General features: G+C 72.3%; 57 protein-coding genes, 1 pseudogene and 1 riboswitch (2 of these 59 running past the window's edge). Of the genes and pseudogenes, 28 read left to right on the forward strand and 30 right to left on the reverse strand.

The genetic code is table 11. The features are described 5' to 3' along the window. From gap to ABD340_RS41525, 5 genes are all read left to right on the forward strand, one after another. Window positions 1-221: the end of a type I glyceraldehyde-3-phosphate dehydrogenase gene (gene gap, locus ABD340_RS41505; protein WP_344596880.1), read on the forward strand. The gene continues 784 nt to the left of window position 1, outside the view; only the last 221 of its 1,005 coding nucleotides appear in the window; the start codon falls outside the window, past its left edge; its stop codon occupies window positions 219-221. Between the two features lie 82 nt (window positions 222-303). Next, on the forward strand, window positions 304-1,491 hold the full coding sequence (locus tag ABD340_RS41510) for a phosphoglycerate kinase (RefSeq protein ID WP_344596881.1): 1,188 nt from the start codon (window positions 304-306) through the stop codon (window positions 1,489-1,491). A gap of 3 nt (window positions 1,492-1,494) precedes the next feature. Further along, the gene (gene tpiA, locus ABD340_RS41515) at window positions 1,495-2,310 is read left to right on the forward strand and encodes a triose-phosphate isomerase (protein ID WP_344596882.1); all 816 of its coding nucleotides are present in this window, start codon (window positions 1,495-1,497) and stop codon (window positions 2,308-2,310) included. Between the two features lie 265 nt (window positions 2,311-2,575). Next, window positions 2,576-2,818: a preprotein translocase subunit SecG gene (gene secG / locus ABD340_RS41520; RefSeq protein WP_344596884.1), complete on the forward strand. Its 243-nt coding sequence runs from the start codon at window positions 2,576-2,578 to the stop codon at window positions 2,816-2,818. Window positions 2,819-2,892: 74 nt separating this feature from the next. After that, window positions 2,893-3,267, forward strand: a complete 375-nt coding sequence (locus ABD340_RS41525) for an RNA polymerase-binding protein RbpA (RefSeq protein WP_344596886.1) — start codon at window positions 2,893-2,895, stop codon at window positions 3,265-3,267. A gap of 30 nt (window positions 3,268-3,297) precedes the next feature. Here ABD340_RS41525 and ABD340_RS41530 read toward each other — a convergent pair whose 3' ends face one another. Then, complete coding sequence (locus ABD340_RS41530) at window positions 3,298-4,683, reverse strand: acyltransferase family protein (RefSeq protein ID WP_344596887.1); 1,386 nt, start codon at window positions 4,681-4,683, stop codon at window positions 3,298-3,300. Window positions 4,684-4,860: 177 nt separating this feature from the next. Between ABD340_RS41530 and ABD340_RS41535 the strand changes: the two genes are divergently transcribed. The 3 genes and pseudogenes from ABD340_RS41535 to ABD340_RS41545 all read left to right on the forward strand — a co-directional run bounded on the left by ABD340_RS41535 (window position 4,861) and on the right by ABD340_RS41545 (window position 7,846). Beyond that, window positions 4,861-5,361 (forward strand): Lrp/AsnC family transcriptional regulator, encoded by a 501-nt coding sequence (locus ABD340_RS41535; protein WP_344596889.1) that lies wholly within the window; start codon window positions 4,861-4,863, stop codon window positions 5,359-5,361. 109 nt (window positions 5,362-5,470) lie between these two features. After that, window positions 5,471-6,271, forward strand: a pseudogene (locus tag ABD340_RS41540) (DMT family transporter); the annotation flags it as partial. A 121-nt stretch (window positions 6,272-6,392) separates the two neighbouring features. Next, window positions 6,393-6,477: riboswitch (ZMP/ZTP riboswitch) on the forward strand. An 88-nt stretch (window positions 6,478-6,565) separates the two neighbouring features. After that, window positions 6,566-7,846 carry a serine hydroxymethyltransferase gene (locus ABD340_RS41545; RefSeq protein ID WP_344596891.1) on the forward strand — a complete coding sequence of 427 codons (1,281 nt, stop codon included), beginning with the start codon at window positions 6,566-6,568 and terminating at the stop codon, window positions 7,844-7,846. A gap of 1 nt (window position 7,847) precedes the next feature. On the opposite strand, the gene ABD340_RS41550 is transcribed toward ABD340_RS41545, so the two are convergent. Further along, complete coding sequence (locus ABD340_RS41550; RefSeq protein WP_344596892.1) at window positions 7,848-8,633, reverse strand: class I SAM-dependent methyltransferase; 786 nt, start codon at window positions 8,631-8,633, stop codon at window positions 7,848-7,850. A 101-nt stretch (window positions 8,634-8,734) separates the two neighbouring features. On the opposite strand from ABD340_RS41550, the gene ABD340_RS41555 reads away from it, so the two are divergent. Next, a complete protein-coding gene (locus ABD340_RS41555) occupies window positions 8,735-9,388 on the forward strand; it encodes a carboxymuconolactone decarboxylase family protein (protein WP_344596893.1) in 654 nt (217 codons plus the stop codon). Then, window positions 9,381-9,914: a GNAT family N-acetyltransferase gene (locus tag ABD340_RS41560; RefSeq protein WP_344596895.1), complete on the forward strand. Its 534-nt coding sequence runs from the start codon at window positions 9,381-9,383 to the stop codon at window positions 9,912-9,914. Before ABD340_RS41555 ends, ABD340_RS41560 begins: the two co-directional genes overlap by 8 nt. Here the strand turns inward: ABD340_RS41560 and ABD340_RS41565 are convergent. After that, window positions 9,891-10,661, reverse strand: coding sequence for an isocitrate lyase/PEP mutase family protein (locus tag ABD340_RS41565; protein WP_344596896.1), 771 nt, complete (start codon window positions 10,659-10,661; stop codon window positions 9,891-9,893). The two genes, ABD340_RS41560 and ABD340_RS41565, sit on opposite strands and share 24 nt — an antisense overlap. A 120-nt stretch (window positions 10,662-10,781) precedes the next feature. On the opposite strand from ABD340_RS41565, the gene ABD340_RS41570 reads away from it, so the two are divergent. Continuing rightward, a complete protein-coding gene (locus ABD340_RS41570) occupies window positions 10,782-11,840 on the forward strand; it encodes an amidohydrolase family protein (RefSeq protein ID WP_344596897.1) in 1,059 nt (352 codons plus the stop codon). Here the strand turns inward: ABD340_RS41570 and ABD340_RS41575 are convergent. Beyond that, window positions 11,837-12,241 (reverse strand): ATP-binding protein, encoded by a 405-nt coding sequence (locus ABD340_RS41575; RefSeq protein ID WP_344596898.1) that lies wholly within the window; start codon window positions 12,239-12,241, stop codon window positions 11,837-11,839. The genes ABD340_RS41570 and ABD340_RS41575 overlap by 4 nt on opposite strands. Further along, on the reverse strand, window positions 12,238-12,492 hold the full coding sequence (locus ABD340_RS41580; RefSeq protein WP_344596900.1) for a hypothetical protein: 255 nt from the start codon (window positions 12,490-12,492) through the stop codon (window positions 12,238-12,240). Before ABD340_RS41580 ends, ABD340_RS41575 begins: the two co-directional genes overlap by 4 nt. A gap of 186 nt (window positions 12,493-12,678) precedes the next feature. Here ABD340_RS41580 and ABD340_RS41585 point away from each other — a divergent pair, with 186 nt between their 5' ends. Together ABD340_RS41585 and ABD340_RS41590 are read left to right on the forward strand one after the other, a co-directional pair. Continuing rightward, the gene (locus ABD340_RS41585; protein WP_344596901.1) at window positions 12,679-13,539 is read left to right on the forward strand and encodes a helix-turn-helix domain-containing protein; all 861 of its coding nucleotides are present in this window, start codon (window positions 12,679-12,681) and stop codon (window positions 13,537-13,539) included. Beyond that, the gene (locus tag ABD340_RS41590) at window positions 13,536-13,751 is read left to right on the forward strand and encodes a DUF397 domain-containing protein (RefSeq protein WP_344596903.1); all 216 of its coding nucleotides are present in this window, start codon (window positions 13,536-13,538) and stop codon (window positions 13,749-13,751) included. Before ABD340_RS41585 ends, ABD340_RS41590 begins: the two co-directional genes overlap by 4 nt. Window positions 13,752-13,785: 34 nt before the next feature. Here ABD340_RS41590 and ABD340_RS41595 read toward each other — a convergent pair whose 3' ends face one another. Both ABD340_RS41595 and ABD340_RS41600 read right to left on the reverse strand, forming a co-directional pair. After that, entirely contained in the window at window positions 13,786-13,917 is a 132-nt protein-coding gene (locus tag ABD340_RS41595) for a hypothetical protein (protein ID WP_344596905.1), read from the reverse strand. Further along, complete coding sequence (locus ABD340_RS41600; protein WP_344596906.1) at window positions 13,914-14,873, reverse strand: hypothetical protein; 960 nt, start codon at window positions 14,871-14,873, stop codon at window positions 13,914-13,916. The genes ABD340_RS41595 and ABD340_RS41600 overlap by 4 nt, the downstream gene beginning before the upstream one ends. 45 nt (window positions 14,874-14,918) lie before the next feature. Here ABD340_RS41600 and ABD340_RS41605 point away from each other — a divergent pair, with 45 nt between their 5' ends. Both ABD340_RS41605 and ABD340_RS41610 read left to right on the forward strand, forming a co-directional pair. Further along, complete coding sequence (locus tag ABD340_RS41605) at window positions 14,919-15,272, forward strand: hypothetical protein (protein WP_344596908.1); 354 nt, start codon at window positions 14,919-14,921, stop codon at window positions 15,270-15,272. A gap of 50 nt (window positions 15,273-15,322) precedes the next feature. Continuing rightward, window positions 15,323-16,204, forward strand: a complete 882-nt coding sequence (locus tag ABD340_RS41610; RefSeq protein WP_344596909.1) for an NAD(P)-dependent oxidoreductase — start codon at window positions 15,323-15,325, stop codon at window positions 16,202-16,204. Between the two features lie 7 nt (window positions 16,205-16,211). Here the strand turns inward: ABD340_RS41610 and ABD340_RS41615 are convergent, their stop codons facing one another. From ABD340_RS41615 to ABD340_RS41625, 3 genes are all read right to left on the reverse strand, one after another. Then, window positions 16,212-17,039, reverse strand: a complete 828-nt coding sequence (locus ABD340_RS41615) for a phosphotransferase family protein (protein ID WP_344596910.1) — start codon at window positions 17,037-17,039, stop codon at window positions 16,212-16,214. 2 nt (window positions 17,040-17,041) lie between these two features. Beyond that, window positions 17,042-17,665 (reverse strand): HEAT repeat domain-containing protein, encoded by a 624-nt coding sequence (locus ABD340_RS41620; protein WP_344596911.1) that lies wholly within the window; start codon window positions 17,663-17,665, stop codon window positions 17,042-17,044. A gap of 68 nt (window positions 17,666-17,733) precedes the next feature. Beyond that, window positions 17,734-18,201, reverse strand: a complete 468-nt coding sequence (locus ABD340_RS41625) for a MarR family winged helix-turn-helix transcriptional regulator (protein WP_344596912.1) — start codon at window positions 18,199-18,201, stop codon at window positions 17,734-17,736. Between the two features lie 86 nt (window positions 18,202-18,287). Here ABD340_RS41625 and ABD340_RS41630 point away from each other — a divergent pair, with 86 nt between their 5' ends. Then, on the forward strand, window positions 18,288-19,820 hold the full coding sequence (locus tag ABD340_RS41630) for an MDR family MFS transporter (RefSeq protein WP_344596913.1): 1,533 nt from the start codon (window positions 18,288-18,290) through the stop codon (window positions 19,818-19,820). Here ABD340_RS41630 and ABD340_RS41635 read toward each other — a convergent pair. The 13 genes from ABD340_RS41635 to tkt form a co-directional block, all read right to left on the reverse strand. Further along, entirely contained in the window at window positions 19,780-20,559 is a 780-nt protein-coding gene (locus ABD340_RS41635; RefSeq protein WP_344596914.1) for an ABC transporter permease, read from the reverse strand. The two genes, ABD340_RS41630 and ABD340_RS41635, sit on opposite strands and share 41 nt — an antisense overlap. Beyond that, complete coding sequence (locus tag ABD340_RS41640; RefSeq protein WP_344596916.1) at window positions 20,556-21,497, reverse strand: ABC transporter ATP-binding protein; 942 nt, start codon at window positions 21,495-21,497, stop codon at window positions 20,556-20,558. The genes ABD340_RS41635 and ABD340_RS41640 overlap by 4 nt, the downstream gene beginning before the upstream one ends. 84 nt (window positions 21,498-21,581) lie before the next feature. Continuing rightward, on the reverse strand, window positions 21,582-22,265 hold the full coding sequence (locus tag ABD340_RS41645; protein WP_344596918.1) for a response regulator transcription factor: 684 nt from the start codon (window positions 22,263-22,265) through the stop codon (window positions 21,582-21,584). A 256-nt stretch (window positions 22,266-22,521) separates the two neighbouring features. Beyond that, a complete protein-coding gene (locus ABD340_RS41650) occupies window positions 22,522-23,724 on the reverse strand; it encodes a sensor histidine kinase (RefSeq protein ID WP_344596919.1) in 1,203 nt (400 codons plus the stop codon). A 76-nt stretch (window positions 23,725-23,800) separates the two neighbouring features. After that, window positions 23,801-24,994, reverse strand: coding sequence for a L,D-transpeptidase (locus tag ABD340_RS41655; protein ID WP_344596920.1), 1,194 nt, complete (start codon window positions 24,992-24,994; stop codon window positions 23,801-23,803). Window positions 24,995-25,121: 127 nt separating this feature from the next. After that, window positions 25,122-25,901, reverse strand: coding sequence for a 6-phosphogluconolactonase (gene pgl / locus ABD340_RS41660; RefSeq protein WP_344596922.1), 780 nt, complete (start codon window positions 25,899-25,901; stop codon window positions 25,122-25,124). Then, window positions 25,898-26,959 (reverse strand): glucose-6-phosphate dehydrogenase assembly protein OpcA, encoded by a 1,062-nt coding sequence (gene opcA / locus ABD340_RS41665; RefSeq protein ID WP_344596923.1) that lies wholly within the window; start codon window positions 26,957-26,959, stop codon window positions 25,898-25,900. The genes pgl and opcA overlap by 4 nt, the downstream gene beginning before the upstream one ends. A gap of 289 nt (window positions 26,960-27,248) precedes the next feature. After that, entirely contained in the window at window positions 27,249-28,778 is a 1,530-nt protein-coding gene (zwf, locus tag ABD340_RS41670) for a glucose-6-phosphate dehydrogenase (protein WP_344596924.1), read from the reverse strand. 169 nt (window positions 28,779-28,947) lie between these two features. Continuing rightward, window positions 28,948-30,753: a hypothetical protein gene (locus ABD340_RS41675; RefSeq protein WP_344596925.1), complete on the reverse strand. Its 1,806-nt coding sequence runs from the start codon at window positions 30,751-30,753 to the stop codon at window positions 28,948-28,950. Continuing rightward, window positions 30,750-32,432, reverse strand: a complete 1,683-nt coding sequence (locus ABD340_RS41680; protein WP_344596926.1) for a phosphoheptose isomerase — start codon at window positions 32,430-32,432, stop codon at window positions 30,750-30,752. The genes ABD340_RS41675 and ABD340_RS41680 overlap by 4 nt, the downstream gene beginning before the upstream one ends. 100 nt (window positions 32,433-32,532) lie before the next feature. After that, entirely contained in the window at window positions 32,533-34,290 is a 1,758-nt protein-coding gene (locus ABD340_RS41685; RefSeq protein WP_344596928.1) for a glucose-6-phosphate isomerase, read from the reverse strand. Continuing rightward, complete coding sequence (tal, locus tag ABD340_RS41690; RefSeq protein ID WP_344596930.1) at window positions 34,287-35,417, reverse strand: transaldolase; 1,131 nt, start codon at window positions 35,415-35,417, stop codon at window positions 34,287-34,289. The genes ABD340_RS41685 and tal overlap by 4 nt, the downstream gene beginning before the upstream one ends. A 79-nt stretch (window positions 35,418-35,496) precedes the next feature. Next, the gene (gene tkt, locus ABD340_RS41695; protein WP_344596931.1) at window positions 35,497-37,623 is read right to left on the reverse strand and encodes a transketolase; all 2,127 of its coding nucleotides are present in this window, start codon (window positions 37,621-37,623) and stop codon (window positions 35,497-35,499) included. A 650-nt stretch (window positions 37,624-38,273) separates the two neighbouring features. Here tkt and ABD340_RS41700 point away from each other — a divergent pair. The 4 genes from ABD340_RS41700 to ABD340_RS41715 all read left to right on the forward strand — a co-directional run bounded on the left by ABD340_RS41700 (window position 38,274) and on the right by ABD340_RS41715 (window position 42,000). Then, window positions 38,274-39,272 carry a heme o synthase gene (locus ABD340_RS41700; RefSeq protein WP_425547529.1) on the forward strand — a complete coding sequence of 333 codons (999 nt, stop codon included), beginning with the start codon at window positions 38,274-38,276 and terminating at the stop codon, window positions 39,270-39,272. Between the two features lie 66 nt (window positions 39,273-39,338). Then, complete coding sequence (locus ABD340_RS41705) at window positions 39,339-40,556, forward strand: PrsW family intramembrane metalloprotease (protein ID WP_344596934.1); 1,218 nt, start codon at window positions 39,339-39,341, stop codon at window positions 40,554-40,556. 57 nt (window positions 40,557-40,613) lie between these two features. Further along, on the forward strand, window positions 40,614-41,591 hold the full coding sequence (locus tag ABD340_RS41710) for a COX15/CtaA family protein (protein ID WP_344596935.1): 978 nt from the start codon (window positions 40,614-40,616) through the stop codon (window positions 41,589-41,591). A 46-nt stretch (window positions 41,592-41,637) separates the two neighbouring features. Next, window positions 41,638-42,000 (forward strand): hypothetical protein, encoded by a 363-nt coding sequence (locus ABD340_RS41715; protein ID WP_344596937.1) that lies wholly within the window; start codon window positions 41,638-41,640, stop codon window positions 41,998-42,000. Here ABD340_RS41715 and ABD340_RS41720 read toward each other — a convergent pair. The 6 genes from ABD340_RS41720 to ABD340_RS41745 form a co-directional block, all read right to left on the reverse strand. Then, on the reverse strand, window positions 41,990-42,610 hold the full coding sequence (locus tag ABD340_RS41720; protein ID WP_344596939.1) for a Uma2 family endonuclease: 621 nt from the start codon (window positions 42,608-42,610) through the stop codon (window positions 41,990-41,992). The two genes, ABD340_RS41715 and ABD340_RS41720, sit on opposite strands and share 11 nt — an antisense overlap. 426 nt (window positions 42,611-43,036) lie before the next feature. Next, on the reverse strand, window positions 43,037-44,758 hold the full coding sequence (polX, locus tag ABD340_RS41725; protein ID WP_344596940.1) for a DNA polymerase/3'-5' exonuclease PolX: 1,722 nt from the start codon (window positions 44,756-44,758) through the stop codon (window positions 43,037-43,039). A gap of 29 nt (window positions 44,759-44,787) precedes the next feature. Then, a complete protein-coding gene (prcB, locus tag ABD340_RS41730; protein WP_344596942.1) occupies window positions 44,788-45,630 on the reverse strand; it encodes a proteasome subunit beta in 843 nt (280 codons plus the stop codon). 66 nt (window positions 45,631-45,696) lie between these two features. After that, on the reverse strand, window positions 45,697-46,632 hold the full coding sequence (locus ABD340_RS41735) for an EamA family transporter (protein WP_344596943.1): 936 nt from the start codon (window positions 46,630-46,632) through the stop codon (window positions 45,697-45,699). A 3-nt stretch (window positions 46,633-46,635) separates the two neighbouring features. After that, window positions 46,636-47,352: an ABC transporter permease gene (locus ABD340_RS41740; protein ID WP_344597529.1), complete on the reverse strand. Its 717-nt coding sequence runs from the start codon at window positions 47,350-47,352 to the stop codon at window positions 46,636-46,638. Window positions 47,353-47,405: 53 nt separating this feature from the next. Further along, window positions 47,406-48,332: an ABC transporter ATP-binding protein gene (locus ABD340_RS41745; RefSeq protein ID WP_344596944.1), complete on the reverse strand. Its 927-nt coding sequence runs from the start codon at window positions 48,330-48,332 to the stop codon at window positions 47,406-47,408. A gap of 255 nt (window positions 48,333-48,587) precedes the next feature. Between ABD340_RS41745 and ABD340_RS41750 the strand changes: the two genes are divergently transcribed. From ABD340_RS41750 to ABD340_RS41785, 8 genes are all read left to right on the forward strand, one after another. After that, window positions 48,588-49,346, forward strand: a complete 759-nt coding sequence (locus tag ABD340_RS41750) for a helix-turn-helix transcriptional regulator (protein WP_344596946.1) — start codon at window positions 48,588-48,590, stop codon at window positions 49,344-49,346. Next, window positions 49,343-50,755: a Fe-S cluster assembly protein SufB gene (gene sufB / locus ABD340_RS41755; RefSeq protein ID WP_344596948.1), complete on the forward strand. Its 1,413-nt coding sequence runs from the start codon at window positions 49,343-49,345 to the stop codon at window positions 50,753-50,755. The genes ABD340_RS41750 and sufB overlap by 4 nt, the downstream gene beginning before the upstream one ends. Then, on the forward strand, window positions 50,755-51,894 hold the full coding sequence (gene sufD, locus ABD340_RS41760; RefSeq protein ID WP_344596950.1) for a Fe-S cluster assembly protein SufD: 1,140 nt from the start codon (window positions 50,755-50,757) through the stop codon (window positions 51,892-51,894). Before sufB ends, sufD begins: the two co-directional genes overlap by 1 nt. Next, on the forward strand, window positions 51,891-52,226 hold the full coding sequence (locus tag ABD340_RS41765; protein ID WP_344596951.1) for a non-heme iron oxygenase ferredoxin subunit: 336 nt from the start codon (window positions 51,891-51,893) through the stop codon (window positions 52,224-52,226). Before sufD ends, ABD340_RS41765 begins: the two co-directional genes overlap by 4 nt. A gap of 23 nt (window positions 52,227-52,249) precedes the next feature. After that, a complete protein-coding gene (gene sufC / locus ABD340_RS41770) occupies window positions 52,250-53,017 on the forward strand; it encodes a Fe-S cluster assembly ATPase SufC (protein ID WP_344596952.1) in 768 nt (255 codons plus the stop codon). Next, window positions 53,014-54,276 (forward strand): cysteine desulfurase, encoded by a 1,263-nt coding sequence (locus ABD340_RS41775; protein ID WP_344596954.1) that lies wholly within the window; start codon window positions 53,014-53,016, stop codon window positions 54,274-54,276. Before sufC ends, ABD340_RS41775 begins: the two co-directional genes overlap by 4 nt. A gap of 76 nt (window positions 54,277-54,352) precedes the next feature. Beyond that, complete coding sequence (sufU, locus tag ABD340_RS41780; protein ID WP_344596955.1) at window positions 54,353-54,808, forward strand: Fe-S cluster assembly sulfur transfer protein SufU; 456 nt, start codon at window positions 54,353-54,355, stop codon at window positions 54,806-54,808. Then, window positions 54,805-55,158, forward strand: coding sequence for a metal-sulfur cluster assembly factor (locus ABD340_RS41785; protein WP_344596957.1), 354 nt, complete (start codon window positions 54,805-54,807; stop codon window positions 55,156-55,158). The genes sufU and ABD340_RS41785 overlap by 4 nt, the downstream gene beginning before the upstream one ends. Window positions 55,159-55,234: 76 nt before the next feature. On the opposite strand, the gene ABD340_RS41790 is transcribed toward ABD340_RS41785, so the two are convergent. Continuing rightward, window positions 55,235-55,431, reverse strand: partial view of a hypothetical protein gene (locus tag ABD340_RS41790; RefSeq protein WP_344596959.1) — the end only. 391 nt of this gene lie beyond the right edge of the window; 197 of the gene's 588 nt are visible here — the last part of the coding sequence; the start codon falls outside the window, past its right edge — the gene reads right to left on this strand; it ends in the stop codon at window positions 55,235-55,237.

Consider the following 55,431-nt stretch of genomic DNA (forward strand, 5'->3'; position numbering starts at 1 on the left):
TCCGGGAGGCCGCCGAGGGCCCGCTGCGCGGCATCCTCAGCTACACCGAGGACCCGATCGTGTCGGCCGACATCGTCACCGACCCGGCCTCCTGCATCCTCGACGCCGGGCTGACCAAGGTCATCGGCGACCAGGTGAAGGTCGTCGGCTGGTACGACAACGAGTGGGGCTACTCCAACCGCCTCGCCGACCTGGTCACCCTGGTCGGTTCCCGGCTCTGATCCGTCCACCCGCCGTGCGCCCCGGTCGTTCCACCGGCCCGGGGCGCACGGCGGGCGTGTATCCGGAAGGATGACGCACTCGATGCGCACCATCGACGATCTGGACGTGTCCGGGAAACGGGTGCTGGTCCGGGCCGACCTCAACGTGCCGTTGCAAGACGGCGCGATCACCGACGACGGCCGGATCCGGGCCAGCCTGCCCACGATCGGCAGGCTCCGCGAACGCGGCGCCAAGGTGATCGTGTGCGCCCACCTGGGCCGCCCCAAAGGTGAAGTGAGGCCGGAGTTCTCGCTGGCCCCGGTGGCCGCGCGGCTCGGCGAGCTGCTCGGCGCCACGGTGCGGTTCGCCGCCGACGTCGTGGGCGACTCGGCCCGGGACGCCGCCGCGGGGCTGGCCGACGGCGAGGTCGCGCTGCTGGAGAACCTGCGCTTCGAGGCCGGGGAGACCAGCAAGGACGACGCCGAGCGCGGCGCGTTCGCCGACCGTCTCGCCGCCCTCGCCGAGCTGTACGTCGGCGACGGCTTCGGCGCGGTGCACCGCAAGCACGCCAGCGTCTACGACGTGCCCGAACGGCTGCCGCACGCGGCCGGCGGGCTGATCGCGACCGAGGTCGAGGTCCTCAAGAGGCTCACCGAGGACGTCGCCCGCCCCTACGCCGTCGTGCTGGGCGGCTCCAAGGTCTCCGACAAGCTCGGCGTGATCGAGAACCTGCTGGGCAAGGCCGACCGGATCCTCATCGGCGGCGGGATGGTCTTCACCTTCCTCAAGGCCCAGGGGCACGAGGTCGGCAAGAGCCTCCTGGAGGAGGACCAGCTCGACACCGTCCGCGGCTACCTGCGGCGGGCCGAGGAGTCGGGCGTGGAGTTCGTGCTGCCGGCCGACATCGTCGCCGCCACCGCCTTCGCCGCCGACGCCGACCACGGCGTCGTCTCCGCCGACGCGATCCCGGCGGACCGGCTCGGCCTCGACATCGGCCCCGAGTCGGGCAAGCTGTTCGCCGAGCGCCTCGCCGACGCCGCGACCGTCTTCTGGAACGGCCCGATGGGCGTGTTCGAGATGGAGCCGTACTCGCACGGCACCCGGGCGGTCGCGCAGGCCCTGGCCGGCTCCGGCGCGTTCACCGTCGTCGGCGGCGGCGACTCGGCCGCCGCCGTCCGGCAGCTGGGCTTCGAGGAGTCCGGCTTCTCCCACATCTCCACCGGCGGCGGCGCAAGCCTCGAATACCTCGAGGGCAAGACGCTCCCCGGCCTGCAGGCTCTGGAGGACTGACGCATGGCCCCCAAGACCCCCGCCGCCAAGAATTCCGGCCGCAAGCCGCTGATGGCCGGCAACTGGAAGATGAACATCAACCATCTGGAGGCCATCAGGCTCGTCCAGCAGCTCGCGTTCGGGCTGAAGGAGGCCGACTTCGACGCGGTCGACGTGGCCGTGCTGCCGCCGTTCACCGACCTGCGCTCGGTGCAGACGCTGGTGGACGCCGACAAGCTGGACATCGCCTACGGCTCCCAGGACGTCTCCGCGCACGCCTCCGGCGCCTACACCGGTGAGGTCTCCGGCGCGCTGCTGGCCAAGCTGGGCTGTTCGTACGCGATCGTCGGCCACTCCGAGCGCCGCCAGTACCACCACGAGGACGACGCCCTGGTCAACGCCAAGGCCAAGGCCGCCATCGCCAACGACATCACCCCGATCGTGTGCGTCGGCGAGGGCCTGGAGGTCCGCAAGGAGGGCCGCCACGTCGCGCACACGCTGGCGCAGATCGACGGGTCGCTGGACAAGATCCCCGCCGACCGGGTGCGCACCCTGGTGATCGCCTACGAGCCGGTCTGGGCGATCGGCACCGGGGAGGTGGCCACCCCCGCGGACGCGCAGGAGGTCTGCGCCGCGATCCGGGGCAGGCTCGCCGAGCTGTACGACGGCGAGGTGGCCGCCGAGACGCGTATCCTGTACGGGGGTTCGGTCAAGGGCGGGAACATCGCCGGGATCATGGCGCAGGCCGATGTGGACGGCGCACTGGTCGGCGGTGCCAGCCTGGATCCGGGCGAGTTCGTCAAGATCTGCCGCTACCGGGACCTGCCGGTCTCGGTGTGATCGGGGTCCGCCGGGGCCCGGCGCACGGGTTCCGGCGGCGATCGGGGCTGGTCAGTTCTGATCAATTCGCCTCCGGTCCGGGGATTCTTGCCGAACCAGCGGGAAGTTCGTCGTACCCTTCCGTACTGACGGGGCGAGCGTTCGACCCGTGACCGCGCCCGAGAACACGAGCGTTCCTTTGAACACCGAGCTGAACACGAAGCTGAAGACCAGCTGAAGACCAAGTGCCCCGCGCCGCGGGGTCGGCCGGAAGAGGCACACAACAGTGATCATCGCAGCGTCCGCCGTGCTCATCATCACCAGCCTGCTCATGGTGGTCCTCGTGCTCGCGCACAAGGGCAAGGGCGGGGGCCTGTCGGACATGTTCGGCGGTGGCGTCACCTCGTCGCTGGGCGGGTCGTCGGTGGTCGAGCGCAATCTCGACCGGCTGACGATCGCCACCGGCGTCATCTGGTTCGCCTCGATCATCGTGCTCGGGCTGCTGTTCAAGAGCAAGGGCGTCGGCTGAGCAGGCCGTACCACAGCGAAAGGCCCCGCCGCGAGGTCAGTGCGGCGTGGGCGCACACGAGCGAGGAGTGATCCGTGGGTAGTGGAAACGCGATTCGGGGCAGCCGGGTCGGCGCCGGTCCGATGGGGGAGGCCGAGCGCGGAGACGCGGCCCCCCGGGTCTGGGTGACCTTCTACTGCGCCAACCGGCACGAGACCCGCCCCAGCTTCGCGACCGACGTCGCGGTTCCCGACACCTGGGACTGCCCGCGCTGCGGGTTCCCCGCGGGCCAGGACTCTGACAACCCCCCGGCCCCGCCCAAGACCGAGCCCTACAAGACGCACCTGGCGTACGTGAAGGAGCGTCGCAGCGACGAGGACGGCGAGGCCATCCTCGAGGAGGCGCTGTCCAAGCTGCGCGAGAAGCGCGCCAAGGTCAAGGCCGCGATGGAGTCCGCCGGCCGCGTCTGAGCCCCGTGCCCTCCTGCCACCGGGTCCGCGTCACCGCGTGATCCGGGTAGCCCGGTCTCCCCCTGGCGGGGAGCCGGGCTTCTCGCGTTCCGACGGTCCGCTCGTGTCCTTCCCGTCTTCGCCGCGGCCGGCGGCGGGAAGGACGGGCGGGCGGACGGGTGCGGTGCGGCGCGCCAGCCGCCGCCCGAGGCGCTGCAGCGGCGCCTCGACGCACCGGTACGTGAGATGGCTCACGATCAGCACCGCGAGCAGGTACGGGACGAGCAGCAGCGGGGCGTCGGTGCGGGGCCGCCCGATGGTGAGGTCGGAGATCGTCAGCAGCACCGGATGCACCAGGTACACCGAGAAGCTGATCATGCCGAGCCGGGTGAGCCGGCGCGGGGTGCGCCGGTGCCGCAGCGCCATGCCGGCCGCGAAGAGCAGCGCGGTCACCGCGATCCCGATCACCCAGGAGCGTTTGAGGACGGCCTCCGTCTGCCCGGGCGCGTAGACGGTGAGGTTCCAGAGCCCGCCGCCGATCGCCGCGGTCAGGACGGCGGCCACGGCCACGGCGGCGGCGCGCGCGCTGATCTGGCCGCGCTCGGCGCGGTGGATCGCGGTGCCGGCGAACATCACCCCGAGCAGGGCCAGGCCCTCCCATGCCTCGATGCGGGCGTTGGCCAGGACGAGCACGACCGCCAGCGCCCCGCCCAGCAGCGCCCCGGTCCGGGCGATCCAGGCCCGGGACGAGCAGGCCAGCGCGATCGCCGCGGTCATGACCAGCGCCGTGGTGACGGCGACGGTGGTGACGCCGAGTCGGCTGGACAGCACGGCGGTGGGCAGTACGGCGCCCAGGCCGAGCGCGGCGACCGCGAGCGCGGTGGCGATACCGGCCGAGTGCCGGTCGAGCCGGCCGAGCGCGAACAGCGCGACCACGAGCAGGTAGAAGACCATCTCGTACGACAGCGTCCACAGCACGTTGAGGGCGCTGGGCACGGCGAGCAGGTCCTGCATCATCGTCAGGTGCGCCAGGACGGCGCCGAGCGGCTCGGAACTCTCGCCCAGGCCCTGCCGCAGCGGGCTCAGCCCGGTGACGCCGAGCAGCAGGGTGGCGGTCAGCACGGCGATCAGCAGCGGGTAGATGCGGAACAGCCGGCTGATCCAGAACCGCCGCAGCGAGCCGGTGCGTTCCAGGGACGCGGGGATGATGTAGCCGCTGACGAGGAAGAACAGCAGCACGCCGACGCTGCCCGGGTCGAGCCACTGCAGGATCTCGTGCCGGAACTGCGGAAGGTAGTTGTAGCAGCCGTGGTGCAGCGCCACCACGATCGCGGCGATGCCGCGGAGGGCGTCCAGCCATCCCAGCCGTTCGGCCCCGATCGCGGGTGGAACCGGTCCACCCGGGCCGTCGCTCCCTGGAGAGGGATCCGGGACCAATGGTGGTGGATGTCCGGTTTTCATTATCCGAAGACCCTAGCGGACCGGATGTCCCGCTCCGTAGCGAGCAGGGCGAACCGTTCTGATCTTCAGGGAACTCTCAGCGACCGTACGGCGGAACGGTGCTGCCGGCCGCCGGCGGCCGCCCCCGGCCCGCTCGCCGCATAAAATTCGGGAATGACCCCCATGGACGCGATAGATCAGGCGATCCTGCGCCGTCTGCAGCGCGACGGCCGGCAGACCAACCGGGAACTGGCGGAGGCGGTCGGCATCGCCCCGTCCACCGCGCTGGAGCGCACCCGGGCGCTGCGGGCGCGCGGTGTCATCACCGGCTTCCGCGCCAGCGTCGACCTGGAGGCGCTGGGCCGGAGCGTGCAGGCGCTGATCTCGATCCGGATCCGGCCGCAGTCGAGGGAGGCCATCGAGTCGACCCGCGACCACATGGCGGCGATGCCCGAGACGCTGGCCGTCTTCGTGGTGACCGGAGCGGAGGACATCCTGGTGCACGTGGCCGTGCCCAGCACCCAGTACCTGCGCGACTTCGTGCTCGACCGGCTGGCGCGGCGCAAGGAGTTCGTGGACGTGCGCACCACGGTCGTGTACGACTACGTCCAGCCCGCCGAGCAGTCCGAACTTCCCGTGCCGGAACGCAAGGATCGCCGAACTCCCTACGCCTGAACCGGCCTCGTGTCCTCCTCGGTCGAAGAATCCATGCCGTGACCGGCTGAGCTCGAACGAACAACGGCCTGTCGCGCGAATGCCCGGATTTCCTCCTAGCGTCGGCCGCATGGACCAACGGAACAACTTCTCGGGCGTGCTGCTGGTACTGGCCGCCGGAGTCCTGTGGGGCACGGTCGGACCGGCGCAGGTCCTGGCCGATTCACCGGCCTCGCCGATCACGCTGGGGGACGCCCGGATCCTGTCGGGCGGCCTGCTGCTGGCCGCGTTCGTGCTGGCGACCTCGCCGCGCTCGTTCGCCGCGCTGTCCCGGCCCGCCTGGCCGCCCCTGCTGGCCGCGTCGGCGGCGACCGGGACGTTCCAGGCCGCCTTCCTCACCTCGGTCGACCGGACGGGCGCGGCGGTGGCCACGGCCGTGGTGTTCGGGCTGGCACCGGTCACCACCGGCCTGTTCCAACGGCTCGTCCTGCGGACGAGGCTGACCCGCCGCTGGACGGTCGGGACGGCGTGCGCGATCGCCGGGTGCGCGCTGCTGGTGCTGCCGGGCTCCGGTGGCGGGGCCGACCCGCTCGGCGTCGGGCTGGGCGTGCTGGGGGCCTGCTGCTTCGGCGTCTACACGGTGTCGGCCAAGCGCCTGCTGGACCATCAGGTGGGCATGGCCGCCGCGGTCGCCGTCACGCTGCTGATCGGCGGGACGCTGCTGCTGCCGTGGGCCGTGCAGGGCGTGCCGGACCTGGCCGGGGCGCGGTCGTGGGCGCTGGTCGGGTGGCTCGGCATCGCGACCACCGCGGTCGCGTACATGTGCTTCGTGCACGGGCTGCGCCGCGTCACCGCCGCGACGGCGGGCACGCTGAGCCTCGCCGAGCCGCTGGTGGCGGCCGTCCTGGCGCTCGCCGTGCTGGGGGAGCGGCTGTCGGCGCCCGCCACCGCCGGGGCGCTGCTGCTGCTCGGCGGGCTGGTGTTCGTCTCCGTGCCGCTGCCCTGGCTCTCCCGGCTTCGTCCCTCGCGGCGTCCGGACGGCCCGGTAGACTTGCCGGACGCGACTGGCGCAGTCAAGGTGGAGTCGACCACCGGGGAGCGAAGCTAGTCCGCACACCGCGCGCCTGGGTGTACGGGCCCCGCAGCCGGGGGTCCGCGCCCGAACGCCACCGGATCCTCCGGCCAGACCAGCCGATCAGCGGCCCTGATCGGCACGGAGGCCGCCATGCACCAGCCGTCCCTTCCGCATCTCGCCGGCCAGGACCCCGACCTCGCCGCCCTGGTCGAGGCCGAGGCCCGCCGGCAGTTCGAGAAGATCAGGCTCATCGCCTCGGAGAACTACGTCTCGCCCGCCGTGCTGGAGGCCACCGGCTCGGTGCTCACCAACAAGTACTCCGAGGGCTACGCCGGACGCCGCTACTACGAGGGCCAGCAGAACATCGACCCGATCGAGCTGCTGGCCATCGAGCGGGCCAAGGCGGTGTTCGGAGTGGAGCACGCCAACGTCCAGCCCTACTCCGGCTCGCCCGCCAACCTGGCCGTCTACATGGCCTTCCTCCAGCCGGGCGACACGGTCATGGGCCTGTCGCTGCCGATGGGCGGGCACCTCACGCACGGCTGGTCGGTGTCGGCGACCGGCAAGTGGTTCACCCCCGTCCGGTACGGGGTGCGCGCCGACACCGGCCGGGTCGACATGGACGAGGTCCGCGACCTCGCGCTCAAGGAGCGGCCCAAGCTCATCTGGTGCGGCGGCACCGCGATCCCGCGCACGATCGACTTCGCCGCGTTCGCCGAGATCGCGCGCGAGTCGGGCGCGGTGCTGGCCGCCGACATCGCGCACATCGCCGGGCTGATCGCGGGCGGCGCGCACCCGTCCCCGGCCGGCCGTGCCGACGTGATCACCACGACCACGCACAAGACGCTGCGCGGCCCGCGCGGCGCGATGGTGCTGTCGACGGCCGAGCACGCCGCCGCGGTCGACAAGGCGGTCTTCCCCGGCCTGCAGGGCGGCCCGCACGACCACACCACCGCCGCGATCGCGGTCGCGCTGAAGGAGGCCGCGCAGCCGGACTTCTCCGCCTACGCCCACCGGATCGTCGCCAACGCGCGGGCACTGGCGGAGGCGCTGGCCGGACGCGGCTACGACCTCATCTCGGGCGGCACCGACAACCACCTCATCCTCATCGACCTGACCAACAAGGGGGTGCCGGGCAAGCCCGCCGCGCAGGCCCTCGACCGGGCCGGGATCGAGCTCAACTACAACGCGGTGCCGTTCGACCCGCGCAAGCCGTTCGATCCGTCCGGGCTGCGGGTGGGCACCGCCGCGATCACCACGCGGGGGCTGGAGCCGGCGCAGATGCCGCGGCTCGCGGCGTGGATCGACGACATCGTCCAGGCCGTCGCGCGCGGCGCGGACGAGGCGGCCGCGGCGGAGCGGCGGGTGGCGGCCGAGATCCGCGAGCTGCTGGCCGGGCACCCGATGCCGGGCTGGGCGCCCGCGCCCTGAGTCAGCGGGCCCGGAACACGGTGATCATGCGCCAGGCGTCCGGCGCGGTGACGGCCACCTCGCCGAAGTCGCCGTACCGCGCGACCGGCTCCAGCGCTCCGGACAGGCGCACGGCCGCGTCCAGTTCGGTCGCGCTCCAGAACCGGTAGGGCACCACGTCCTGGATCACCCGGACCGGCCGGTCGCCCTCGGCGACCGTCACCGTCACATGGTCGGTCGAGATCTGCGTGATCGGGTCGAGGCGGTCGGCGGGCTCGCCCCAGCGGACGGTGGCGCGCGTCTCGCCGCGCTCCACCGTCCATCCGGTGCTGGTACTGGGCTCGTCGCCGAGCCGGTCGCTCGGATGGGACATCTCGACGACGTAGAGGCCGCCGTCCGCCAGGTGGGCGGCGGCCCGGCCGAGGTGCGCGGTGAACGCGTCCAGGTCCATCAGGTGGGACGTGGAGTCCAGCATCGTGATCACCAGGTCGAACCGGCGGCCCAGGTCGAAGCGGGTCATGTCGTCCTGGACGACCTCCAGCTCCACGTCCTGCGCCTTGGCCCGCTCGGCGGCGTACGCGCACATCGCCGGGTGCAGGTCCAGCGCGGTCGCCGCGACGCCGCGGCGGGACAGCTCGCGGGCGTGCTCGGCGGGGCCCGCGGCCAGTTCCAGCGCGCTGCGGACCGTCCCGTGCCCGGGACGGTGCCGGGCGCACCAGCCGAGCAGCACGTCCACCTCGGCAGGCACGTCGCGGAACGAGCACGCGAGCTCGTAGGCCCAGGGGTCGTCGTAGATGCCGGTGGTCACCCGGCCATCCTGTCACGGAACCGCCACGTCACCGTGAGCTCCCGGTTCCACCTTTTGGACACCACTTGAGGGCCTCCCCGCGAGCGCCTAGCGTGCGATGGGTGATCGATCATCCCGTCAACGCCGGGTCCGGCGACGAACACCGTCCCGGCGCCCGTCTGCCCCTGCTGAGGCCCGGACTGCTGGGCGAGGAGCAGCGGGAGGTGTACGACGCGGTCACCGGCGGCCCGCGCCGCGACGCGCCCTCGCCCATCCGCTACGTCGACGACGAGGGCCGACTGCTGGGCCCGTTCAACGCGATGCTCTACAGCCCGGCGGTCGGGCTGCCGCTGCAGGAGCTGGGCGCCGCGCTGCGCTTCCGCACCGCCTTCACCAAGCGGGAGCGGGAGATCGCGATCCTGGTGGTGGCGGCGCACCGGCGCTCGGACTACGAGTGGTACGCGCATGAGCGGATCGGGCACCGTGCCGGGCTTACCGACCGGGAGCTGGCCGCGCTGCGCGAGGGCCACGCGCCTATGCTCGGAGACGTGCGCGAGCGGGTGGTGTACGAGGCGGCCCGCCAGATGATCGCCGACGGCGATCTGAGCGACCCCGTCTACACCGAGGCCGTGGCGACGCTGGGCCGCGCCGCCGTGGTGGAACTGGTCGCCCTGATCGGCTACTACGCCGCGCTGGCCCTGCAGCTGAAGGTGTTCCGGGTGGGCGTCCCGGACGGCGAGCCCGTGCCCGACTGGGGGGACGGCGGCGATGCTTGACGTGCTGCGCACCGGCCGGCTCGTCCTGCACCCGGTCGGCACCGGCGACCACCGGGCCCTGCTGGCGCACTGGACGGGCCCGCGGGTGCGCCGCCACCTGTTCGACGACCGGATCCTGTGCGCCGAGCAGGTCACCGAGATCATCGAGGCGAGCCTGCACGACTTCGCCACCGAGGGTTTCGGCCTGTGGGCGCTGCGGCTCGCCCCGGAGGGCCCGCTGGCCGGGGTGGCGGGGCTGCGCCGGATGGAGGGCCCGGCGCACGCGCTGGACGTGGAGATCGTCTACAGCCTGGAGCCGGAGCACTGGGGGCATGGGCTGGCGGCCGAGGCGGCCCGGGCCGTCCTCGACCACGCCTTCGACGTGCTGGCGCTGCCCCGGGTGATCGCCGAGATCGACGAGGCCAACACCGCCTCCGCCGAGGTCGCCGAGCATCTGGGCATGCGCCCCTTCGAGGAGGGGCCGGCCGACGGGCTGAGCCGTTATGTCGCCGAGCGCGTCCGATCAGCGGAGGCCGTCAAGGCCTGAGACGAGCCGCTCGACGTCGGCGTACGAGGGGGCCCCTTCGGGCGGGCCGCCGGTGAGCGCGGTCGTGACGGCGGCGCGCAGCGCGGCGCGGAACAGCAGCGACCCGTAGCTGACCCGCCGTACGCCCAGCTCGGCCAGTCCGTCCACGGTGACCCTGCCGGGGAGGAAGAGCACGTTCACCGGCAGCGGCGTCGCGGCCACGACCGCGCGCACGTCCGCCTCTTCGGCGATGCCCGGGACGAAGACGCCGTCCGCACCCGCCCCGGTGTAGGCGCGCACCCGCTCCAGGGTCTCCGCCTCGTGCCCGGGCAGCCAGAACGAGTCGGTGCGGGCGTTCACGAACAGGCCGGGGGCCGCGTCCTTGATCGCCCCGATCAAGGCACTCTGCCGGTCGGCCGGACCCAGCGAACCGTCGGACCGCCCGTCCTCGATGTTGATCCCCGCGATGCCGTACGACGCCAGTTCGGCGGCGAGCGCCGCGACGTCCTCGGCCCGATCCGAGAAGCCGCCCTCGACGTCGACCGTGACTGGGACCGGAAGCCGCGCCAGGCCACGCGCGAGCGCGAGGGTCTCCTGCCGGGTGCCGCCCTCGGCGTCCGGCTTCCCGGCCGCGGCGGCGACACCGAGGCTGGTGGTGCCGATCGCCGGGAAGCCCGCCTCGGCCAGCGCCGCCCCGCTCGCGACGTCCCAGGCGTTGGGGAGCAGCAGCGGTGTGTCGCGTTCATGCAGGTCACGGAATAGGGACATGCGTCGACGTTACGCCCGGGGCGTCTCGACCGGCGTCGAAGGATGGTGGGGTTGGCACCACCCCGCAGCAGGGGGAAACCCATATAGTCTCAACTGAGATTGTCTCGCACACTCCTAACCATGGACAAGTCAACGATGAGCCGCCGCACAGCCCTGCGCACAGGCGCCCTCGCCACGGCCGCCGTCGCCGTGAGCGCCGCGCCCGCCTCCGCCAGAGGCGGCGGGGGCGGGGGCCGTATCGACACCCACCACCACGCGCTGCCCCCCGCCATGCGGAAATGGGCCGTCGACAACGGCCTGCTGCCCCCGCAGGGCGGCCCCCGCTGGGGCCAGTGGGACCTGCGGAAGACCCTCGAGACGATGGACGCCAACGGGATCGCCCTCGGCGTCGCCTCCGCCCCCGCCCCGTCCGAGATCTTCCACGGCAAGGCGAAGGCCGCCGCCGGTGCCCGCGTCTTCAACGAGTCCCTCGCCGACCTGGTCAGGAGCCGCCCCACCCGCTTCGGCTTCTTCGCCTACCTTCCCCTCATGCACGTGGACGTGGCGCTGAAGGAGGCGGCGTACGCGCTCGACGAGCTCGGCGCCGACGGTGTCCTCATGATGAACACCGCGGGCGGGCGCTACCTCGGCCACAAGGTGTTCGACCCGCTGTTCGCCGAGCTGAACCGCCGCCGCGCCGTCATCATGACCCACCCCGACGCCCTGCCCGAGGACCCCGAGCCGATCCCCGGCGTCGAGAACTACGTCGCCGACTTCATGTACGACACCACCCGCTGCGCCCTCAGCCTCATCGCGTCGGGCACGATGGACCGCTACCCCGACATGTCGGTGATCCTGTCCCACGGCGGGGGCTTCCTCCCCTACATCGGGGGACGCGTCGAACGCGCGGGCCGCCGCGGTGAGGGCCCCTCGCCCGCCGCGTTCCGCCGCGCGTTCAAGCGCTTCTACTACGACACCGCCCTGCCGCTGTCCCCGTACGCCTCGCCCACGCTTCTGAACGCGGTCGGCCCCGGACGGGTCCTGTACGGCACCGACTGGCCCCAGGTGGAGGCCGAGGAGGTAGCGCACGCCCGCCGCGCCTTCGACCGCGACCCCAACCTGAGCCATCGCGACCGCACCGCCATTAACCGCACCAACGCGCTTCGCCTTCTGCCCACGGTCGCCGCCCGCCTCCGCTAACGCCGGAAGTCGGCCCACACCGTTGTGCGGACGCCGTCGGGCCGGTAGCCCCAGCACGACGCGAGCGCGTCGACGATATGGAGCCCCCGGCCGGTCTCGCCAGTGGATGCCTTCCGCAAGACCGGCCGGGCCCCGTCCGCCCCATCGTCGGACACCTCCGCCCGCAGCACCTCCGGCCCCGCCAGCAGCGCTATCGAGATCTTGCCGCCCCGGCCCGACCCGGTGTGCCGGACCCCGTTGGCCGCCAGCTCGTCCACGACCAGCGTCATGTCGTCCAGGGCCTCGTCGCCCGCCGCGAGATGGCCGGGCACCAAGGTGTCGCGCAGGAAAAGCCGTGCGTGCCGCACCGAGCACAGGGTCCCAGGCAGCGTCAGCTCGGCCAGCACCACCAGCCCGCTCACGCCGCGTCCCAGGCGATCCGGCGCGCCAACGCACCGAGCCGGTCGGCCTCTATCTCGTGCCCTCGCCAGATCAGCAGCCACCGTTCCGTCCGCCGCACGGCCAGGACGGGCTCGCGCCGCCCGTCCCACCGAGGCACGAACAGCACCGGTTCCGCGTGATAGGGCAACACCAGCACGGTCGTCACGGGCACCGCCCGCAACTCCCACGCCAACCGAACGAGCAGGCCGTACCGCGTCTCGCAGGGCGCCATCACCGATCCCTCTCCACTCGAAGTACCGGCAAGCGTGGTCGCGGACGGTCACCGCATCAATACTTTTCGAGCAGGTTCGATGTATTCGCCGAGCGTCCGATCGCAGACGCGATCGGTTCAGAAACGAATACTTCTAACCTTCACCGAAACGATCCGACTCGCCACCCTGCGTGACACGCTCGATCCATGCGATACGACGACCGGATGACGTATCGCCGACGAAAGATCGGCGATGCGCTCCGCCACTTCCGAGAGGAACGCGGCCTCACCCAGCGCGCGGCCGGCCGCCTCCTCGATCGTTCCCAGGCGTCCCTGAGCGCGTACGAGAACGGCCACCGCGCCATCCGCCCCCGAGATCTCAAGCACATCCTCGACCAGTACGGCATCGAAGACCAGCTGGTGCGCCAGCGACTCCTGTCCCTCGCCGCCCAAGGCCGCCAGGACGGCTGGTGGCACGACTTCGACGAACGCCTCGAGCCGGGCATCGTCGACTTCGCCTCCCTCGAAGCCGACGCCTCCCGCATCCGCATCTTCGAGCCGCAACTCGTCCACGGCCTCTTCCAGACCGAGGACTACGCCCGCGCCGTTTTCAGGAGGGCGGGAGGCACGGTGCGGGATACGCCAGACATCAAGACCGAGGTCGGCTTCCGCCTGAACAGACAACGGGTGCATGAGCAGACGCAACCGCCCACCATCTCGGCCGTCTTCACCGAGGCGGTGCTCCGCCAGCAGATCGGCGGGATCGACGTGATGCGCGGGCAAGGAGTCAGGCTGCTCGAAATGGGCGCCCATGCCCACGTCGAGATTCAGATCCTTCCCTTCACCGCGGGCATGCATCCAGGCAATGACGGAGCCTTCACCATTCTCAGTGTCGGTACAGGGGCTCTACTGGAGGTCGTGGCGGTGGACAGCCTGACGCGAAGCTGGTACGTGGACGAGCCCACGGACGTCGATCACTACATCGAGACGTTCGAGCAGTTGCGGGAGATCGCCCTGTCAGAAAGCGATTCCAAGGCGCTGATCGAACGGATAGTGTCCGAGTCATGAGCGAGCAGAATCTCGCCCGTCTCCAGTGGCGCACCAGCAGCCACAGTGGGGGACAGGGAACCCAGTGTGTGCAGGTCGCCGCTCTGGAAGCCAAGAAAGCCGTGGCGGCGCGGGACTCCAAGAACCCGGACGGCGGCATGCTCACGTTTTCGCGCGGTGAGTGGGCCGCGTTTCTCGGGCGGGTGAAGGCGGGCACGTTCGATCGGACCTAGGGGGCCCTTCTCGGCGTGGCACCCGGCCGGTACGTCAGGGACGCCGGTTCCGGATGATGAAGAGGACGGCCACGACCAGGGCGATGACGGCCACGGCTCCGGCGACGTAGAAGAGCCACTCCGGCGCCTCTTCCTCGCGTGCGACGTCGGCCAGGTGTCCGATCATGTCTCTTCTCTCGTCGGGGCGCCGGCCAGCAGGGCCAGCAGGACGGGGAACTCCAGATATGCGTGATAGCTCGCGATCGCACCGTACAGGGTCTTGCCGCCCGTGTAGTCGGAGATGAACAGGACCGCCAGGAGCAACGCGCCTGCCGCGCCGAGCAGCCACGCCCGGTGGCCGCGCAGCGCCCCGACCCGCTGTTCGAAGCGTTCGGTGGCCGGGTGTGCGTGGCGGGGCATGAACCACACCCAGACGACGTAGTGCATCGTCTGTAGGAAGGCGAAGACCACCAGCAGGCGCAGGGCCAGCGCGGTGTCGAGCCAGGCGGGCGGGGTGTAGGCCGACAGCAGGCGTTCGCCGCCGCCCGCGAACGCGGCCACGGCGCCGTCCTGGTCGCCGCCCAACCATGGGTCGAACGTCCCGGCCAGGATCAGCGCTGGGACCAGCAGCACCCAGGCCGCCTGGGTCGCGCGGAACGCAACGCGTCCGGTCTTCAGCTCGCGGGCCCATTCCCACAGAAAGAACAGCGGCACCACATTGTGCAAGTGCGCGAGGAACACGAAATGGTAGCCGGGGAACAGCAGTGAGCCGGTGGCGGCGCATCCCAGGGCCGCCAACGCGGTCCACAGCAGCAGCGGGCGCCGCCGGAGCCCCCACCGGCAGGCGACGGCCAGGACGAGATAGCCGAGGAGGATCTCGGCGGGCGCCGACCAGGGGAGCATCGGTGTCAGGCGGCACAGCATGATGCCGGTGATCAGGACGACCAGCAGCCCGAGGAAGCGCCCGGTGAGGATCGTGTCGAACCGTCCCGACACGTACCGGAGTTCCAGCACGTTGTGGAGGATGCCGAACATGGCGAGGCCGACGACCGTCACCGTCGCGGGCAGGCGCAGGGCGGCCACTAGGGCGGCGGCCGTCAGGACGCAGAAGACCGCTACGAGCCTGCGGGACCCCGTCCGCACGGCGACCGGCAGCGCCTCGGTTGCTATGGCCGTTCCTTCCGTCCTGTGACCGGCTATCCGGCCGCGCTCGCGCTGACCCTCGCCGTCGAGCTGCCGATCTACCTCGCCGCGCTGCGAGCTCTGCTGGGCACCCGGGTCGCACCGGCGCTCGCGCTCGCCGTCGCGGTGAACCTCGCCACCCATCCCCTCGTGTGGTGGACGCTGGGCGCGGCAGCGCGGCTCAGGGGAGGGTACGAGATCGCTCTGCTGCCTGTCGAGATCACCGCCTGGCTGGCCGAGGCCGCGTTCCTGTGCGCGTGCCTGCGCGGGCCCCGGCAGAAGGTGTTGCACGCGGCCCTCGCCGCCAACGCGGCCTCGTTCCTGGCCGGTCTGATCGTCGTGGGCTTGACCTCAAGTTAGGTCGAGTTCCTAGCATCGTTCTTGATCTGCACGCCTGTGAGAGGACTGCTATGACGACTAACGCACGCCGTACGGCCGTGACCCTGCTCGGGCTGGGCGAGATGGGCGCCGCGATCGCCGCCGCGTTCATGGACGGCGGGCACCCGGTCACCGTGTGGAACCGCACGCCGGAGAAGGCCGACGCCCTCGTGGCCAAGGGCGTGCGGCGGGCCGGCACCGTCCGGGACGCGGTCGCCGCCGGATCGCTCGTCGTCGTCAGCGTGAAGGGCAACGACACCGCCCGCGAACTGCTGGAGTCGGCGGGCGACGCGCTCGACGGGCGCGACGTGCTCAACCTCACCGACGGGACGTCCGCCGAGGCCCGTGCCGTCGCCGAGTGGGCGAAGGAACGGGGGACCGGCTACCTGCACGGGCAGATCATGACGATCGCGCCCGGCATCGGGCACCCGGAGGCGGTCGTCTTCTACGGCGGCGACCGGGCCGTCCACGACCGGTACCGCCCCGAACTGGCGCTCCTCGGCGGGCGTGGCAGCCTGGTCGGCGACGACGCGGGCGTACCGGCCCTGTACGGGATGGCCGTGCACGGCACGATGTGGGGCACGCTCAACGGCTTCCTGCACGCGGCCGCGCTGCTGGAGAGCGCGGGCATCGAGACCAGGCGCTTCCTGGACCAGGCCGGGCCGTCGATGTCCGCCCTCGTCTCCTTCCTGCCGTCGATCGCCGACGAGGTCGACCGGGGCGAGCACGCGGTGGAGTACGGGGCGCTCCAGCACCACCTGCCGTCCCTCGAGGATCTCGTCCGGGAGAGCAGGGCGCGGGGGATCGACGCCGAGTTCCCCCGCTACACCCTGGAGTTGGTGGCCGGCGCGGTCGCGGAGGGCCACGCCGAGGACAGCTATTCGCGCCTGATCGAGCACTTCCGCAAGGGGTGAGCAGGGCTCACGGGGCAAACGTCCAGGAGAGGTGGGCCAAGCCCTCATCCGCGTAGAGCCGCGCGCCCTCCGTGGTGAGGCCGTACGCGATGTCCTCCAGAACCGTGCAGCGCGCGTAGAAGAGGACGCGTTCGCGGTCGCAGGGCGCCTCGTAGTGGGTGAGGATCAGGTCGAAGACCTCGGGGCCCAGGTCCCTATAGAGCCGGGCCAGGTCGTGCATGGGATCGGCGATGGCCGCATCGGACCAGTCGATGATTCCCGTGACGGTGTTCGACCGGACGTCCACCAGGATGTGCTCGGCGCCCAGGTCGTTGTGGCAGAAGACCTCTGCGGAAGGCTCCGGCGGGGGAGCCGTCGCCAGGAAGCGTTCCACCGCAGCGCGCAGGCGGTGCGGGATGTGATCGGCGGCTTCCCTGTAGGCCGCTTCGGCGCCGTCCAGCCAGGCCGACAGGGGGTCGGCGTCGCGGGGTGCTTCGACGTCCGCCCCGTGCAGGACGGTCAGGAACTCGCCCAGCACGGGCGCGAGCCGTGCGGGGTCGGGTACCGGACGGCCCAGCAGCGGCACACCGGGAACCTTGCGGTAGGCCATCATGCCCGTCTCGGCGTCGACGAAGACGGGCACCGGAACGGGCAGGGGGGAGAATCCGCCCACCGCGATCAGCGTCTCCGCCTCGCGGCGGAGGGCCTCCGGGTCGGGCTCCTTGGAGATCCGCACGATCAGCTCGCCGTCGGCCTCGAACGCGAGGTTGTCCAGCCCGCCGCCCAGCCGGACGACGGAACGGAACTCGCGATGAGGCAGGTGCCGGGCCAGCGCGGCGCGGATCTCGCCGATCACTCCTAGACCTTAACGCCGTCCATGGAACGCAGCGTCGCGGCGGCCCGGTCGCGCAGGAACCCCTCACCGTCCCTGGCGGCGATCTCCCGCAGATTCGGCAGCAACGCCTCGTAGCGGGTGTAGGACGCGGCGAAGACCGAGGCGTACCGTACGCGCGCGTCCTCATCGGCCAGGGCGGCCCCGATCCGCTTGAAGACCTGCTGGTCGGGCTTGGCAGGTGCGGCCAGGCCCAGCCGCAGCGCCGCCTGGCCACGGCCGCGCGGGTCCTGCGCCTGGTCGAACGCCTGGCACAGCTCCTCCACCGTCCAGGGCTTGAGCGCTTGCGCCGCCGTCGACGCCAGCGTCTCGACGATCCCTCTGGGACGGCCGGTGAAGAGGATGTATCCGATGCCGAACATCGCGTCCACCCTGTAGTGCAGCGATCCGGTCTTCAGCACCTGCTTGCCGAGCGCGTGCCCGTCGGCCTGCCAGACGACCTCGCCGTCGGTGCCGGCCTCCCGGTCGCGCTCGGTGACGCCGACCATCGGCCACTGGAAGCCCTTGGCGAACTCGTCGACATGCTCGACCGTCGTCTCCGGGCGGAGGACGCGCCGGCGCGTCGCGAAATGATCATCTGAACGAGACATGCGCGGCATTGTCCTGGGACCGCTGACCGTTCGCCACCGGATTGCCACATTTGGTGTGCTCGCCCGGTTCAGTCGCCGGCCGGGCCGACGAAGCGGTCCAGGAGGCGGGCGAACTCGCGGCGTTCGGCTTCGGTCCAATCGCGCATGGCGGTGGCGAAGCGGTCGCGGCGGGTGCGGCGGGCGGCCTCGACGACCTCGCGGCCGGCGTCGGTGAGTTCGAGGTGGACGCGGCGGCCGTCCTCCTGTGAGGCGACCCGGCGGACGTAGCCCGCCTTGACGGCCTCGGCGACGATCCGGCTGCCGCGCGAGGCGTCCACGCCCAGCCGGGCGGCGACCAGGCCGACGCTCATCTCCTGGCCGGGCCGGTCGGGGCCCTCGTCGATCGCGTCGGTGACGTGCAGGACCTGCAGGTCGACCAGCAGGTTGTGCTCGCGGATCGCGGCCTTGCCCAGGCGCTGCCGGGACATGGCGCGGCGCAGCCTGACCATGCCGCGCTCGACCGCGTCCAGTGCCGCCGGGTCATCGGTCTCCGCCATGCCGCCAAGCCTAGCGGGACGGTTGCGTCGATCATCTACATGCTTTTAGCATCTATATGCGTAAAGCAAATAGATGCGAGGTGCACATGACTTCCATTGCCGTGCGCGGCACCGCCGAGATGGGACGGCGGGACCGGCTGCTGGTGTTCGCCGGGCTCATGCTGGCCGGGCTGATGTCGTCGCTGGACGCCACCGTCCTCGGGACCGCGCTGCCCACCATCGTCGGCGAGCTGGGCGGACTCGACCGGATCGCCTGGGTGTCCACCGCCTACGTCCTGGCCACCGGCGTGACCGTCCCGCTGTCGGGACGACTGGGCGACCAGTTCGGCCGCAGACCGATCCTCCTGATCGGCCTGCTGACCTTCCTGGCCGGTTCCGCGGCCTGCGGGGCGGCGCCCTCGATGGACTGGCTGATCGCCTTCCGCGCGGTGCAGGGCGCGGGCGCGGGCTGCCTGATGGCCTCGATGTTCGCCGTGACCGCCGACCTGTTCGAGCCCCGTGAACGCGCCAAGTACCAGAGCTACCCCGCCATCAACTTCGCCGTGTCGAGCCTGGCCGGGCCGCTGATCGGCGGCTTCCTCACCGACCACGCCTCCTGGCGCTGGGTGTTCTACGTCAACATCCCGCTCGGCGTGGCGGCCCTGGCCGCCATCCTGCTGTTCCTGCGGCTGCCCAGGCCCGAGGGCAGGCCCCGCGTCGACTACCCGGGAATCGTCCTGCTCGGCTCGACCATAACCTGCCTCACCCTGCTCACCAGCTGGGCCGGGACCCGGTACGGATGGACCGATCCGCTGATCCTCGGGCTCGCGGCGGGCAGCGCCGCACTGCTCGCGCTGTGGGTCCTGGCGGAACGGCGCGCGGCCGAACCGGTCATCCCGCTGCGTCTCTTCCGCGACCGCTCCTACAGCGGGGCCTGCGTGGTGGCCCTGGTCGGCGGCGCCACCGGCTTCGGGCTCGCCACCTTCCTACCGCTGTTCTTCCAGGCGGTCGGGGGAGCGGACGCCACCGGCTCCGGGCTGCTCCTGCTGCCGATGATGGCGGGGCTGCTGGCCGCGTCCATCGGCGCCGGACGGTACATCGCCGCGACCGGCCGCTACCACCGGCTCCCGGCCGCCAGCATGGCGATCAGCGCTGTCGGCGTGGCGCTGCTGGCGACGATGACGACCGGCACCGGGCCCGCCACCGCCGGTCTCTACATGGCGGTGCTGGGTTTCGGTGCCGGTCTCTCCCAGCAGGTCGTCATGCTGGTCGCGCAGACCGCGGCGCCCCGCGCGGACGCGGGCGCCGCGAGCTCGGGCGTCTTCGCCACCCGGATGGTGGGGACCGCCGCGGGGATGGCCGTCTTCGGCGGCGTCCTGGCGAGCCGCTTCGCCGAAGAGATCGCCCGGCGCGTCCCCGCGGGCTCGGTCCCCGCCTACGACGACGCGGTACGCCCCGAGTACCTGCGCACACTTCCGCCGGACGTCCGGGACGGAATCGCCGCGGCCTGCGCCGAGGCGTTCTCGACGCTGTTCCTCACCGCGCTCCCACTCCTGGCCGCCGGACTCGCCGCCGCGCTCCTGATCCGGAACATTCCGCTCACCTCACCTCGCGGCGGCTCAGTCGGACCAGGCCGATGACCAGCGGGACCAGCATCCAGACCGCTACGGACGTGCCGACCCGGGCCCACTCACCCGCGGTGACTCCCGTCTCGTTGAGGGCGGCGAGCGTTTTGTCGGTGTCGAGCCAGCCGGCGGGCTTCTTGAGCTTCTCGACCATCTCACCGAGCATCGCCCAAAGCGTCGGCAGGAGGAAGTAGAGCACGATGGCCAGCGCCGGTTGCATGAGGGCCATGCCGAACGCCGCGCCTATCACGACCAAGATGGTCGAGTACAGCAGCGCCTGGCCCACGAGCGCGGGCGGCAGCGACCAGCTCCCCTCCGAGCGGCCCAGCAGCCCGCCCACTCCGCGCGCCGTCACCGCGGTGACGACGCCGATCGCCACGAACGACGCGGCGAGGATCACGCCCCCCAGCAGCTTGGCCGCCGCCACCCGCTCCCGCCCCGGGACCAGCGCGAAGGTGGTCAGCGCGGTCCGCTGCGACCACTCGGCGGTCACCGACAGGATGCCGAGGACCGGCAGCAGGATCGACACCGCGGCCTGGGAGGCGACGAACATCTCCCGCACCGTCTGATCCTCCGCCGGCATGCTGAAGATGATCACCGGCATCAGCGCCGGGGTGAACAGCGCGATGACGATCAGGATCCAGCGGCCCGACCTGGTGTCGGTCATCTTCCGCAGCTCGACCACCGTGAGGCGGCCCAGGGACGGGCGCGGCGGGTCCGCCAGCACGGCGGCGGGTGCCATGGTCGCGGTCACTTGACGGCCTCCTTGGACGGCGGGACGTGGACGGGCGGCGGCTCGGCGGAGGCGGTGGCCGCCTCGGCGGTGAGGGCCAGGAACAACTCCTCCAGGCCGCCCCCGCTGACCTGGCGGAGTTCCAGCAGGACGACACCGGCGGCCGCGACCGCCCGGCCGACCGCCTCCGCCGGCGCCGCGACCGTGAAGGCCGCCTCGCCCTCGGGACGCACCGGCAGGCCCGCGGCCGACAGCGCGCCGTGCAGCGCGGACGCGTCCAGCCCCCGCACCAGCACCCCGCCCGGCGCGGTCAGCAGCTCCTCCTTCGTCCCCTGCGCCGCGATCCGGCCGCCCGCGATCACCACGAACCGGTCCGCGACGGCCTCCACCTCGCGCAGCAGATGCGACGACAGCAGCACCGTCCCGCCCCGGTCGGCGAAGTCGCGCAGCAGCGTGCGCATCCAGAAGATGCCCTCCGGGTCCAGGCCGTTGGCGGGCTCGTCCAGGATCAGCACGCTCGGGTCGCCGATCAGCGCCTGCGCGATGCCCAGCCGCTGCCGCATGCCGAGCGAGTACCCGCCGACCCGGCGCCGCGCGGCCTTGGCGGGCAGGCCCACCCGTTCCAGCATCTCGGCGGCCCGTGCCTGCTCCACCCCGAGGACCTGCGCGGCCAGCCCGAGGGTCTCCCTGCCGGTACGGCCCGGATGCATGGCGGCCGCGTCCAGCAGCACACCGACATGCCGTCCCGGGTTGGCGATCCGCCGGTAGGGGACGCCCTTCACCGTCGCGCTGCCCGCGCTCGGCGGCGTCAGCCCGCAGATCATCCGCATCGTGGTGGACTTGCCCGCCCCGTTGGGGCCGAGGAAGCCGGTCACGGTGCCGGGGTCGCAGCGGAACGACACCGACTCGACCGCCGCGACCTCCCCGTAGCGCTTCGTCAGACGTTCGACTTCGATCATGCGTCCAGCCTGCCGCCGCCGCCCGCGACGCCGCTTCGGCCGATGGTCGACCCCGCCCCGACCGAAGTCGATTCCGCCCGCGCCCTAAGACTCGGGCGTGTCCTCGTCGCCGCCCGCGTCGTGCACCAGCAGCGCGATCTGCACGCGGTTGTTCAGCTCCAGCTTGGTCAGCAGCCGCGACACGTACGCCTTCACCGTCGCCACGCTCAGCGACAGCTCCTTGCCGATCTCGCTGTTGGTCCGGCCCCGCCCGACCAGCGTGGCCACCGCGCGCTCGCCCTCGCTCAGCCGTCCCAGCAGCGCGCGTGCCCGCTCCCGGCGCGGATCCACGCCCGCCCCGGCCACGTACGACATCATCCGGCGCAGCACCGCCGGCGAGATCATCGGCTCGCCCGCGGCGACCTGCCGGATGGCCCGGATGATGTCGGGCGGCGGGGTGTGCTTGAGCAGGAAGCCGCTGGCCCCGGCCCGCATCGCGCGCAGGATGTGGTCGTCGGTGTCGAAGGTGGTCAGGATGATGATCTCCGGCGGCTCGCGGCGGGCGCGCAGCCGCTCGGTCGCGGCCAGCCCGTCCAGCCGCGGCATCCGGATGTCCATCAGCACCACGTCGGGGCGGTGCTCGTTCACCGCGGGGACCACCTCGGTCCCGTCGGCGACGTCGGCCACGACCCGCAGATCGTCGGCGCCCGCCAGCATCATGCTCAGCCCGGCGCGGACCAGGGCGTCGTCGTCGACGATGAGGACGCGGATGGGGGAGTCGTCGTCCATCCCGCCACCCTATTGACCTCCTCCCCCTCGTGAACGTGAACAAGGGTGATTCCAACCCGTGGCCTCAGGAGAGGGGAAGGGGTTGCGGTTCGCGGTTCGTCCGCCCCGGCAACCCGGAGCGTCCCCGCGCAGCAACGGCCGGTCCGGCCGCCGTGCACACGAGTCCGAAGGAGTCCGATTCCTCCCCGGCCTCAAGGCCGGGGTTTCCTCGGAGGTCCTTTGATGATTTCCCGAGCGGCGTTCCGGCCGGGCGCGGTCAGCTCGGCCAGGGGAGCTTGGCGTAGAGGCGGAAGTGGCCGTCTTGGGTGTGGCCGTGCTCCAGGGCGCCGCCCAGCATGTCGACGCGCTCGCGCAGGCCGACCAGCCCCGCGCCCGCACCGGGCAGGGCGGGGGCCGGGGGCGGGCCGGGTGGGAGCCGGTTGGCGACCTCGATGGCCAGCGTGCCGCCCGGCCCCGTCGACTCGACCGTCACGCTCACATGCGCGCCCGGCGCGTGCTTGCGCGCGTTGGTCAGGGCCTCCTGCACGATCCGGTACGCGTGCCGCCCGATCCGCGACGGCACCCCCGCCGGGTCGGGCACCCGGTCGTCGAAGGTGACGTGCGCCCCCGCCCGCTGCGACTCCTCGATCAGCGCGGGCAGGTCGGACAGCGCGGGCTGCGGGCGCTCGTCCTCGCCGTCCGGGACCGGTGCGTCCCGCGCGCCCGGCTCGGGCGCGCCGTCGCCGGGGTCGGTGCGCAGCATGCCGATGACCTCGCGCAGGTCCTCCATCGCCTCGTACGCGCCGCGCCGGATGATCCCCGCCGCCTCCCGCTGGTCGGCGGGCGCGTCGGCGTGGAACTCCAGCGCACCGGCGTGCACCGCCAGCAGCGAGATCCGGTGGGCCAGCACGTCGTGCATCTCCCGCGCGATCCGCTCGCGTTCGAGATGCCGGGCCTCCTCCACTCGCAGCCGCTGCTCTTCCTCGGCCTGCCGGGCCCGCTCCCGCAGCGACTCGATCAGCTGCCGCCGGGAGCGGACCAGCAGCCCGCCGATGACCAGCACGGCGTAGCCGAGCAGGAACACCAGGACCGACTCCAGGCGCTCGCGGCGGGTCAGCTCGTCGACCTGCGTGAAGGTCAGGACGATGTACGAGACGTTGAGCGCGGTGACGGCGGCGGTCGCCCGCCACGAGCAGTGCACCGCGACGGTGAACACCGCCATCGCGGTCGCGCCCCACGACGAGCTGGCGAACAGGCCCGTCGCCGTGAGCACCAGCGCCACCCGCACCGGACGGCGCCGCCGGAACAGCAGCAGGACCAGGCACGCGACCAGGCCGATCAGCAGATCGCGGATCAGGTGCGCGCGGGCGGGATCGGGATAGGTCTGCCGCGCGCCCTCCAGCGTCAGCAGCCCGACCCCCACGGCGGACGCCGTCACGCACGCGTCGCGTACGCCCTGGCGCACCCTCCGGAATCTCACCGCACCAACGCTACTCAGCTCCGGCAGTCTGGGGATGCGTCGTGCGTAGGGGGCGGCGCCTACTTTGGTCGTACCGTCACGACCGGCTCAGCTGGACGCCCTTCACGGGCGCCCCCAGCGCGCTGCCCTTCACCCATTCGTCCCACGACTTGGCCCATGGTGTCGGGCCGTTGCCGAACCGCAGCTTCCGCGTCGTGCCGGTGACCTCGATGACGTCGCCCCGGTTGGTGAAGTCGTAGAACCACTTGGCGTCGCCCGGGGACGCGTTCACGCAGCCGTGGCTGACGTTCGCGCTGCCCTGCGAGCCGGTGGACCACGGCGCGGAGTGGATGAACGTGCCGCTGTAGGTCATCCGGACGTTCCACTTGGTCGGCGTGCGGTACTCGCCGGGATTGCCGGTGGTGGCCGAGTCCATGACCATGGCCGCCTGCTTCTCCTGCGCGATCATCATGCCGGTGTAGCTGTCGTCGCCCGGCTTGCCCAGGCTGACCTTCATGGTGCGGACGGTGCGGCCGCCGTCGGTCACCGTCGCCCGGTGCCGCTTCGCGTCGATCGTGGTGACGTGCCGCGGGCCCACCGTGAAGTCGAGCGTGCGGTCCTTCACGCCCCAGAGGCCCTCGCCCGCCCTGACCCCGGCCAGCCGGGCGACGACCTGGACCTTCTGCCCGGGCGGCCAGTACTCGCGGGGCCGGAAGTCGACCTCCTTGTCGCTGATCCAGTACCAGGCGCCCTCGACCGGCTTGGACATGCGCACCTCGAGCGAGCGCTCCACCGCCTGCCTGCCCTGCTCGGTGGTCACGGGCCGGGTCAGCAGCAACTGGATCGGCATGCCGACGCCGACCCGCTCGCCGTCCAGCGGCGACATGCCGCTCTCCAGCTTCTTGGCGGGCGTGAGCGTGGTGAACGTGGACGTCGCCGTCACCGGCTTCCCGCCGCCGGCCGCGACCTGGGCGGTGACGGTGTACGTCGTCGCCGGGAGCAGCCCCCGCGACGTCCGCCAGGTGAGGCGGTCGGCGGCGAGGCCGCCCTGCGCCTTGCGGCCCTTGGGATCGGCGACGGTGACCGCGGTGAGCCTGCCCTTGTCGGCCTTGACGACCACCGGCTGGTCGGGCGCCACGTCGCGGGTGCCGTTCGCCGGGGAGATCGCGGCCTTGGCCGCGGGAGCGTCGTCGCCGCCGGATCCGCCGCCGCCCGACGAGCATCCGGCGGCGGCCAGGACGACCGCGCCCGCGGTCGCCGCGCCCGCCGCGAACGTCCGATCCTTGAACACCCCGGACCTCCTCACGCTCGGTCTCGCCACAGGCGAAGCCGTTTCCCCCCGCCCGCCAGATTATGCGGACGGGGGCCGGAGAACCGGTGCGAAGCGCGGTGAACACTCCCGCGCGGAGTGGGTCACCTTACGGCGAAGCGATACGTCCCATACCCGGAGGCAACTGCGCCGCCGCCGCACGGTCGAGCAGGAACAGCGTGCGCTGCCGTCCGCGCGCCCCCGCCGCCGGCACCTGGACGGGGCCGGCGCCCGACAGGCCCATGCGCACCGCCGACGCCTTCGACCCGCCCGCCGCCAGCACCCACACCTCGCGGGCCGCCTGGATCGCCGGCAGCGTCAGCGAGATCCGCGTCGGCGGTGGCTTCGGCGCGCCCCGCACCGCCACCACCGGGCGGTCGTCGTACAGCGCGGGCATCTCCGGGAACAGCGACGCCACGTGCGCGTCCGGCCCCACGCCCAGCATGAGCACGTCGAAGGACGGCACCGGGCCGTGGTCCTCGGGACGCGCGGCGGCGCGCAGCCAGTCGGCGTACCGGCGCGCGGCCGCCTCCGGATCGGCCCCGTCGGGACCGTCGGAGGCCGGCATCGGACGCACCCGCGCCGGGTCGGCGTCCACATGGTCGAGCAGCACCGCGCGGGCGCCGGTCTCGTTGCGCTCGGGGTCGCCGGACGGCAGGAACCGCTCGTCGCCCCACCAGATGTCCAGGTTCCGCCAGTCGATCGCGTCGCGGGCGCCGGTCGCGGCCAGCTCCGCCAGCACCGCGGTGCCCACGCCGCCGCCGGTCAGGACGACCGACGCGCTGCCGCGCGCCGCCTGCACGTCCACGACCCGCGTCACCAGCCGCGCGGCGGCGGCCTTGGCGAGCAGCTCCTGGTCGCGGTGGACCAGCACGGCCGGAGGCGTCATCGCTCCGCCGGCCCTTCGCCGCCCTCCGCGACGCCCTGATCGGCTTCTTCGTCGCCCCGGTCGGCGGCGGCGCCCTGATCGGTACCGGAGTCCTCCCGCGCCGCGACGGGGTCGGGCTGTGCGGTCCGCTCCTGCTCGGCCGCCATCGACGCCAGGTCCTTGGCGAAACGGGCCGACGCCTCCTGGTACACCTCGTCCGGGTCGAGCCGCCGCAGCTCCTCGGCCAGCAGCTCGGGCAGCGGCCGCCGCATCAGCGCCACCTGCCGGTCGGGCTGGCCCGGACGCGTCAGCGTCGCCACCCGCCCGTCCGGCCGCGACACCGCGATGTCGCCCGCCCTCGTCGTCAGCCGCGCGCCCGTGATGCCGGGCCCCTCGGAGACCACCCGCGACACCGGGACGCCCAGCCGCACCGACAGCCACGCCGCCAGCAGCTCGGCGCTGGGACTGTCCGGCTCCGCCGAGACCTCCCCGGCCGTGATCTCCTCGTGGTCCTGGTCGAGCGCCGCGGCCAGCAGCGACCGCCACGAGGTCAGCCGTGTCCAGGTGAAGTCGGTGTCGCCCGGCTTGTAGGCGTGCGCCAGCCGCGCCAGCGTGCCCAGCCGGTCGCGGGCCGCGTACGCGTCGGTCACCCGGCGCTGCGCCAGCTTGCCCAGCGGGTCGTCGCTCGGGTTCTTGGGCACCTTCCCGCCCGGCCACCACGTCACCACCGGGGTGTCGGGCATCAGCAGCGGCACCACCACCGAATCGGCGTGCAGCGCCAGCGGCCCGTACATCCGCAGCAGCACCGTCTCGCCCGGCCCCGTCTCGCCCATCCTGATCTCGGCGTCCAGCCGGGACGAGCTGCCCCGCGAGTCGCGCGAGATGACCGTCAGCACCCGGCACGGATGCTCGCGGGCCGCCTCGGTCGCAGCCCGCACCGCGTCGTACTGGGCCGACTCGTCGGTCACGATGATCAAGGTCAGCACCATGCCCACGGCCGGGCCGCCCATAAGGTGCCGCGACTGGGTGAGCGCGTCCTGGATGCGGCGCGTGGTGGTGTCGGTGAGATCGATGTTCATCGAGATCCTCCGTGGAGACCCCTGCTTTCAGGGCGGATCACCGTCCGCCACGAATCCGCTACCAAGGGTCGAACAGGTGTGCTAGCGTTTGGGCTGCCCAGTCGGGGAGAGTCGAGCCGGCCGGGTCTACCGCCGGGCCGGCGGGATGTCACGTCTGTGGAGCCGACGTAAGACCGATGGGCGGTACACCGTCCCTGGCCGTTGGTTCGGGTCGGCTGTTGGCAGCGAAGCAGAAAGATCAACCCGTGAGGGTTGGATCCCCTTGCCTCGGCTTGGGGAGAAGTCAACTCTAGAGTCGCCTCCAAGCGCGCCCGTCGCGGGCCATGAGGTCATCAGCGCTGTCGGGCCCGTAACCACCAGACTTGTACTGGTTGAGCGGGCCCGACGGCGCGGCCCAGTGCTCCTCGATCGGGTCGAGGATCCGCCAGGACAGCTCGACCTCCTCCTGCCGGGGGAACAGCGGGGGGTCGCCGATCAGCACGTCCAGCAGCAGCCGCTCGTAGGCCTCGGGGGAGGACTCGGTGAACGACTCGCCGTAGGCGAAGTCCATGTTGACGTCGCGGATCTCCATCGAGGTGCCGGGCACCTTGGACCCGAACCGCAGCGTGATGCCCTCGTCCGGCTGCACCCGCATCACCAGGGTGTTCTCGCCCAGCTCCTCAGTGTCGGTGAGCGAGAACGGCAGGTGCGGCGCCTGCTGGAACACCAGCGCGACCTCCGTCACCCGGCGGCTGAGCCGCTTGCCGGTGCGCAGGTAGAACGGCACCCCCGCCCAGCGGCGGTTGTCGATCTCCAGCTTGATCGCTGCGTAGGTCTCGGTCCTGGAGTGCGGCGGGATGCCGTCCTCCTCCAGGTAGCCGCGCACCTTCACGCCGCCCTGCCAGCCCGCCGCGTACTGCCCCCGCGCGGTGGCCACGTCCAGGTCGCCCGGCACCCGCACCGACGAAAGGATCTTGGCCTTCTCGGCGCGGACCGCCTCGGCGCTGAAGGACGTCGGCTCCTCCATCGCGGTCAGCGCCAGCAGCTGGAGCAGGTGGTTCTGGATGACGTCGCGGGCGGCGCCGATCCCGTCGTAGTAACCCGCCCGGCCGCCGATCCCGATGTCCTCGGCCATGGTGATCTGCACGTGGTCGACGTACGAGCGGTTCCAGATCGGCTCGAACATCGAGTTGGCGAACCGCAGCGCCAGGATGTTCTGCACCGTCTCCTTGCCGAGGTAGTGGTCGATCCGGAAGATCGACTCCTCGGGGAAGACCCGGTGCACCGTGTCGTTCAGCTCCTGGGCGCTGGCCAGGTCGTGCCCGAACGGCTTCTCTATTATCACCCGCCGCCACGACCCCTGCTTGCGGTCGGCCAGCCCGCTGCGCTGCAGCTGCTCCACCACCTGCGGGAAGTTCTTGGGCGGAATGGACAGGTAGAAGGCGTAGTTGCCGCCCGTGCCCCGGGTCTCGTCCAGCTCCTTGGCCGCCATCGCCAGCGCGTCGAACGCGCCCGGATCGCCGAACTCGCCCGGGACGAAGTGCATGCCCTCGGCCAGGTGCCGCCAGACGTCCTCGCGGAACGGCGTGCGCGCGTGCTCCTTGACCGACTCGTAGGCGATCTGCCGGAAGTCCTGGTGGTCCCAGTCGCGGCGGGCGAAGCCGACCAGCGAGAAGCCCGGCGGCAGCAGCCCGCGGTTGGCCAGGTCGTAGATCGCGGGCAGCAGCTTCTTGCGCGACAGGTCTCCGGTGACCCCGAACAGCACCAGCACGCACGGTCCCGCCACCCGAGGCAACCGCTTGTCCCGGGGATCCCGGAGCGGGTTGGGTGTCTTGGTCACGTGAGGGCCCCCTCTTCTCGCACGACGCCGGAGACCGGTACAGGGACCGGTCCCGCCCGCTGTGTCGTTGTGGTGTGTCTCATGCCGTCCCGCAGGCATCCGGACCGCCGGACGTGCGTGGTACGTACGGGCCGTCGCGCAGGGCTCATCCCGCGCCCCTCCGGCTCGCTCATGTCTCTCCCCGAGCGGACTCCAGCAGCCGGGCGAGACCCGCCCGGCGGTCCTGCAGGTGCAGCCGCACCACCGGCCGCCCGCCCTCGCGCGCCGCCGCCCGGGCCTCCCCGAGCGCGCGCGCCTCCTGCAGCAGGCCGAGCCGCCGGTGCCGACCCGGAACGGGCACGTCGTGGACGACGTTCCCGGTCATCATCAGGTATACGCCCTTCTCCTGGTGATCATTCCCGATCGCCGGGTAACGCTGCCCCCAGCTGATCGTCACAGGTCTGGCGCAGCGCGCGGCCAGCAGTGCCGCCAGCCGCCTGACCTGCGAGCCCTGCCCGCGCGGCAGGTCCGGATCCAGATGCGCCACGATCGCCAGATGGCCGTCCGCGGCGGCCCGCCGCACCACCGCCTCCAGCAGCCCGGAGAGATCGGCGGCGGCCGCGAGCGCCGGATCCGAGGTGTGCACCTCGACGGCCTGCCCGGACTCGCCCTCGACGAACACGGGGGCTTCCGGGACGGCCTCGCCGGGGTCGCGTCCAGGCGCCTGGAGCGGATCGGTGCCCAGCAGGTACGCGCCGACGGCGGCGGCGTACTCCCACAGGACGAGCTGCGCCGCCAGAGGGCCCGACACAGTGGCGTCGTCCTGGTGGGGACGGCCTTCCAGCGTCACCAAGAACAGGTCGTCGCCGGGCACGACCGGCAGCCCGCCGTGCTGGACCAGCGGCAGCAGCCGCCCCCCGGTCGTCTCCGCCAGCATCGGGGCGATCCAGTCGGCCAGGCCCGGCTCGTGCCGCGCCGAGGCCGACGCCGGATAGGCGCCCAGGACCATCGTCTCGCGCCCCGCGCGCACCGCGCCGCCCAGGATGGCGCCCAGCACCAGGCCCGGGTTGTTCTCCGGCCGGGTCAGGGACGGCAGCGCCTCCTTGGCCTCGTCCAGCAATGCCGCCACGTCGGCCCCGGCCAGCCCGGCCGGGACCAGCGCGTACGGCGACAGCGCCCCGAACGCGGTGGGCTCGGGCGCCTCGATCAGCGGGTGCCCGGCGTCGGCGGCCTTCTCGGCCGGGATGCCGCCCGGGGCGGTCACCACCACGAACCGCCGCGCGATCTCCTCCGGGCTCAGGTCCAGATCGCCGAACATCCGCACGAGCACCCGCCGCAGCGTGTCGGTGGCCTGGTCGTTCCCGGTCACCACCACCAGCGTGCGGCGCAGCCGCTCCCGGTCGCTTCCCAGGCGGAACAGCGGGCCGGGCTCGGGGCCGTCCAGGACGGTCAGCGACATCCCGCCCGGCCCGCGCCCGGGCCCGGACGGCCCGGATGAGGTCTCGAACGCCCCGATCGCCGCCGCCGGGCCCGTCGACTCGGCGTCCGCCCCCTCGTCCGCCCCCTCGTCCGACTCCGCGGACGTCCCGCCGGCGTCCACCGCGCCTTGATCGGCCGGACCCGCATCGCCCGCCGGTTCCGCCGGGCCGGCGGAGCGGGCCGCGAAATGCCGGAAGATCAGATCGGCGGCGCGGGCGGACGCGCCCCGGCCGAGCAGCGCCACCTCGGTCAGCCCTGCCGCCTCGGCCTCCGCGCGCAGCTCCGCCAGCCGGTCGAGCAGCGCCCGCGCCGGGCCCGGCTGGCCCGGCCAGCACAGCGCCCGGCCCGCCGCGCCGGCTCGTGCCGCCGACGGCCACAGCGCCGGATCCTCCGACGCCAGCCGCACCGGGACCTCGTCGATCCACAGCCGTCCCAGGGTGCGCTCGGCGGCCTCCCGGACCCGGCCGCGCGCGGTGATGACCATCCCCCCGGAGGCGACCGACGTGTAGGGGGTCACGCCCGGGCCGCCAAGCGCACCGCCTCACTCAGCTGCCCCGCGCCCGCCACCGGGTCGCGCAGGTGCAGCCGTACGACCGGCAGCCCGCGCTGCCGCAGCGCCCGCACCTCGGCCATCGCGCGGGCCAGCCGCACCTTCCCCAGGCTGTACGGACGGCCCGGCACCGGATGGTCGGCGAACGCGTCGCCCTCGGGCGGATCGCCGCTCACGATCAGGAACGCCCCCGTGCCCGGCCCGTCCTTGTGCACCGAACCGGTCGAGTGCAGGTAGCCGGGCCCCGGGCCGTACGACACCGGACGCCCGGACCGGCGGGCCAGCGCGGGCGCCAGGTAACGGCCCGAGAAGTCGCCCGACAGGTAGGTCACGACCGACAGGTAGCCGTCCTGCGGGACGGCGGCCAGCAGGGCGTCCAGGATCGACGCCACGTCCGCGTGCCGCGGCGCGCCGCCCGGCCACGCCAGGTCGGCGTAGATCTCGATGTCGCCGTCGACGAACGCGGGCCGGTCGGCGGCCAGCGGTCCCTGCCCGACCGCGCGCAGCATCGTCACCGCGTCGTCCTCGGCCTCCTGCACCATCGAGCCGGCCGGCTCGAACGGGTTGACGCCCAGCAGCCAGCCGGTCACCGCCGCCGCGTACTCCCACAGCAGGAACTGCGCGCCCAGCGGCGCGAACAGCGAGGTGTCGGCCTCGCCCTGCGCCGACTCCGGATTGATCGCGATCTCGTGCCCGTCCGCCAGCCCGCCCGGACTGCCCGGCGGGTCGAACGCCAGCACGCCGCGGCCGCGCTTGCCGGTGCCGACCGACAGCAGGTGCCCGATCCAGCCCGACAGCGCGGTCGAGCCGCCCGGCTCGCGCAGCACCAGCTTGTCGCGCGCCCGGCCCTCCGCGCCCTGCTGCGCGCAGCCGCCCAGGATCGCGCCCAGCAGCAGGCCGGGATTGTCCTCGTCCTTGCCCAGCGACGGGACCAGCGCGGCGGCCTCCTCCAGCAGCCCCTCCGCGTCCGTGCCCGCCAGCACCGCCGGGACCAGCCCGTAGGCCGACAGCGCGCTGAAGTGGCCGGGCAGGTGCGGATCGGTCAGCCCGATCCGGAAGCCGCTCTGCCGGGCGTAGTCGTGCAGCGGGCTGCCGTGATCGGTGATCACCAGGAAGCGGCCGGCGATCTCCCGCTCCGACATCCCGTGCCGCCGGAACGCCTCGGAGAAGATCCGCCGGTAGGCGTCGCCCTCCAGGGACACCCCGGACTTGCTGGACAGCACGACCAGCGTCCGGTCCAGCCGCTCCAGCGCGAAGCCCAGCGCGGCGGTGTCGCCGCCGTCGAGCACGGTCAGCCGGCCGCCGCCCGCGCCGCCGCGGGTGCCGCCGCCGGCCGCCTCGGGCGCGGCCGCCGCCATGATCGCCTCCGCGGCCAGGCTCTCCGCGCCCAGCCCGATCAGCACGATGTGGTCCAGGCCCGTATAGCGGACCTCGTTGATCAGCCCCTCGATCTGGTTGAGCAGCCCGCGGGACGCGTACGGCAGATCCAGCCAGCCCAGCCGGCTGTGGTCCACCGTGCGCCGCCCCCACAGGCGCGGGTCCTTGGCGGCGAGCGCGCCGGGAACACCGCAGCTCACGAGGTAGTCGCGTGCCTGCAGCGCCGCGTCGAGCACGTCGCCGCGCGTCAGTACGTCGAATCCGGACACCGTTCCTCCCGACGCCCTATCGTTCCAGGAGTCAACGGGCGTCCGCGACCTTCTCCGCGATCTTCTGGTTTCGGAACGTGAGAAACGGTCAGACGGGCGGTCAGGCGGTGAGTGCCTTGAACAGCTGCGCCGGCCCGTCGACGCGGTCGCGCAGATGCAGCCGCACCGCCGGACGCCCGCGCGCCCGCAGCACCCGCATGTCGCCGAACGCCTGCGCCAGCTGCAGCTGCCCCAGCGTGTACGGCCGTCCCGGCACCGGAACGTCGTGCACGACGTTCCCGGTGACCTGGAGGAACACGCCGTTCGGCGGGCCCCCCTTGTGGTACTGGCCGGGGCCGGGCAGGCACCGCGGCGCCCAGCCGAAGGTGACCGGCACCGGCGTCCTGCGCTTCGTGGCGCCGCGCTCGGCCAGCAGCGAACGCAGCCCGCCCGCGTCCGGATCGCCCCACCGGTCCAGGTACGCCATGACGGCCAGGTAACCGCGCTCGGGCACCGCGGCCAGCACCGCCTCCAGCGCCTCGGTGAGCGTGCGGGCGCCCCCGAGGAGCTCCTCCGGGCCGTGCACCTCCACCGCGCCCGAGACCAGCGCAGGCGCCCGCGCGATCACGGTCGGGGAGGCGCCCTCCTCCGACCGCAGCAGCGCCGCGGCGTTGTCCTCCGACTCGCGCACGTCGGGACGGCCGAAGGGATCCACGCCCAGCACCCGGCCCGCCACCGCCGCCGCGTACTGCCACAGCAGGAACTGCCCGCCCAGCGGGCCGGTGACGCTCAGCCCCGCCTCCCGGCCCGGCCCCGCGTCGTCGGGACGGCGGCCCAGCAGCACCCGGCGCGGAACGCCGGACGCCTCAAAACCGGGGGCCTCCACCCCCTCGACCACCACCGGCAGGACGCCCTTGCCGTCCTTTCCCGTCGCCCCGGCGACCAGCTGCTCGACCCAGCCGCCCAAGCCCGCCAGACCCGAGCCCTGGTCGGCGACGAACAGCTTGTCGCGGCCGGCCTGCGCCGAGGAGCCCAGCGCCGCGCCCAGCGCCAGCGCGGGGTTGTCGTACGGCTGGCGCAGCGTCGCCGCCAGCGCGGCGGCCTCGTCCAGAAGCCGCGCGACGTCCGCGCCCGCCAGCGCCGCGGGCACCAGCGACGCCGCGCCAAGCGCCGCGAACGCGCCGGCCGCGTCGGCGTCGGCCGGGACCAGCCGGTAGCCCGACGACCCGGCCCGCTCCGCCAGCGGCGAGCCCGGCACGGCGCACACCAGGAACCGGCGGCGCAGCTCGGCGCCGGTGATCCCGGCGCGCTCGAAGGCCCGCTCGAAGACGCGCCGGTAGGCGTCGACCACGAGGTCGGCCTCCGGCTCCCCGTACGAGCGGAGCGACTCCGCCGAGCGGGGATCGGCGGTGTCCGCCAGCACCACCAGGGTGCGGGCCAGCCGGTCGTCGTCGAGCACGGCCCTCGCCTGATGCGGGTCGGTGCCGTCCAGGACGGTCAGCTCCACCCCCGCGGTCCGGGCGATGACCTCGGGGGCCGGCGCCGCGCAGCCCGTCCCCGCCAGCACCACCCGGTCGAGACCGGCGCCGCGCGCCTCGCCCGCCAGTTCCGCCAACCGGCCGGGCAGCGCCCGCGAGCGTTCCGGCAGCTCCAGCCAGCCCAGCGAGCGCTCCGCCGCCGCGGCCGCGTCCGGCCCCCACAGCCGCGCCGCGCGGGACGGGACCGGACGGCCCGCCGCGCCCGCCGCGGCGGACGCGCCGGACGCCAGCCGGACCGGGACGCCGTCGGAGACCAGCCGGGCCAGCACGGGCTCGGCCTCGTCGACGACGGCGCCCCGCATGGTGACCGAGATCCCCCCGGCGGTCACCACCGATGTCACGCGCCGGCCCCCTGCTGGGCGCCGCCCTTGTCCTTCAGCTCGCCGGAGACGGTGCCGAGCAGCTCGTTCCAGGACGTCTCGAACTTCTCCACGCCCTCGTCCTCCAGGACTCGGACGACGTCGTCGTAGTCGACGCCGACCTGCTTGAGGGCGTTCATGTGCGCGCGGGCCTCGTCGTAAGTGCCCTGGACGGTGTTCCCGGGCACCTCGGCGTGCTCGGCCGAGGCCTCCAGCGTCGCCTCCGGCATGGTGTTCACCGTGCCCGGCGCGATCAGCCGGTCGACGTACAGCGTGTCGGGCAGGTCCGGGTCCTTCACACCGGTCGACGCCCACAGCGGGCGCTGCGGCCGGGCCCCCGCGTCCTTGAGCGCCCGCCACCGGTCGGTGCCGAACCTCTCCTCGTACAGCGCGTAGGCCAGCCGGGCGTTGGCCACGCCCGCCTTGGACCGCAGCCCCTTCGCCTCGTCCGAGCCGACCTTGTCCAGCCGCTTGTCGATCTCGGTGTCCACCCGGCTGACGAAGAACGAGGCCACCGACGCGATCGCGGACAGGTCGTGCCCGTTCTCCCGGGCCCGCTCCAGGCCCTCGAAGAACGCGTCGATGACCTGGCCGTACCGCTCCAGCGAGAAGATCAGCGTCACGTTCACGCTGATGCCCTCCGACAGCGCCTGGCTGATCGCGGGCAGGCCCTCCACGGTCGCCGGGATCTTGATGAACAGGTTGGGCCGGTCCACCATCCACCACAGCGCCCGCGCCTCGGCCACGGTCTTCTCGGTCTCCCGCGCCAGCCGCGGGTCCACCTCGATCGACACCCGGCCGTCCAGGCCCTGAGTCCGGTCGTACACCGGGCGCAGCACGTCGCAGCCCCAGCGGATGTCGTAGGTCGTGATCGCGCGGACGGCCTCCTCCACGTCCACGCCGCGCACCGCCAGGTCGCGCACCTGGTCGTCGTAGGCCGACCCCTTGCTCAGCGCCTTGGCGAAGATGGTGGGGTTGGAGGTGACCCCGACCACGTGCCGCTCCTTGACCAGCTGCTCCAGGTTGCCCGTCCGCAGCCGCTCCCGGCTGATGTCGTCCAGCCAGATCGATACGCCCTCGTCGGAGAGCTTCTTCAGGTTCTCGGTCATCGCTTTCTCCTCGTCGAGTTGCGTCGAGTCGAGTCGGGTCGCCGGCGGCGGCCTGGGGAGCGGCCGCCGCCGGCCGCCGTCAGTTGCCGGTGGTCTCGCCGCGCCCGGCGCCGTGCACCGCGGCGTTGATCAGGCTCGCGTGCGCCGCCGCCACCACCCGCTCGGCGGTGATGCCGAACTGCTGGAACAGCGTCCTGTAGTCGGCCGAGGCGCCGAAGTGCTCCAGGCTCACCGACTCGCCCGCGTCGCCGACGTACTGCCGCCAGCCCAGCGCGATCCCCGCCTCCACCGAGACCCGGGCGCGCACCGACGGCGGCAGCACCTGCTGCTTGTAGGCGTCCTCCTGCGCCTCGAACCACTCCACGCACGGCATCGACACGACCCGGGCGGGGGTGCCCTCGGCCTCCAGCGTCTCCCTGGCCTCCAGCGCCAGCGGCACCTCGCTGCCCGTCGCGATGATGATCACATCGGGCCGGCCGTTGGCGGCGTCCGCCAGCACGTAGCCGCCCTGCGCCGTGCACTCGGCGGACGCCAGCCCGTTACCGCGCTCCAGGGTCGGCAGCTTCTGCCGGGTGAGCGCCAGCCCCGCGGGACGGTCGCTGTGCTCCAGGATCGTCCGCCACGCCACCGCCGTCTCGTTGGCGTCGGCCGGCCGCACCACGTCCAGGCCCGGGATCGCGCGCAGCGACCACAGGTGCTCGACCGGCTGGTGGGTCGGGCCGTCCTCGCCCAGGCCGATGGAGTCGTGCGTCCACACGAACGTCACCGGCAGCCTCATCAGCGCCGCCAGCCGGACGGCCGGGCGCATGTAGTCGCTGAACACCAGGAAGGTGCCGCCGTACGGGCGGGTGCCGCCGTGCAGCGCGATGCCGTTGCAGATCGCGGCCATCGCGTGCTCGCGCACCCCGAAGTGCAGCGTGCGGCCGTACCGGTGCCCCGGGAACTCCTTGGTCTGGAACTCCTCGGGAATGAAAGACGGCTCGCCCTTCATCGTGGTGTTGTTGGACTCGGCCAGGTCGGCCGAGCCGCCCCACAGCTCCGGCAGCACCGGCGCCAGCGCGCCCAGCACCTGCCCCGACGCCGCCCGGGTGGCCAGTTCCTTGCCCGGCTCGAACTCCGGCAGCGCCTTGGCCCACCCGTTCGGCAGCCGGCGCAAGGAGATCCGCTCGAACTCGGCGGCGCGCTCGGGGTTGGCCTCCCGCCACGAGCGGAACCGCTTCTGCCACTCGGCGTGCAGCTCACGGCCCCGGTCGACGACCGCGCGGGCGTGCTCCAGCACCTCCTCGGGCACGTCGAACGACTTGGCCGGATCCATCCCGAGGATCCCCTTGGTGGCGGCGACCTCGTCGGCCCCCAGCGCGGAACCGTGGATCTTGCCGGTGTTCTTCTTGTTCGGCGCCGGCCAGCCGATGATCGTGCGCAGCGCGATGAACGAGGGCCGCTCGGTCTCGGCCCTGGCGGCCTCGAACGCCGCGGCGAGCGCCCCGGCGTTCTCCTCGTAGTCGCCGTTCACCGTCCAGTCGACGTGGTGCACGTCCCAGCCGTAGGCCTCGTAGCGGGCGCGCACGTCCTCCGACAGCGCGATCGCCGTGTCGTCCTCGATGGAGATGTGGTTGTCGTCGTACAGCAGGACCAGGTTGCCCAGCCGCTGGTGGGCGGCCAGCGCGCTGGCCTCGTGGCTGATGCCCTCCTCGATGTCACCGTCGGAGCAGAACGCCCAGATGGTGTGGTCGAAGGGGGACTCGCCGGGGGCGGCGTCAGGGTCGAACAGGCCGCGCTCGCGCCGCGCCGCCATCGCCATGCCCACGGCGTTGGCGACGCCCTGCCCCAGCGGGCCGGTGGTGGTCTCCACCCCCGCGGTGTGCCCGTGCTCGGGGTGTCCGGGGGTCAGGCTGTGCCACTTGCGCAGCGCCTTCAGGTCCTCCAGCGTCATCGGGTAGCCCGACAGGTAAAGCTGGATGTACAGCGTCAGGCTGGAGTGCCCGCAGGAGAGCACGAACCGGTCGCGGCCCGACCAGGTCGGATCCGTCGGGTCATGCCGCAGGAACCGCTGGAAGAGCAGGTAGGCCGCCGGGGCCAGGCTCATCGCGGTACCGGGGTGGCCGGAGCCCGCTTCCTCCACCGCGTCCATGGCGAGGGCGCGGACCGCGTCCACCGCCCGCCGGTCCAGATCGGACCATTCAAACGTGCTGTTGTCCCCACTCACGGAACGCCAGGCTCCTCTCGCACCGAATTGTCGAACCGAATGTAAAGATGTACGGCCACGCCCGGCCCTGGGATCGTCCCGGCGCGCGATCGTTCCCGTCCGGCCGCGCGCCAGGGGCCCACGTGCCCGAACACGGCCCGCCGGGCGGGTCTTCCCGGGGGCCGGCCCGCCGCGAATCCGCGCCGCGGGTTTGATCGAACCCCGATCGCCCCCGCCCACGGCCGCCGCGCGGCCCGGTGAAGATCATGCCTTGCCCTTCCTGAGCCTATCGAACGGGACGGCCGCCACCATCGTCGTTGAACGGCGGAGACAGGGCTTCCGAACCCTTGTCGATACCCTCGTCGACCCTTGCCCGAACGCCTCGGCGATAACCCACCGCCCCGTTGAACCCCCGAGGGACGCCCCGCCGCCCGGCGGCGGGCCCTGCCGGCCACTGGTCACGGCGCGGAGCGACGGCGCCCGTCCGGGGGCGCGGCGGCGCGTCAAGGTGCCCCGGTGCTCGACCTGCGGAGGGGGCGGACTACAGTGATGCCGCGGTTGGACAACGGAGGCCGCAACAGATTCGCCGATCCGAGGTGCGGCCAAATCGCGCGGGGGCACCGCCGAACTGGTACGCGAATTCTCATGCCTAGTTGGACGTGGACCCGATTGTGACGGTGCTCAGTAACAAGCTCGCGGTCGAGCTCGACGACGAGATCCCGCCGGCCCCGCCGGCGCCGGCCGCCGACCCTACGGCGGCCGCGGGATCACGCGCCGCCCGCCGCCCGGTGGGCGCGCTGGTGCGCGCCTACGTGGCGCTGACCAAGCCGCGCGTCATCGAGCTGCTGTTGATCACAACGCTGCCGGTGATGTTCCTGGCCGCCGGGGGCGTCCCGCCGTTGGGCACCGCGGCGGCCACGCTGCTGTTCGGCACCCTGTCCGCCGGGGCGGCCAACGCGATCAACTGCTACATCGACCGCGACATCGACGCCAAGATGCGCCGCACCCGCCGCCGGCCGCTGGCCAGGGCCGAGGTCACCCCGACCGAGGCGCTGGTGTTCGGGGTCGCGCTGGCCGCCGCGTCCACCGCCGGGTTCGCGCTCGCCGTCAACGTCCTGGCCGCGAGCCTGTCGCTGTTCGCGATCCTGTTCTACATCTTCGTCTACTCGCTGCTCCTCAAGCGGCGCACCTCGCAGAACGTCGTGTGGGGCGGCATCGCCGGGTGCATGCCCGTCCTGATCGGCTGGGCCGCGATCACCGGCGACCTCGCCTGGACCCCGTTCGTGCTGTTCGGCGTGGTGTTCCTGTGGACGCCGCCGCACACCTGGACGCTGGCCATGCGCTACCGCGAGGACTACGCCGTCGCCAAGGTCCCGATGCTCCCGGTCGTGGCCACCGAGCGGCGCGTGATCGTGGAGAGCCTCCTCTACACCTGGGCCACCGTGGCCTGCTCGGTGCTCCTGTGGCCGGTGGCCGGGATGAGCATGGTGTACGGGGCGCTGGCCCTGGTGCTCGGCGCGGTCTTCCTGCTCGAGGGCCACCGCCTGCTCCGCGCCGTGCGCGCGGGCGTGACCGGCGTGCACCTGCGTCCGATGCGTTTCTTCCACCTCTCCAACGTCTACCTCGCCCTGCTGTTCACCGCGGTGGCTCTCGACCCCCTGTTCACTTAGGGCGCGGGCCCAGGCCCGCCCGATCGTGCGTAGCGTGTCCGTGACCGGGCCGGTTACGCTCGCTGGATGGCGCGTGTGGATCCGAAAGCGGTGCTCGAAGGGCGTGTTCCGGGCCGCCCGCCCATCGGCCTGATCGTCGGGCTGTCGATCTCGTCGGTGTGCGCCCTGGTCGCGCTCGGCACCGACGCCCTCTACGGCGGTGCGGGCTTCTGGGCCGGACTGGTCCTGGCGTTCGTGCCGATCCCGCTGCTCGTCGCGCTCGTGCTCACCCTCGACCGGCTGGAGCCCGAGCCGCCGCGGATGCTGGTGTTCGCGTTCATGTGGGGCGCGGGCGTGGCCGTCCTGGGCGCCCTGGTCTTCAACACCCTCGGCATGCTGTACGTCACGGTCCCCGTCTTCGGCGAGGACGAGGCGCACTTCGTGAGCGCCACCTTCGGCGCCCCGCTGGTCGAGGAGACCCTCAAGGGCGCCGTCCTGTTCGGGATGCTGTGGTTCCGCCGCAACGAGATCGACGGCTTCGTCGACGGCATCATCTACGCGGCCATGGTCGGCTTCGGCTTCGCCATGATGGAGAACGTCACCTACTACACGCGGGCGTTCAACGAGAGCGGCACCGACGGCCTCCAGGCCATCTTCATCCTCCGCGGCATCATCGCCCCGTTCAGCCACCCGCTGTTCACGTCCATGACCGGGCTGGGCGTCGCCTGGGCCGCCACCCACCGGCGCGGCCGGTTCGCGGTGCCCGTGCTCGGCCTGCTGGCCGCCATGCTGCTGCACGGCCTGTGGAACGGCGCCACCTCCTTCGGCCTCGGCGGCCTCGCGATCGTGTACGTCCTGGACTTCTTCGTCCTGATCGCGCTGGTCGTGCTGATCCTCGTGGAGCGGCGGGCCACCGTCGGGCGCATCGAGACCTACCTGCCGATGTACGCCTCGACCGGCCTGGTCACGCCGGCCGACGTGCACATGCTGCGCGGCATGCACACCCGCCGCGCCGCCCGCCGCTGGGCCCGCACCGTCGGCGGCGCCGGCGCCGCCCGCGCCATGACCGACTACCAGCTGGCCGCGACCGAACTCGCCCTCCTGCACAAACGCGCCGAACGCGGCGTCGTCGACCCCCGCTGGTTCGAGGCCCGCCGTGACGCACTCCTCGGCCTGATGTCCATGGCACGCCGGGCGTTCCTGCGCACCCCGCCGCAGAACGCGCCTCCCTGGGCGCTCCAGACGCCCTCGGGCTTCATGCCGCCGCCGCCCGCCGGCGGGCCGCCCCCTGACCCCCGCTGGTGAGACCGCTGCACGGGGGGCGGATCCGGGCTCGCGGCTGCCGCCCATACGATGAATGCCGTGGCTGAAGGAAATCCCCTGACCCGTGTGCGCGACGCCGTGTGGCATCCCACGCCCGTGTCGATGCGGCTGCTCGCCCTGCTCGGCGTGATCGGCAACGCGGGCATCATCGGCACCGGCGGCGCCGTCCGCGTCACCAAGTCCGGCCTGGGCTGCCCCGAGTGGCCCCGCTGCACGGGCGACAGCCTCGTCCCGACCGCCAGCCCCGAGCATCCCGCGCTCAACATGGCGATCGAGTTCGGCAACCGGATGCTCACCTTCGTGGTGCTGGCCGTGGGCCTGATGGTCTTCATCGCGGCCCTCCGGCTGCGCCCGCGCCGCCGCGACCTGGTGCTGCTGGCGACCGCCCAGCCCGCCAGCGTGTTCGCCCAGGCCATCATCGGCGGGATCGTGGTGCTCACCGAGCTCCACCCCACCTCGGTGTCGCTGCACTTCCTCGTCTCCCCGGTGCTCCTGATCTTCTGCGTCGCGCTGTGGATCCGCGCCGGCGAGGGCGACGACCCGCCCCGCCGCCTGGTGGGCCCGCTCGTGGGGCGGCTGGCGGCGGGACTGGCCGCCGCCACCGCCGTCGTCCTGGTCGCGGGCACGGTCGTCACCGGCACCGGCCCGCACGCCGGCGACGCCGAGTCGCGCCGGTACGGCTTCAACATCGAGGACGTCACCCGCGTCCACAGCCTGCTCGCCTGGGTCACCGTCGCACTCACGATCGCCCTGCTGGTCGCCGTCCACCGCGTGAAGGCCCCCGCCGCGCTGCGGCGCAGGGTGCTGGAACTGTTCGCGATCGAGCTCGCACAGGGGCTCATCGGCTACGTCCAGTACTTCACCGGCGTCCCGGCGCCGATGGTCGTCCTGCACATGCTGGGCGCCGCGCTCATGTGGATCGCCGCGCTCCGTGTGGTCTTCGCCACCCGCGACCGCGGCCCGATGCCCGTCCAGGCGCCGACCGCCCCGGCCACGCGCGAGGCGCAGCCCGCCTGACCTCCCGTTCGGCGGTTCTGTCGGACGGCGCCGCTACCGTCCCTCCATGACCGATGGCGAGGACGTCCTGGATCTTCCCGCCGAGCTGCGGCGCCTGCTGCACCCGCGGCGGGGCGGCTCCCCGGGCGACCCGATCGAGATCGACAAGACCGCCGCGGCCTGGCTCCGGGAGCAGGTGCACGAGGCGTTCCCGAGCGCCGACTCCGTCCCGGACAGGCTGCTGGACGTCCTCGCCGCGATCGGCACCGACCTGGCGCCGATGGAGTTGCACGGCATCTCCGAGCGGGTCAGGTTCAAGGGCCTGCGGGCCCGCGACCACTTCCTGTTCACCTTCGCCGAACTCTCCGAGGTGACCGCATCGGACGTCCTGGCCGACCTGACCGCCCTCGTGCCAGAGATCAGCCGCTGAGCGAAGCTGGATCAAAGGCGAACGGAAACGGCTCGTCGACCTTCAGCGTCGCCCCGGCCACCACAGATCCGGACACGTGATACCGCCCGTCCTCACCCAGGACGCGAACGACCACGCAGGGCTCGGGTTCCAGCTCGACCATCCAGTACTGCGGGATCCCCGCCCTCGCGTACTCGAAGACCTTGTCGACCCGATCGGTCCGTTCACTGCTGCTGCGCGGCGAGATGATCTCCACCACCAGAAGGACGTCCATCGCGTCGTACGCCCGGGCCTTCACCGCTCGTGCTGCTCGAGCCGCCTCGCCTTCAACGAGGACCAGGTCGGGGACCCGGATCGCCGGGCCCGTATCGATGTCGAGCGGCCCTTTCACATACGCATCGGCGTCGGCGGCCTCGGCTGCACGGTCGAGCGCTCTCTCCAGCACCTTGGCAGCGTGGTCGTGCACTGTGCTCGGCCATGGGGCCACGGTGATCCACCCGTTCACGAGTTCGCGTCGCACCCCCTCGTCGGGGAGCGCGTCAAGGTCATCGATGGTGTACGGCCCATAGGGCCAGTCCGGGACGGCGATCATCGGTGTCCTCGCTGGAGACGTCGTGGCCACGTCGGTCATGCGATGCACTCCCAGTCTGTCAGCTTCTCGCGTGGGCGGCGAAGACCGCGTCCTGCACTGAGAGTAGTGTGTTCGATACTGAGCGTGCGGTTGTTCGAGTGATTTCCTCGTCGCTGTGGGTCTCGGCGGCCGGCTGCTGTGAATGCTTGAGGGCGCTTCACAGTTCTTGCGGGCGTCCTCGCCGGAGACGTCGTGGCCACGTCGGTCATGCGGGTCTGGGAGCTTCTCGGGTGAGCGGCGAAGACCACGTCCTCAATCGAAAGTGGCACACTTGCGGCAGCCTCCGGCCCCGCGGCGGCGCTTGTTCCGCCCCTGGGAGAGGCTTCGGGAGAATACGCCGGGCGCGCACCTCGCCGCCTCCAGCGGGCCCGGGCCGCGCAGTGACGGCGTGCCCTGGAGAGCTTGCCTGGCGGGCCGGAGGGCGGCTCAGGTGGTCTTTTTGAGGAAGGTGCGGAGTCTTTCCAGGGGCCAGGTGTTGATGACGTCGTCGGGGGTGAGCCAGCCGCGCTGGGCGGTGCCGATGCCGTAGCGGATGTTGCGGTGGTGGCCCAGGGAGTGGGCGTCGGTGTCGACGGAGAACTTCACGCCGTGGTGGAGGGCGCGGCGGATCAGGTCGGCGGGCAGGTCGAGACGGTCGGGGAACGAGTCGATCTCCATCGCGGTGCCGGTGCGGGCGGCGGCCTTGAAGACCTCGTCCCAGTCGGCGTCGACGGGGCGCCGCTTGCCGATGGAACGGGCCGTCGGGTGGCCGATCACGTGGACGTACGGGTTCTCGCAGGCCCGGATCAGCCGCCGGGTCATCTCCGCCGGGTCCTGGGTGAAATGGGAGTGGATCGACGCCACGCAGACGTCGAAGCCGGACAGGAAATCGGCGTCCCAGTCGACGCCGCCCTCGGGGTCGATGTTGAGTTCGGTGCCGTGCAGCAGGGTGAGGTCGGGGTAGCGCTTCTGCAGGGCGCGGACCTGTTCGCGCTGGGCGAGCATCTTCTCGTCGGTCATCCGCTGCATGAACAGGTTGGGCGCGTGATCGGTGATCGCGTAGTACTCCAGGCCGCGTGCGGCGGCCGCCTCCACCATCTCCTCAAGCGTGGCGATGCCGTCGGTGAGGTCGGTGTGGGAGTGCAGGTCGCCCCTCAGGTCGTCGACGGTGACCAGGCGGGGGAGGGCGCCCTTCAGCGCGGCCTCGATCTCGCCGCGGTCCTCCCGCAGCACCGGCGGGATCCACGGCAGGCCGAGCCGCTCGTAGACCTCCTCCTCGGTCTCCGAGACGATCAGCTCCCCGGACTCGGCGTCGAACAGCCCGTACTCCGACAGCTTGAGCCCGGCCCGGACGGCGATCTCGCGGGTGCGGATGTTGTGGGCCTGGGAGCCGGTGAAGTACTGCAGGGCGGCGCCCCACGACTCCGGCGGGACGACCCGCAGGTCGACCTGGAGGCCCTTGGTGGTGCGGATCGAGGTCTTCTTCTCGCCGCTCGCGATGACCTCGGCCGTGAACGGCAGCGCGGTGAACGCCGCCATGATCGGGCCCGGCTCGGCGGACGCGGCCAGCACGTCGATGTCGCCGATCGTCTCGCGCATCCGCCGCAGCGAGCCCGCGTAGGTGCAGCGCAGGCATCCGGGCAGCGCGGCGAGGGCGGCGACGATCTCCTCGGCGAGGTCGGTCGCCACGTCGATCAGGACGCGCTCGCCGGACTGCTGCATCAGCTCGATGCCGTGCAGGATGTTCTGCTCGGTCTTGGCGCCGAAGCCCTTGAGACCGCGCAGCCTGCCCGCCTGGATCGCCTCGGCCAGCTCGGGCACCGAGGAGATGCCGAGCTCCTCGTAGACGGCCAGGGCCTTCTTCGGGCCGAGGGTGGGGATCGCGGTCAGGGCGCGGACGCCCGCGGGGATCTGGGCGCGCAGCTCCTCCACCTGCCGGATGGTGCCGGTGGTGTTGTAGTCGAGCAGCTTCTTGGCGATCGCCTCGCCCACCGTGGGGATGGTGCGCAGCCCGGCCAGGTCCATGCCCGCGATGTCGTCGGGATGCCCCGCCACCGCCCGCGCGGCCTTCTCGTACGCCCTGATCTTGAACGCGTCGCCGCCCGTGATCGAGAGCAGGTCGGCCAGTTCCTGGATGAGCGCCGCGGCCTCATCGTTCGCCCTTGCCATACGGCGAGTCTAGGGCGGGGGTACGACAGTCAGCGGAGCGGCGCGACCGGCCCGTCGGGACGCTCGTGGCGGCCTTCGATCACCCGCTCGGAGATCTCCGCGACCTGCTCCTCGGACAGCCTCCGGTAGCCGTCCCCGGTGACGACGGACACCACCGGGTAGATGCGGCGGCCGCGGTCGGGCAGACCGGTGGCGGTGTCGTCGTCGGCGGCGTCGTAGAGCGCCTGGACGCACACCTCGGCCGCGTCCTCGATCGACAGGTCGGGCCGGTAGAGCTTCTTCAGCGCGCCGCCGGCGAAGGGGGAGCCCGAGCCCTCGGCGTGGAAGTCGCGCGCGGGCTGCGGGGAGCCGGTGATGTCGTAGGTGAAGATCTTGCCCTCGCCGCTGTCGGGGTCGTACCCGGCGAACAGCGGGACCACCGCCAGCCCCTGCAGCGCCTGCGCGAGGTTGGCCTGGATGACGGCGCCGAGGCGGCGGGCCTTGCCCGGCAGCGACAGCGGGACGGTCTCCATCTTCTCGTAGTGCTCCAGCTCGACCTGGAACAGCCGGACCATTTCCAAAGCCAGGCCGACCGTGCCGGCGAAGGCGACCGCCGAGTACTCGTCGGCGCGCTGCACCTTCTCCAGTTCGCGGTAGGCGATCTGGTGGCCGCGGGTGGCGCGGCGGTCACCGGCCATCATCACGCCGCCGGGGAAGGTCAGCGCCAGGATGGTGGTGCCGTGCGGCAGGTCGAGCGGGGGGCCGTCGGCGTGCGGGACGCGGTTGACGGGCAGCATGTCGGGCGAGTGGACGCGCAGGAAGTCGACGAACGACGGCGTGCCCGCCTCGAAGTACTCGGGCGGCAGTCCCTGATCCTCTGCCCAGCCGGTCACGGTTGCCCCTCTCTGCGATGATCCTTCAAGGGATCCTTTCACCTTCGCGGAGCCTCCCGCCACCGGTCACCCCTCGGGGGCGGGCGGCGGTCTCCCCGGGCCGAGCGTGGCGCCCGCGCACGCGATGATCACGCATCCGATCGCCACCCACTGGCGCGCGGTCAGGATCTCGCCGAGCAGCATCACCCCGACCAGCGCGGCCACCGCGGGCTCCAGGCTCATCAGGATCCCGAACACCCGGGCGGGCATGCGGCGCAGCGCCTCCAGCTCCAGCGAGTACGGGATGACCGACGACAGCAGCCCCACGCCGATGCCGAGCGCGAGCAGCTGCGGGTCCAGGAGCGCCGTCCCGCCCGCCGTGACGCCCATGGGCATGATCGCGAACGTCCCGACGACGCTGGCCAGCGCCAGCCCGGTCGACCCGGCGAACCGCTGCCCGGTCGCGGCGCTGAGCAGGATGTAGGCGGCCCAGCCCGCGCCCGCCAGCAGCGCGAATCCGATCCCCGCCATGTCGACCTCGCCGCCGCCGCGCGCGAGCATCACCACGCCGGCGCCCGCCAGCACGGCCCACACCACGTCGCGGGGACGCCGCGACGCGACGATCGACACCAGCAGCGGTCCGAGGAATTCGATCGTGACCGCCATGCCCAGCGGGATCCGCATGAACGACTGGTAGATCGAGAAGTTCATCAGCGCCAGGGACAGGCCGAAGCACGCGGCGATGGCCAGGCTCTTGCGGGAGTGGTCGCGCAGCACCCCGCGCAGCGCCTTGCGGGCCAGGAAGCCGAGCACGATCGCGGAGGTGAGCAGCCGCATCAGCACCATCGCGCTCGGCGGCATCCGGTCGAACATGTGCTTGGCCAGGCCCGCGCCGATCTGGAGCGACAGGATGCCCAGGAGGATGAGCGCGGGCGGCGGCAGCGCGCCGAGCGACAGCACGCGCACGCGTTCGGGAAGGCCGCCGGCCCTCCCGTACGAGCCGGGTGCTTCAGCCAGTGCCATCCATCACTCCCATCGGAAGAAGCGGGCGGCCAGGGCCAGGCCCGCGACGGCCCACACGGCCAGGACGAGCAGCGGCCCGGCCGGGAAGGCCGCGCCGTGCTGGAGGACCTGCCGCAGCCCGTCGGCCAGCGCCGAGATCGGCAGCAGCTCCAGCGCGGCCCGTACGGCCGAGGGGAAGCGCTCCAGAGGGAAGACCACGCCTCCGACGGCCAGCAGCAGCACGTACACCAGGTTGGCGGCGGCCAGCGTGGCCTCGGCGCGCAGCGTGCCCGCCATCAGGAGGCCGAAGCCGCTGAAGGCCGCCGTGCCGAGCAGGATCAGCGCCGCGGCCGAGACAGGGTCGCCGTGCGGGCCCCACCCCATCGCCAGCGCGACCGCGCAGATCAGCGCCGCCTGGAGGGCTTCGACGGCCAGCACCGTCAGGGTCTTGGCGGCGATCAGCCCGGACCGGGGCAGCGGGGTGGCGCCGAGCCGTTTCAGGACGCCGTAGCGCCGCTCGAACCCGGTGCCGATGGCCTGCCCGGTGAACGCCGTCGACATCACCGCCAGCGCGAGGATCCCGGGTGCGAGGAAGTCGACCCGCGGGCCCGGGCCCAGGTCCAGCAGGGACGTCCCGCCGAACAGCGCGAGCAGCACCACCGGGATGATCATCGTGAGCAGCAGCTGCTCGCCGTTGCGCAGCATGGTGCGCAGCTCGTAGCCGGCCTGGGCGAGGATCATCCGGGGCACGGCGACCGCGCCCGGGGCCGGGCGCGGATCGAGGACCGGGGCGGTCAAGAGCGCAGCTCCCGTCCGGTCAGCTCCAGGAAGACGTCCTCCAGGGTGCGGCGCTCGATGCGCAGCTCCTCGGCCATGACGCCGTGCGAGGCGCACCACGCCGTGACCGTGGCCAGCAGCTCGGGCCGCACGTCGCCCTCCACCAGGTAGTGCCCCGCCGGGGATTCCTTCGCGGCGCTGCCGATGGGGAGCGCCGACAGCAGTTCGTCCAGGCCCAGGCCCGGCCGCGCCCGGAAGCGCAGCTGCCGCTCGGCGCCGGCGAGCTCGGTCGGGCTGCCCTGCGCGACGACCTTCCCGTGGTCGACGATGACGACGTGGTCGGCCAAGCGCTCGGCCTCCTCCATGTAGTGGGTGGTCAGGACGACCGCCACTCCGGCGGCCCGCAGTTCCTCGATCAGCTCCCAGGTGGAGTGCCGGGCCTGCGGGTCGAGGCCGGTGGTGGGCTCGTCCAGGAAGACCAGCTCGGGCCTGCCCACCAGCGCCACCGCCAGTGACAGCCGCTGCTGCTGGCCGCCCGACAGCCGGCGGAACGGCGTGCGCGCCTGTGCGGCCAGGCCGAGCCGGTCGAGCAGGGCCGCGGGGTCGAGTGGAGTGCGGTGGAACGAGGCGATCAGGCGCAGGAACTCCCCGGTCCGGGCCGTCCCGGGCACGCCGCCGGACTGGGGCATCACGCCGACCCGGGGTTTGAGGGCCCTGCCGTCGGCGACGGGGTCGAGCCCGAGGACGCGGACGCGGCCGCCGTCGGCGCGGCGGAAGCCCTCGCAGATCTCGATCGTGGTCGTCTTGCCGGCCCCGTTGGGGCCCAGCATCGCGGTCACGGCGCCCCGGGCGGCGCGGAACGAGAGCCCGTCCACGGCGGTGGTCGCGGCGTAGCACTTGACCAGATCGACGACCTCGACCGCGCTCTCTCCAGGGGGTGCCATGGCCCTGAGTTTAGGTCCGCCCTCCGACGTACCTGTGCACGGGCCATACTCGCGATCCCGTATCTTCTCTCGGCCGCCGCCAGGCTTTCGCGGCTGCTCATCCCGGTAGGGGAAGAGCGCGTCACGACCGGCCGCGGCGCCGGGGGCCGAAAGCGCGTCTTCGCAGGTTAGGTAAGGCTAACCTGCGTGAGCGATGACATCCGGGAAGCATTGGTCGCCGGGAAGGAATTAGGGCACACTGATGTTGTGAAAAACGTGAGCGAGAAGACGACGATCGGGGTGACCGAGCGCGACACCCGCGCCCGGGTGGCCCGTCTCGTCCTCGAACACGGTCCCATCACCGCCTCCGCGCTGGGCGACCGGGTCGGCCTCACGCCGGCCGCGATCCGGCGCCACCTGGACGCCCTCCTAGCCGAGGGCATGGTCGAGATCCGGCGGGCCCGGCCGCAGACGCGCCGCGGGCGCGGGCGGCCGGCCAAATGGTTCGCCATCACCGACGCCGGGCGCAGCGCGTTCGTGCAGGCCTACGACGATCTGGCCTCCAGCGCCCTGCGGTTCCTCGCCGAGAAGGCGGGGGAGCGGGCGGTGGCGGAGTTCGCCCGCAAGCAGATCGCCGATCTTGAGCGGCGCTACCTGCCGGTGGTGCGGGCCGCGCCGCCGCAGCAGCGGGTGCGCGTGCTGGCCGAGGCGCTGTCGGGCGACGGCTACGCCGCCGCGGCCGCCAAGGGGCCCAGGCCCGGCGGCGGCGAGCAGCTCTGCCAGCACCACTGCCCGGTCGCGCACGTCGCCGCGGAGTTCCCGCAGCTGTGCGAGGCCGAGACCGAGGCGTTCAGCCGCCTGCTGGGCACCCCCGTCCAGCGGCTGGCGACGATCGCGCACGGCGACGGGATCTGCACCACCCACGTCAGCCCCCGCACCCTCTCCGGAGGGGGCGAGGACGAGGGCGGCGATCCGGCCGGCGCGGCAGCGAACGATGACATAAGCGACGAGGAGTCCGGGAGGACCTCGATATGACGACGGCAGCCCACCCGGAGCTGGAAGGGCTCGACAGGTACAAGTTCGGCTGGTCCGACCCCGACGCGGCCGGAGCATCGGCGCGCCGCGGCCTGAACGACGAGGTCGTGCGTGACATCTCCGCCAAGAAGGGGGAGCCCGACTGGATGCTCGACCTGCGCCTCAAGGGTCTGCGGCTGTTCGACAAGAAGCCGATGCCGACCTGGGGCTCGGACCTGTCGGAGATCGACTTCGACAACATCAAGTACTTCGTGCGGTCCACGGAGAAGCAGGCGGCGTCCTGGGAGGAGCTCCCGGCCGACATCAAGAACACCTACGACAAGCTGGGCATCCCCGAGGCGGAGAAGCAGCGGCTGATCGCCGGTGTGGCGGCCCAGTACGAGTCCGAGGTCGTCTACCACAAGATCCGTGAGGACCTGGAGGAGAAGGGCGTCCTGTTCCTGGACACCGACACCGGGCTGCGCGAGCACCCGGAGATCTTCCAGGAGTACTTCGGCTCGGTGATCCCGGTCGGCGACAACAAGTTCGCCGCGCTCAACACCGCCGTGTGGTCGGGCGGGTCGTTCATCTACGTGCCGCCGGGCGTGCACGTGGAGATCCCGCTGCAGGCCTACTTCCGGATCAACACCGAGAACATGGGCCAGTTCGAGCGGACCCTGATCATCGCGGACGAGGGCTCGTACGTGCACTACGTCGAGGGCTGCACCGCTCCGATCTACAAGTCCGACTCGCTGCACTCGGCGGTCGTGGAGATCGTGGTGAAGAAGGACGCGCGGGTCCGCTACACCACCATCCAGAACTGGTCGAACAACGTCTACAACCTGGTGACCAAGCGGGCCGTCGCCTACGAGGGCGCGACCATGGAGTGGGTCGACGGCAACATCGGCTCCAAGGTCACCATGAAGTACCCGGCGGTCTACCTGCTGGGCGAGCACGCCAAGGGCGAGACGCTGTCGATCGCCTTCTCCGGCGAGGGCCAGCACCAGGACGCGGGCGCCAAGATGGTGCACGCGGCGCCCAACACCTCCAGCACCATCGTCTCCAAGTCGGTGGCGCGCGGCGGCGGGCGCACCAGCTACCGGGGCCTGGTCCAGATCCAGGAGGGCGCCCAGCACAGCAAGTCCACGGTGAAGTGCGACGCGCTGCTGGTCGACCAGATCAGCCGTTCCGACACCTACCCCTACGTCGACGTCCGCGAGGACGACGTGGAGATGGGCCACGAGGCGACCGTCTCCAAGGTGTCGGAGGACCAGCTGTTCTACCTGATGAGCCGGGGCCTCAACGAGGACGAGGCGATGGCCATGATCGTGCGCGGGTTCGTGGAGCCGATCGCGCGCGAGCTGCCCATGGAGTACGCCCTGGAACTGAACCGGCTGATCGAGCTGCAGATGGAAGGAGCCGTCGGCTGATGGGGCTGGAGACAAGGCCTCTTTCGACGCTGCACGAGAAGTCGTCGTACGACGTCACCGACTTCGACGTGCCGACGGGCCGCGAGGAGGAATGGCGGTTCACGCCGCTGCGCCGGCTGCGCGGCCTGCACAAGGGCACCGCCGAGCCGGACGGGAAGGTCATCGTCGAGGCCGACGCGGCGCCCGAGGTCACCGTCGAGACCGTGGGGCGCGAGGACGCCCGGCTCGGCAAGGCCTACGTGCCGGCCGACCGGGTGAGCGCGCAGGCGTGGGCCTCCTTCGCCCAGGCCACGGTCGTGACGGTACCGAAGGAGACGGTGGCGTCCCGGCCGACCGTGCTGCGGCTGCGCGGCGAGGACTCCTCGGCGGCGGCCTTCGGCCACACCACCGTGATCCTGGAGCCGTACGCCGAGGCGACCGTGGTGCTGAACCACCGCGGCTCGGCCACCTTCGCCGACAACGTCGAGTTCGTCGTCGGCGACGGCGCCCGGCTCTCGGTGATCAGTCTGCAGGACTGGGCCGACGACACCGTGCACGTCTCCCACCAGCACGCCCGGCTCGGCCGCGACGCCCGGTTCGTCTCGCACAACGTGACGCTGGGCGGCGACCTGGTGCGGATCTCCCCGACGGTGTCCTACGACCAGCCGGGCGGCGACGCCGAGCTGTACGGGGTCTACTTCGTCGACGGCGGCCAGCACCTGGAGCACCGGCTGCTGGTCGACCACGCCGTGCCGCACTGCCGCAGCCGCGTCGACTACCGCGGCGCGCTGCAGGACCAGGACGCGCACGCGGTCTGGATCGGCGATGTGATCATCCGGGCCGAGGCCGAGGGCACCGACACCTACGAGCTCAACCGCAACCTGGTGCTGACCGACGGCACCCGGGTCGACTCGGTGCCCAACCTGGAGATCCTCACCGGAGAGGTCGCCGGCGCGGGGCACGCCTCGGCGTCCGGCCGCCTCGACGACGAGCACCTGTTCTACCTGCAGGCGCGGGGGATCACCTACGACGACGCCCGGCGCATGGTGGTGCGGGGCTTCCTCGGCCAGCTGATCCAGCGGATCGAGGTCGAGGAGGTCCGCGCCAAGGTGGCCGAGGCGATCGAGGCCGAGCTGGACCGGGGAGCGGCGGAGCGATGACCACCGACGCCACGGCCGGGTTCGTGAAGGTGTGCCCGCTGGCCGAGATCCCCGCCGACGGGGCGCTCGGCGTCGAGCTCGACGACACGCCGGTCGCGCTGGTGCGCAGCGGCGACGACGTCTTCGCGCTGAACGACATCTGCTCGCACGCCGAGGTCTCCCTCTCCGAGGGCGAGGTCTACAACGGCACCATCGAGTGCTGGCTGCACGGGTCCTGCTTCGACGTCCGCACCGGCAAGCCCACCAACCCGCCGGCCACCCAGCCGGTCGCCACGTACAAGGTCAAGGTCGAGGACGGCGATGTGTACGTCTCGCTCGGCTCCGACGACTAGAGACGACTGAGAGAAACAAGATCATGACCACCCTAGAGATCCGCGACCTGCACGTCTCCGTCGCCGAGGGCACCGACGGGACCAAGGAGATCCTGCGCGGGGTCGACCTGACCGTGAACGCCGGCGAGACCCACGCGCTCATGGGGCCCAACGGCTCCGGCAAGTCCACCCTCGCCTACGCGATCGCCGGCCACCCCAAGTACCAGGTGACCGCCGGCTCGGTGACGCTGGACGGCGAGGACGTGCTGGCGATGAGCGTCGACGAGCGTGCCCGCGCCGGGCTGTTCCTGGCGATGCAGTACCCGGTCGAGGTGCCCGGCGTATCGGTGTCGAACTTCCTGCGCTCGGCGGTCACCGCCGTCCGCGGCGAGGCGCCCAAGCTGCGCGTGTTCTCCAAGGAGATGAAGCAGGCGATGGAGGCGCTGTCCATCGACCCCGCGTTCGCGCAGCGCTCGCTGAACGAGGGCTTCTCCGGCGGCGAGAAGAAACGGCACGAGATCCTGCAGCTGGAGCTGCTCAAGCCCAAGATCGCGATCTTGGACGAGACCGACTCCGGCCTGGACGTGGACGCCCTCAAGGTCGTCTCCGAGGGCGTCAACCGGTTCGGCGGCTCCGGCGAGACCGGGGTGCTGCTGATCACCCACTACACCCGCATCCTGCGGTACGTGAAGCCCGACTTCGTGCACGTGTTCGCCGCCGGCCGGGTCGTCGCCGAGGGCGGCCCCGAGCTGGCGGAGACGCTGGAGAACGAGGGCTACGAGAAGTACGTGAAGGCGGGCGCGTCACTATGACCCTGCTGCCCGAGGAGCTCAAGAAGGACTTCCCGCTGCTGCAGCGCACCGTCCGCGGCGGGCGGGACCTGGTCTATCTCGACTCCGGGGCGACCTCGCAGAAACCGGTGCGGGTGCTGGACGCCGAGCGGGAGTTCTACGAGCGGCACAACGCCGCGCCGCACCGCGGGGCGCACCTGCTGGCCGAGGAGGCCACCGCGGAGTACGAGGACGCCCGCGCCACCATCGCCTCGTTCATCGGGGCGGTGCCCGGCGAGCTGGTGTTCACCAAGAACGCGACCGAGGGGATCAACCTGGTCGCGTACGCGATGAGCAACGCCGCCACGTCCGGCCCGGAGGCCGAGCGGTTCAAGGTCGGCCCGGGCGACGAGATCGTGGTGTCGGAGATGGAGCACCACGCCAACCTGGTGCCCTGGCAGCAGCTGTGCCGGCGGACCGGCGCCACGCTGCGCTGGTTCGGCATCACCGACGAGGGCCGGCTCGACATCGACCGCCTCGACACCATCGTCAACGAGCGGACCAGGCTGGTCGCGCTCACCCACCAGTCCAACGTGCTGGGCACGGTGCCGCCGATCGACGCGATCACGGCGCGGGCCCGCGAGGTGGGGGCGCTGGTGCTGCTGGACGGCGCGCAGTCGGTGCCGCACCAGCCGGTCGACGTGGCCGCGCTGGGGGTCGACTTCCTGGCCTTCTCCGGCCACAAGATGCTCGGCCCGACCGGCATCGGCGTGCTGTGGGGCCGCCGCGAGCTGCTGGACGCGATGCCGCCGTTCATCACCGGCGGTTCCATGATCGAAATGGTGCGGATGGAGGGCTCGACCTTCATGCCGGCGCCGCAGCGGTTCGAGGCCGGGGTGCCGATGACGGCGCAGGCCATCGGCCTGGCCGCGGCCTGCGACTACCTCGGCGAGCTGGGCATGGACCGGGTGCACGCGCACGAGGAGTCGCTGATCGCCTACTCGCTGGAGCGGCTGGGCGAGCTCCCGGGCGTCCGGGTGATCGGGCCGCTCAGCACCGACGCGCGGGGCGGCGCGGTGTCGTTCACCGTGGACGACATCCACCCGCACGACGTCGGGCAGGTGCTGGACGAGCTGGGCGTCGCGATCCGGGTCGGGCACCACTGCGCGTGGCCCATCTGCCGCCGCTTCAACATCCCGGCGACGACCCGCGCGACGTTCTACCTATACAACACCCTCGCCGACGTGGACGCCCTGTCCGAAGGGGTCCGGCACGCCCAGAAGTTCTTCGGCACGCACTGACCGGAACAGCCCGGCGGGTGCGCCGGTTGTATCCGGGGAAGGGCCCCTCGAGGGACTCGGAGGAGAAAAGGACGACATGCAGCTCGAGGCGATGTACCAGGAGGTCATCCTGGATCATTACCGCAACCCCCATAACAAAGGGCTGCGGGAGCCGTACGAGGGCGAGGCGCATCACGTCAATCCCACGTGCGGCGATGAGGTGACCCTGCGCGTGCACCTCGACGGCGAGGGAGAGGACGCCCGTGTCGAGGACGTCTCCTACGACGCCATGGGCTGCTCGATCAGCCAGGCGAGCGCGTCGGTGATGAGCGATCTGATCATCGGCAAGTCGGTGAAGGAGGCGATGGCGGTCGGCGACGAGTTCCTGGCGCTGATGCAGTCGCGCGGCCAGGGCGAGCCGGACGAGGACGTCCTGGAGGACGCCATCGCCTTCGCCGGGGTCTCGCAGTACCCCGCCAGGATCAAGTGCGCCCTGCTCGCCTGGATGGCGTGGAAGGACGCGACCGCCCGAGCACTCGGAGAGGCATCATGAGCGACACCCCCGCAGACACCACCGAGACCCCGGCCGTCACCTCGAACGAGGCCGAGGAGGAGATCCTCGAGGCGCTGCGCGACGTGGTCGACCCCGAGCTGGGGATCAACGTCGTCGACCTGGGCCTGGTCTACGGCGTGAACCTGGCCGACGAGGTCGCCACCCTGGACATGACGCTGACCAGCGCGGCCTGCCCGCTGACCGACGTGATCGAGGACCAGGCCAACAGCGCGCTGGACGGGCTGGCCAAGGAAGTCAAGATCAACTGGGTCTGGCTGCCGCCGTGGGGGCCGGACAAGATCACCGAGGATGGCCGGGACCAGCTCCGCGCCCTCGGCTTCAACGTCTGAACCCCTGAACGCGCTGTGCCCCGTCCCACCTGTCAGTGGGACGGGGCACAGCGCGTTCCAAGGACCCGTCCGCCTTTTAGCGGCGGTCGGCGGAGGCGTCCAGAGGCCGATCCGCCGGGGCCTCGTGTCCGGGCTTGGGCTTGGCGGGCCAGAGCGTGTGGGTGATGGGCCACAGCGACCAGATCGCCAGGACCATCAGCAGCCGCGCCGCCCAGCCCAGCAGCGCCTCGGTCCGGGACGGATCGTCCACGACGAAGATCATGCTGACCAGGA

Origin of the sequence: Actinomadura vinacea (assembly GCF_039532545.1) — a bacterium.
GTDB classification, from domain to species: domain Bacteria; phylum Actinomycetota; class Actinomycetes; order Streptosporangiales; family Streptosporangiaceae; genus Spirillospora; species Spirillospora vinacea.

Excerpts from the sequence above, each read along its gene's own strand:
- ABD340_RS41510 (WP_344596881.1), top strand. The coding sequence starts at position 304 with ATGCGCACCATCGACGATCTGGACGTGTCCGGGAAACGGGTGCTGGTC.
- tpiA (WP_344596882.1), top strand. The coding sequence starts at position 1,495 with ATGGCCCCCAAGACCCCCGCCGCCAAGAATTCCGGCCGCAAGCCGCTG.
- ABD340_RS41535 (WP_344596889.1), top strand. The coding sequence starts at position 4,861 with ATGACCCCCATGGACGCGATAGATCAGGCGATCCTGCGCCGTCTGCAG.
- ABD340_RS41545 (WP_344596891.1), top strand. The coding sequence starts at position 6,566 with ATGCACCAGCCGTCCCTTCCGCATCTCGCCGGCCAGGACCCCGACCTC.
- ABD340_RS41560 (WP_344596895.1), top strand. The coding sequence starts at position 9,381 with ATGCTTGACGTGCTGCGCACCGGCCGGCTCGTCCTGCACCCGGTCGGC.
- ABD340_RS41565 (WP_344596896.1), bottom strand. The coding sequence starts at position 10,661 with ATGTCCCTATTCCGTGACCTGCATGAACGCGACACACCGCTGCTGCTC.
- ABD340_RS41570 (WP_344596897.1), top strand. The coding sequence starts at position 10,782 with ATGGACAAGTCAACGATGAGCCGCCGCACAGCCCTGCGCACAGGCGCC.
- ABD340_RS41580 (WP_344596900.1), bottom strand. The coding sequence starts at position 12,492 with ATGGCGCCCTGCGAGACGCGGTACGGCCTGCTCGTTCGGTTGGCGTGG.
- ABD340_RS41585 (WP_344596901.1), top strand. The coding sequence starts at position 12,679 with ATGCGATACGACGACCGGATGACGTATCGCCGACGAAAGATCGGCGAT.
- ABD340_RS41590 (WP_344596903.1), top strand. The coding sequence starts at position 13,536 with ATGAGCGAGCAGAATCTCGCCCGTCTCCAGTGGCGCACCAGCAGCCAC.
- ABD340_RS41595 (WP_344596905.1), bottom strand. The coding sequence starts at position 13,917 with ATGATCGGACACCTGGCCGACGTCGCACGCGAGGAAGAGGCGCCGGAG.
- ABD340_RS41610 (WP_344596909.1), top strand. The coding sequence starts at position 15,323 with ATGACGACTAACGCACGCCGTACGGCCGTGACCCTGCTCGGGCTGGGC.
- ABD340_RS41620 (WP_344596911.1), bottom strand. The coding sequence starts at position 17,665 with ATGTCTCGTTCAGATGATCATTTCGCGACGCGCCGGCGCGTCCTCCGC.
- ABD340_RS41625 (WP_344596912.1), bottom strand. The coding sequence starts at position 18,201 with ATGGCGGAGACCGATGACCCGGCGGCACTGGACGCGGTCGAGCGCGGC.
- ABD340_RS41630 (WP_344596913.1), top strand. The coding sequence starts at position 18,288 with ATGACTTCCATTGCCGTGCGCGGCACCGCCGAGATGGGACGGCGGGAC.
- ABD340_RS41640 (WP_344596916.1), bottom strand. The coding sequence starts at position 21,497 with ATGATCGAAGTCGAACGTCTGACGAAGCGCTACGGGGAGGTCGCGGCG.
- ABD340_RS41645 (WP_344596918.1), bottom strand. The coding sequence starts at position 22,265 with ATGGACGACGACTCCCCCATCCGCGTCCTCATCGTCGACGACGACGCC.
- pgl (WP_344596922.1), bottom strand. The coding sequence starts at position 25,901 with ATGACGCCTCCGGCCGTGCTGGTCCACCGCGACCAGGAGCTGCTCGCC.
- opcA (WP_344596923.1), bottom strand. The coding sequence starts at position 26,959 with ATGAACATCGATCTCACCGACACCACCACGCGCCGCATCCAGGACGCG.
- tal (WP_344596930.1), bottom strand. The coding sequence starts at position 35,417 with ATGACCGAGAACCTGAAGAAGCTCTCCGACGAGGGCGTATCGATCTGG.
- ABD340_RS41705 (WP_344596934.1), top strand. The coding sequence starts at position 39,339 with ATGGCGCGTGTGGATCCGAAAGCGGTGCTCGAAGGGCGTGTTCCGGGC.
- ABD340_RS41715 (WP_344596937.1), top strand. The coding sequence starts at position 41,638 with ATGACCGATGGCGAGGACGTCCTGGATCTTCCCGCCGAGCTGCGGCGC.
- ABD340_RS41720 (WP_344596939.1), bottom strand. The coding sequence starts at position 42,610 with ATGACCGACGTGGCCACGACGTCTCCAGCGAGGACACCGATGATCGCC.
- polX (WP_344596940.1), bottom strand. The coding sequence starts at position 44,758 with ATGGCAAGGGCGAACGATGAGGCCGCGGCGCTCATCCAGGAACTGGCC.
- ABD340_RS41735 (WP_344596943.1), bottom strand. The coding sequence starts at position 46,632 with ATGGCACTGGCTGAAGCACCCGGCTCGTACGGGAGGGCCGGCGGCCTT.
- ABD340_RS41740 (WP_344597529.1), bottom strand. The coding sequence starts at position 47,352 with ATGATCCTCGCCCAGGCCGGCTACGAGCTGCGCACCATGCTGCGCAAC.
- ABD340_RS41745 (WP_344596944.1), bottom strand. The coding sequence starts at position 48,332 with ATGGCACCCCCTGGAGAGAGCGCGGTCGAGGTCGTCGATCTGGTCAAG.
- sufB (WP_344596948.1), top strand. The coding sequence starts at position 49,343 with ATGACGACGGCAGCCCACCCGGAGCTGGAAGGGCTCGACAGGTACAAG.
- sufD (WP_344596950.1), top strand. The coding sequence starts at position 50,755 with ATGGGGCTGGAGACAAGGCCTCTTTCGACGCTGCACGAGAAGTCGTCG.
- ABD340_RS41765 (WP_344596951.1), top strand. The coding sequence starts at position 51,891 with ATGACCACCGACGCCACGGCCGGGTTCGTGAAGGTGTGCCCGCTGGCC.
- sufC (WP_344596952.1), top strand. The coding sequence starts at position 52,250 with ATGACCACCCTAGAGATCCGCGACCTGCACGTCTCCGTCGCCGAGGGC.
- ABD340_RS41775 (WP_344596954.1), top strand. The coding sequence starts at position 53,014 with ATGACCCTGCTGCCCGAGGAGCTCAAGAAGGACTTCCCGCTGCTGCAG.
- sufU (WP_344596955.1), top strand. The coding sequence starts at position 54,353 with ATGCAGCTCGAGGCGATGTACCAGGAGGTCATCCTGGATCATTACCGC.
- ABD340_RS41785 (WP_344596957.1), top strand. The coding sequence starts at position 54,805 with ATGAGCGACACCCCCGCAGACACCACCGAGACCCCGGCCGTCACCTCG.